Raw genomic sequence first — 41,260 nt, forward strand, 5'->3', positions numbered from 1 at the left:
GTCGCCCTGGGCCTCCCCCCCGAGCGCGCCCGCGAGCTCGACCTGGACCCCGAGGCCGTCCGGGCCAACCCCTACCTGGGCCTGCTCGAGGGGCTCTCCCTGGGCGAGGCCCACACCCTCGCCGCACGGCTGGGGCTGCAGGCGCTCTACCCCCAGGGGGCGCTCCTGGCCCACCTGCTGGGGCAGGGCCGGCTGGGCCACACCTTCGTCCCCGCGCCCGGGCCGCTGGGCGCGGTGGAGCAGGGGCTGTGGCGCCCCCTGGGCGCGCGGGCGAACGACGGGCCCGTCGTGCGGTTCGAGGGCGGCTGGCTAGGGCTGGAGCGGTGGGTGCGCGCCGAGGAGGAGATCCTGCGGGCCTTCCGGCGGGGCCCGGCCGCCCCCGGTGTGAGCGTGCTGCGGCTCGCCCCGCCCCCCGGCTACCCGCTCACCGCCGAGCAGCGCCAGGTGCTCGCGCTGCTCGAGCGCGGCAGCGGGCTGCTGACCGGGGGGCCGGGTACCGGCAAGAGCCACACCTGCGCGGCGGTGGTGGCGGCCTGTGAGCAGGCCCGACTGGAGGTGCTGCTGCTGGCGCCCACCGGCAAGGCCGCGGTGCGCCTGGCCGAGCTGACCGGCTGCCAGGCCCACACCATCCACGCCCGGCTCGGCTGGGACGGGCGCGGCTTCCGCCACGGCCCCCTCGACCCTCTGCCGGCCGACGTGGTGCTCGTCGACGAGGCGGCGATGGCCGACGTGGAGGTGCTGCGGGCCCTGCTGGCGGCGCTGTCCCCGCGCACCCGGGTGCTGCTGGTCGGCGACGCCGACCAGTTGCCGCCGGTGGGGCCCGGGGCGCCGTTCCAGGACCTGCTGCGGCTGGGGCTGCCCCAGGTGCGCCTGACCCGGCTGCAGCGCCGGGCCCAGGACCACCCCGTCACGCTGGCCTCCTACGCGGTCCGCGAGGGCCGGCTGCCGCCGCCGCTCGAGCAGCCGGGGCTGCACTGGCGGCTGGACCTGGGGGAGGAGGCCACCCTGGAGGCGATCGTGGCCGAGGTCGAGCGGGTCTGGCGCCGCACCGGCCGGCGGCCGCAGGTGCTCGTCCCGCTCTACCGCGGCGTGCTGGGGATCGACAACCTCAACCGCGCGCTCAAGGAGCGCCTCAACCCCGCCCCTGACCCCGTCGCCAGGGGCGTGCTGCGGTTGCAGGGGCTGTGCGTGAGCCCGGGCGACCCGCTGGTGCAGACCCGCAACGACTACGCGCTGGGCCTGGCCAACGGTCAGCTGATGGAGGTCGAGCACCTCGACGAGCGCAGCCTTCTGGTGCGCCTCGACGACGGCCACCGCCTCCGCGTCCCCCGCCGCGCCGCGCGCTGGCTGCGCCACGCCTACGCCCTCAGCGTCCACCGGGCCCAGGGCAGCCAGTGGCCCTGCGTGATGCTGGCGCTGGCCGCCGGGCACGGGGAGTTCCCCAACCGCGAGCTGCTCTACACCGCGCTCACCCGCGCCCAGGACTCGGCCTGGCTCTTCGGCGACTCCGGGGCCTACCGCGCTGCCCTGGAGCGCCGCGCTGGCCTGCGCCAGACCTGGTTATCCCGGCTATCCCGAGGGGCATAGAATGCACGTCGTGACCACCGATCTGCTGTACACGCTCTCGCAGCAGGGCCTATGGGCGGGCGACTCACGCGCCCGCCTCGAGGAGGCCATCCTGCTGGCGCTCGCCGCGCGCGACTACGAGAGCGCCCGCACCCTGCTGCTGGCCCTCGAGCACCTCAAGCCCCGCCGCCGCTTCGGGGTGGCGGCCGCGCTGGAGGCCGTGGGGATGGGCCTGCCCTTCCGGGAGGCGCTGGAGGTGGCGCTGCAGGAGGCGCGGCGCTACCTCGGCGGCCGCAGCTACCGCCGCTTCGCCTCCCGCCGCTTCCGCAAACCCCTGGAGGCATACCTGCAGGGCCTGGAGGGCCGCGTCGCCGCCGAGCAGCTGGCCAAGAGCCGCAAGTCCCTGAGCAAACTCACCACCGCCGAGATTCACATGGCCGAGCGGGTGCTGCTGCGCGCCCAGCGGCGCTGGAAGAGCCCCGAGACCGTCTACCAAGCCTTCGACGCCTTCCTGGTCGCCGTGCAGCTGGCCCACCGCCCCGCCAAGGCCTAGAGCCGTTCCGAGAGCCGTTCGTCCGGCGCGGGGTCGGGGCCGGGGCGACCGGGCAGTGTGGCCGCCCTGCCGAGAGTGAGGTATACTATCTCTTGATAGGAGGTATCGAAATGCCGATCGTCGGACTGTCGGAACGCAACAGGCTGGCCCGCACGGGCCAATTCAAGATCGGGGAGCGCACCGAGCGGGGCTTCCCCCGGGCGCTGGACCACTTCCGCATCGTGGGCGGCGCGGAGGCGGTGGAGGCGGTGTACGGCCCCAAGCCCAAGGCGGTCACGGTGTACCTGCCCCTCGACCTCGGCCCTGAGGTCTGGGACCCCTACTACAAGCGCTACGGCGCTTCGGGTCTGCAGTGCAAGGGCGACGGGCTGGTGGGTCGCGAGGTCGGGCCCGACGGCGGGCTCAAGGAGCGCGACTGCGCCCTTCGCGGCTGCCCCTTCGCCCAGCCCACCGTCAAGAACGGCAAGGAACAGCCCCCGCTGTGCAAGCCGGTGGGGATCCTCGCCTTCCAGGTCGTCGGGGTGCCGGGGGCGGGGGTTTATCAGATCGCGGTCAAGGGCCTTTCGGCCATCGCGCGGGTCGACTCCTACCTGCGGGCGCTGGAGGCGGCGGCGGGCGGCAGCCTGAAGGGGGTGCCCTTCGTGCTCAAGGTCGAGCAGGCCAAGGGCAAGGACGGCTTCCCCACCAGCCGCATCCTGGTGGCCGACGCCCCCGAGACCGCCGCGGTGCTGCAGGGCGCGCCCCGCTACCCCCGCACCGCGCCCGTCGAGCGGGTGCGCGGCTACGCGGTGCTCAGCGAGCGGGGGGAGCTCATCGCCACCCCCGAGGTGCGCGTAGAGGAGGACCTGAAGGCGCGCGCGGCGCTGGCCGAGCGGCTGCACGCGGCGCTCGAGGAGGGGCTCATCCCCGCCGAGCACGTCCAGCGCTACCGCGAGATGGTGGCGGCGGTGGGCAACATGAGCGAGGCGGAGGCCGCCGAGAAGCTGGAGCGGCTCGAGGCCTGGCTGCAGAACCAGGGAAAGGCGGCATAGACCGTGCCGCACGGGGGGGCTAAGCCCCCCCTCTTCTTGTGATCCCATATCCCATGCGCGAGACCGAGGACCTCTCCCCTTCCGTGGCGGTCGCCGCCCCCCTCCCCGGCCCGCCCCTGCCGGGCCTGTGGCTGCAGTTCCAGCCGGTGGTCTGGCTCGAGAGCCAGGAGCAGGAGCCGTACTTCCTCGAGGCCCTGCTGCGCCTGGGTGCCCACGCCCCCGCCCAGGCGCTGGCGAGGTACCGCGAGCGCGGCGAGCTGCACCGCCTGACCCTGGCCGTGCTGGAAGGGGCGCTGGCCGAGGGCGCACGGCGGGGCCGGGCGGTGTCGGTCAACCTCTCCCCCGCCCAGCTCGGCCACCCCAGGCTGCGGGCCGACCTGCGGGCGCTGCTGCGGGCGGCCGGGGCCGGCGAGGGGGCGCTGGTGGTCGAGGTCACCGAGGAGGCCCTCCAGCCCGGCGGGCGGCCCCTCGAGAGGACGTTGGCCGGGCTGCGCGAGCTGGGCGTGCGGGTCTACCTCGACGACTTCGGCAGCGGCCACTCCAGCCTCGAGCGCCTGGCCTGGCTGCCCCTCGACGGGGTCAAGCTGCCCCGGGGCTTCCTGAGGCCGCCCGCGGCGACGCGGCACCGGGTGGCGGCGGTGCTGCGGGGCCTGGTGCGGATGATGGAGGAGCTGGGCCTGCCGCTGGTGGCCGAGGGGATCGAGCGCCCCGAGCAGGCCGCCTTCGTGCGCGAGCTGGGCGTGCGGCTGGGCCAAGGCTTCCTCTTCGGCGCGAGCCCCGAGGCTCCGGCCGCGGCGCCATGAGGTCGTCCGACACGGCGGGGGCGGGAATCCTACCCGCCCCCGCGCCACGCCGTGCTGTGCCTCAAGCGGCCGCCCCCGCGCCGCGCGCGGCCAGCCGGCCGGCCAGCAGCGCCACCCCCAGCGCGTCGAGCACGTGGGGGTTGTCCAGCCATCGCCTCGAGCCCCGCACCCACTGTCCGACCTCCCGCCGCACGTCGCGGCGCGTGGCGTAGCACAGCCCGGTGAGCCGGACGGGCCAGGGGCCCTCGCTGAACAGGCGCTCGCGGGCGCAGGTGCGCACCCCGGGGAAGGCGAAGGCCGCCCCGGCGTGCCGCAGGGCCAGCTCCAGCAGGGCCTCACCCTGCGCGCGGGTGGCCTGCAGCCGCCCGCGCTCCGCCGGGGACGCCCGCACCAGCTCCCCGATGACCTCCACCCCGACCACGCCGCCGGCGACGAGGCGGGACAGATCCTCGAGGCCGATCTGGTAGGCGTGCTGGCGCGGAGCCCCCGGCGGGCGCACCAGGCCCCACGAGCGCAGGCGGAAGGACTCGCCCTCGGGCTCGAGGACCACCAGCGTGGCGCCCAGGGGGTCGGGGTCGAGGCCGACGACGCTCACAGCCACGCCACCCACCCCCCCTCCTTCGTGCACAACGCCGGGACCAGCACCTCGACCCGCCCCGGCCCCTCGAGCGAGAAGCCGCCGGGCCCCTCGTCGCACTCGTAGCGCAGCACCGCGCCGGGCCGGAGGAAGTGGCTGAGGAAGCGGGCGAAGGCCCCGGGGTTAAGGTTGCGCCCCAGGGCGTCCTCGAGGAAGTTCACCCCGGTGTACGGCGGTACGCCGTCCCGAGAGGGGATCGTCCGCGCCCCGTCCTCCCCTACCCCCAGCACTCCCAACGGCTCGTCCAGCAAGAACGTGGTATCGCCCGCCTCGGGGGCCGCCAGCAGCAGGTCCTCCCCCAGCGTGCTCTTGCGGGCGGCCTCGATCAGCAGGTCGAGCGTGCCGCGGCGCTCGGGGATCGTCTGCACGTGGATGAGGTGGTGCTGGTAGCCCATTCCCATTGGTTACCTCCTATCAATAGAAATTCTACCATTACTGAGCGGGCGGGGAGACAGTCCCCGCCCGCTCCTTTCGGGCTGTGGCTGGCGCGGCGCTAGGTCGCCAGGGCGTCGGCAAGGGCCTGGCCGTAGGCTTCTTCGAAGCTCAGCCAGAAATCGTCGGCGAACATGTCCTGGATGATGACCCCCTTGCGCCCCAGCCCGGAAGCCGGAGGGTGGTAGCGCAGCCGGCGCTTCGGCGTGGCCAGGTAGCGAGGGCACACGGAGAAGGCCCCACGCGGGGGCAGTGCCAGCAGGCGCTCGAGCTCTTGCGGCTCCAGCGCCTGGAAGACCAGCCGGTCGACCCACCAGCGACCCAGCGTCGTGTACCAGCGACCGTCCCCGGCCGAGCGATACCAGCGCCTGAGGCCCGACTGGTCCGCCTCGTCCTCGAGCTCGCACAGCGGGCGGGGGCGGTTGCACCACAGCTCCTCCACGAAGTCTTCGCGGTGCAGCCAGGCCTCGGCCGGATCGATGAGCGCGTACTCCACGGAATACGGCCCCCAGTACAGGCTCAAGCGCACCCGCAGGTCCGCTCGGTTTTCGGCCCCCGTCGGCGACCACCGCCACGCAAGGAGGAACGCAGCGTGCTCGTCGTTCGCACTCCCCAGGCCCAGCCAGCCCCAGGGGAAGTGCCTCCCCCGGAACTGCCCCACCTGCCAGAAGCCTCTCACGCAGCCATAGAAGCGCATGTGCGCCAGGTCTTCCTCCGATACTGACAGCGAGAGCCCCCGATGCCGCTGCTGCGCGAGGAAGTCGTTGGCCACCTTCACCACCTGTGGCAGCGAGAGTTCAAACTTCCGTGCGAGTTGTGGCGAGAAATCGTACTCCCGCACGATCTGTGGCATTTCATCTCACCTCCTATCAGCCCTAAATATAACACCGCCCGGTCAGTCCTCGGACGGCCCGTCGAGCGGGCGCTTGCGGGCCACGGGCGCGATCGCGCCGGGGTGGCCGGCCTCCTGGGCGCAGCTCCAGGGCCACACCCCCCAGGAGGCCGGCCATCCCCACCACCGCCTGCAGGCGTGCTCGCCGGTCGGGAACCTCCTCGGAGCGGTACTGTGGGCTTTCTACAAACGTTTTTGTAATGGGCATGGTCTTCTCCTATCAATTATTAGTATATTGATCTTCGATAGGAGGTTGAGGTTGGCGATGGAGACCCTGTTCCAGATCGTTCCCATCCCCCAAAAGCGGGTCTGGCACGGCATGATCCTGGGTGAAAGCCGGGTGGCGCCGTTCGACAGCGGCCTGCCCCACCGCGAGTGGTTCGCCGAGTTCCGCCGGGCGCTGGGGGTGGGGGAGATGCCGGTCTACGACGAGGCCTGCCGGGCGGTGCGCCAGCCCAGCGGGGCGCTGCGGGTCACGCTGCAGGGCCACGAGAGGGACGGCCACTGGTACTGGCTGCCGCGCGCGCGCTGCTGGCTGTTCCTCGACGCCCCGGAGCAGGACCTGCTGCCCCTGCAGTGGGATCTGGCCCTCGAGGGCCTGCAGGAGGGCGGGTTCCGCCTGACCGCCCCGCCGCTGGCGGGTTTGGGTGTGGGCTTCGAGATCCTGGCCGGGGGCGACAGCCGGGCGGTGGTGCTCGGCCGCTGCCCCTGCCCGCCCCACGACGGCCTGCGCGAGCAGCTCCAGGAGTTCTTGCTCGTCGAGCGTCTGCGGACGCTCTGACGCTCCGACGCTCTGACCAGGCACAGTCGCACGAAGGCAGGGGGGCTCTAGCCCCCCTGCCGCTCCTTTGCGGGGTCAATCCTCCTCGAGGGCCGCCAGGAGCCGCTCGAGCAGCGCATCCACCTCCCGCTGCTTCTGGGGGCTCAGGGTGACCTTCCGCAGGCGGCGGCCGGCCAGCGCCAGCCGCGCCGCCAGGTCGGCCTTGGGCCCGGCGGCGGGCGCCGCGGCGAGCTGGCGGGCGCGTTCCTTGATCTGCACCAGCGTGAGGCCCTGCTCCAGCGCCTCCCGCAGCAGCCGCGCGCGCGCGTCGGGGTTCTTCACCCGGGCGACGGCGGTGGCCTTGGTGTACTCCAGCCTCCCCTGCTCGAGCACCTCCAGAATCTCCGGCGGCAGCCCCAAAAGCGGCAGTCGGTGCGACACGAAGGAGGCGAGGGAGATCCGTCCCAGCGATGAAAAAACCTCAAAAATTATACTCGATTCATTTTCTCCCACAGCGTTGTGGGAAACCTTGCCGCGCTCGGCCTCGCGCAGCGTGCCGAGCAGCGGCACGACCTCCGACTCCGCCAGCCCGAGCCGCAGGCCGAGCAGCCGCAGCACCCCGCGGGTCTCCTCCACCGGGTTGAGGTCCTCGCGCTGCAGGTTCTCCACCAGGTTGATCTCCGCCGCCTGCTGGTCGCTCAGCTCGCGCACGACCACCGGGACCTCCGCCAGCCCCGCCAGCCGCGCCGCGCGCAGCCGCCGCTCCCCGTGCACGAGCTCGAAGCCCCCCTCCGCCGGGCGCACCAGCAGGGGCTGGACCATCCCGTGCAGGCGCAGCGACTGGGCCAGCTCCTCCAGCGCGGCGGGGTCGAAGAAGCGGCGGGCCTGGAAGGGCGACAGGCGGATGGCCTCGAGCGGCACCGAACGGTCGGCGGAGAGGCCCGGCTCGACCGCGGCCTTGCGCTGGGCCAGCTTCATGGCCTCCCGCAGGCTGGAGGTGTTGGGGTTGGGCTTGGCGCTCACGCGAGCACCTCGCGGACTTCCTGGGCGAGCGCCTCGACCTCCCGGGCCGCCGCCCGCCAGTTCCAGCCCCGGTAGAACTGCACCGGGACGCCCAGCTCGGCCGCCCCCACGAACGCGGTGGAGCTGGTCCACTCGGTGGCGAACACCGGGATCTCCTCCTGGGTCATGGCCTCGCGCACCCTCAGCGGCATGCCCGAGCCCGTGACCACCCGGTTGATCAGCACCCCGTAGAGCAGGCCGGGGTTGCGGCGCATGGCCCGGCGAACGCTCACCGCGGTGGCCTCGACCATGCTCATGAGGTCGATGACCGAGGGCGTCACCGGGATGATGGCCAAGTCGGCGGCGACCAGCGCCGCCTCCATCAGCGGAGATCCCAGCGCGGGCGGCCCGTCGATCACCACCCAGCGGTAGCCGTCGAGCTCCCGCAGGCGCTCGATCTGCCCCGGGTCGGTGACCGCCCGGAACTCCGCCGGGTAGGGCTTGTTCTCCGGGGCCCGCATGACCCAGCCCACCGCCGAGGCCTGCGGGTCGGCGTCGACCAGCAGCGTGGGACCGTCCTGGGCGAGCTCCGCCGCCAGGTTGACCGCGGCCGTGGTCTTGCCCACCCCGCCCTTTTGGTTAACGATCGAGATGACGCTCAAGCTATACCCCCTATCATCACGCCTATCATAGGGGGCACACGCCGCGGGGGGACAACCCTCCGGCTACGCCGCGCGCCCCGCGGCCCCCTCCCAGGCCTGCAGGGCCCGCTCGAGCGCCTCCAGCGCGTCCGGCTCCCCCAGCGCCCAGCGTGCCGCGTGCTGGAGCACGAAGAACTCCAGCACCATCCCCTCCACCAGCACGCCGGGCAGCTCCCCGTCGCGCGCGGCCTGCACCAGGCGGCGGTAGCGCTCGAAGTCCCGGGGTGGGGCCGGGGCCGCCCCAGCCCCCAGCAGCACCGGCTCGGGCTGCTCGCCACGCAGCATCGCGTCCACCGCCGCCGCCAGGTCCGGGTAGACCGCGAAGCGCCCCTTGCCCCGCACTTCCAGGGCCATCCCGAACACCGGCCGCCCCCGCCGGCGGCGGCTGTCGGGGTCCGGGCGGCCGATCAGGGGCCACAGCACCGGGTTCTCCAGCACGTCGCGCAGCACCCGGCCGTGCACCGTGACGATGCCCTTGATCCCCCGCTTGCCGATGGTCTCCACCACCGCCACATCCTCGGGGAAGCCCACCTCGTCACCTACGATGACCTGCGGGCCGTGGTTGGCCAGGGCCTCGAGGTAGGTGCGCGCCAGCATGGCCGGGAAGGTCTCCCCCGCCGCGTAGTCGGGCATGGGCACCTGCAGCCGCCGCGCCGCCCCCAGCACCGGGTGGGGCACCAGCCCCTCCCCGCCGATCTCGTTGGAGGTGTCGACCACCACCACCTTGGGGCCGAGGTCTGCGGCCAGCTGGCGCACCACGTCGCGCAGGAAGGTGGTCTTGCCCACCCCCGGCGGGCCGATCACCAGCACCCCGTCGGCCCGGCGCACGAAGGGCATCACCGCGTCGGCCACCCCCTCGACCACCCGCGCCAGGCGGATGGTCAGCCCGGCCAGGGTGCGGTAGCGGTCGCGGATGGCGCTGATGCGGTGCAGGGTGCCGCCGATGCCCGCGCGGCCGTCCTCACGGAACTCCACCCCGTAGCGGCTGGAGAGCTTGGCCTGGATGTTGGCGAGGTCGTCGGGGCCGAAGTGCTGCGAGCCGTAGCGCGGAGGCGGCGCGCCGCACCAGTAGCCGGGAAGCCGTCCCACGTCGAGGGCGATCTCCTCGAGCTCGTCCTTGTAGGCGCGGGCCTCGGCCGCGACCCACTCCGGCAGCACCTCGAGGATGCGCTCGAGCTGGTCGATGGGCCTCATCAGGGCCGGGCGTCCTCTTGGTGCGCGGGCCTCCCGCCGCCGGAGGCGGCGGCGTCCCGAAGGGGATCGTTCGCCCGGTGCAGGGCCGCAGGCTGTCCTGACAGGGGATCGTCCGGTCGGTGCACAGAGCTTGCTCTGTCCCGAAGGGGGTCGTCCGATCGGTGCACGGGCGCGGCCCGTCCCGACAGGGGATCGTCCTCCGGCACGGTGGCCTTGCGGAGCTTGATCAGCTCGCTGGCGATGATCGCCAGCAGGATGGTCGACAGGCCCTGCACCACCCGGTCGCTCAGGATCCAGGCCAGGCCGAAGAACATCGCGCTGTAGTAGGTCAGGGCGAACAGCTTGGATTGCACGCGGCGTAGAATCTCCATCTTTCCTCCTATATCCGGCAGCGCAGCACCAGCTCCCCGGCGGCCAGGTAGGCCGTCGGGCGGCAGCGCCCCGCCTTCTCCCAGGTGCGGTTGAAGCGGTCGACCTCCACCGCCAGCCTCACGTAGTCCCGGGTCAGCGCGGTGGGCCGGGGGTCGAAGGCGTCCCCCGCCACCAGCGGCCCCTCCACCAGAACCCGCGAGTCCAGCAGTAGCAGGGGCGCGGTGCGCACCGCCTGCACCACCCGCACGAACAGCGGGCGCTCGGGGGCTAAGAAGGCCAGCGCCGCCCCGTAGCTGGAGGGCTCGTTGACCTGGGACGCCTCCAGGAGCACCAGCACCTGCACCCCCCGCTGCACCGCGGCGCGGTGCAGGGCCTGGGCGACGGGCGGGCTGTAGAGCCCCGGCGCCACGTACACCACCTGGCGCTGGGCCTGGTCGATGAGCGCGGCCACCTGCTCCACGCTGGCCACCGCCTCCGTGCCCGGCTGCCGGGCCAGCGCCACGCCCAGCAGCAGCGCCAGCAGCGCCAGCAGCGCCAGCAGCGCCAGCAGCGCCTGCGGGCGGCCCCTCACGCGCCTTCCCCCTCCTCCTGGGCCCACCCCCCGGCGGGGGCCTCGGCCGTGGAGCGGTAGCTGACGTACGCCTCCGCCTCCCACAGGGCGAGGTTGTGTCGCCCCCAGGGGCACTTGGCGGGCACCAGGTAGTGCAGGCCGCGGCGGTAGCGCACGAAGCCGTAACGCTGCAGCGCGGCGAGCTGCTCCGCGGGCAGCGGCACCAGGGTCAGCGCCTGGCTGAGGATGAAGCGGCTCACCCGGCCGGGGCGGCCCTCGGCCTGCACCGGGATCTTCTCCTGGGCCACCCGCCGCATCCAGTCCTCGAAGACCCGCTGCGCCTCGGCGGGGGAGAGGTCATGGGGACGATCCCCTTCGGGACGGGCTGACGCCCGTACACCAGCCGGACGATCCCCTGTCAGGACAGCCTGCGGCTGTGCACCAAGGGGTAGCCCCCCTTCGGGGGCGGGCAAGCCCGCCGCGCCAGACGCCCCCTCCGCCGGGGCCCCGGAGGGCGCGGCGGCAGCGGCCTGCGGCAGGGGGGCGGGCTCTTCCGCCGCGCCCTCGAGGAAGCGCCGCGCCTCGCGGATCCAGCGCTCGCCGATGCCCCGCTGCAGGTGGGCGTTCCTCCAGGCCAGCATCGCCCGGTGCACCCAGGCGACGGGGTTGCCCTCGGACTCCGGGCGCTCAATGGGGTAGCTGCGCAGCCGGATGGGCGGGAAGCCGCGCACCACGGCGATCAGCTCGCCCAGCTCCATGCGCTGCAGCTCGTCGATGTTGATGAGGGCGGTGGTCTTCTCCTCCGCGCTCACCGAGCGCACGACCTTCTTGCGGAACTCGTCGGGCACCTGGCTCTCGCCCACCCGGTACTGCTCGATGGACACCTCGCCGAGCACCTCCGACCAGTACGCGGCGTCGTTCTGGGTGAAGGAGCCGGGCAGGATGATGGTGGTGCCGATGTTGTTGTCCACCGTGGCGGCCCAGCCGATCTCGCCGTAGATGTTCATGGCCTGGCTGCGGTTCTGCAGCGCCATGTGCAGGCTGATGTTGCGGCTGCGCAGGGTGGCCAGGTCGTCGTTGAGGTTGGGCAGGAAGCCGAAGAGGGCGAACTCGTCGTAGTAGTAGTTGATGTGGATGGGCAGCGGCTTGCCCAGCCGCTCGGCCAGGGACAGCATGCGCCCGTCGAGGTAGCGCTTGAAGAACCGCAGGATGGCCCGCCCCGACGACCCCCGGATGTACGACTCCGGCAGCACCAGGTGGATCATGCCCGGGGTGAGGAGCACCTGGTCCAAGTCCACCTCCCGCTCCCCCGGGGAGAAGGTCTCCACGGCCGAGTCCAGGCGGAAGATCGTGAGGTCCTCGACCAGGCGGTTGATCGCCCCGCTGAAGACCTTCTTGTCGGTCTCGAGGGTGGAGCGGATCTCGTCGGCGGCGGCCCGGCGCCCGGCGAACCACTGGCGCAGCGACTCCATGCCCAGGTTGGCCACGTTGTAGACCTCGCGGAAGTTCCGCAGCTCGCGCGGGCCCAGCGCCAGGCCGTGGATGATGCCCGCCAGTAGCAGGCGGGCGTTGGCGGTGTAGACCTTGGCCCCGGGGTCCTCGCCGGCCTCGAGGTCGGGCGGGTAGATCAGCCGGGCGATGTCGAGGGCATGGTCGTAGCCTTTCACCTCGGCCAGCACCGGGATCTGGATGCCGTTGCCCCGCTCGAAGGGGTTGATGATCACCACCTGGCGTCCGAAAGCGCGGAAGTAGTCGCGCATGTCTACGTAAGAGTCGTTGGGGTTGGGGTACTTGGTGTCCAGCACCACCGAGATATTGCCCTCGGCGGCGTCGAGGGCGATGCGCGGGCGGAAGCTGCCCACCGTCTTGCCGCCGCCGGTGCCGGCGTAGGTGATCGAGTGCACGTCGTTGATGCGCTTGGTGGGGCGCAGGAAGTGGCGCTTCTTGGGGGTCTGGGGGTCGGTCCACACCCCCAGGTAGCCGGTGAGGGTCGCCGGGGTCATCCCCTTGAGCGCCGCGTCAACGATCTGCTCGGGGCGGCGGCGCTCGACGAGGGGGGCGATGTCGTGCTCGTTGGCCCAGCGCTGGGTGAGGGTCTTGCGCGGCTGGAGTTTGCGCCGCTTGAGGATAGGAGAGAGCCCCACCACCAGCGCCACGAACGCCAGGGTGATCTCGGCGTTGCCCAGCGTGCCGCGCTGCAACGCCTGGGCGCAGGCGGGGTGGTTGAGGCAGCGCCAGTAAAACGCCGCCGGGGCCTCCGCCTTAAGGTAGGCGCCCCAGCCCGCCAGCTCCAGCCGCGCCCGGTTGGCCTCCATCTGCCGGAAGGTGACCCAGCCCAGCGCGCCCAGGCACGCCAGGGCCCACGCCACCCCCAGCAGCCGCCGCCGGGGGCTCAGCCGCGAGAAGACCACCGCCCCGCTCACGCGCCCCCCCTGCGCTTGAGCCAGCCGTAGATATAGAGCACGTCCCGCACGTACCGGCGGGTCTCGGGGAAGGGGGGAATGCCCCCGTACTTGCGCACCGCGGTCGGCCCGGCGTTGTAGGCCGCCAGGGCCCGCGGCCAGTCGCCGAAGGCCTCCCACAACGAGCGCAGGTAGCGGGCCGCGCCCCACAGGTTCCAGTCGGGGTTGTGCAGCCGGTCCGGCGGGATGCCCAGCCCCCGCGCGGTGGCCGGCATCAGCTGCCCCAGCCCCCGCGCGCCGTCGGGCGAGACGGCCTGCACGCAGTAGCGGCTCTCCACCCACACCAGCGCCCCCAGCAGCTCGGGCTCGAGGGCCTGGGCCCGGGCGTAACGCTCGGTCTTGGCCCACAGCTCCCCGGGGATGCGCCCGCAGGCCCAGGCCTGCGGGGCCAGCAGCGCCAGGCCCGCCCCGAGCCCGAGCCCCAGACGCAGCAGTGCGCAGCGCAACGACCACACCATCAGCGCCGAGTCTACGCTATGCCAAAGGCCGATAGGATTTAATCATGAGAGCGGCGGCGGGTGAACCCGCCGCCGGCCTTAAAACCGTGCTGTGCCTCTTGGTGCGCGCCCGCGGCCTACTCGTGCAGGGGGATGGGCACCGCCTTGATGAACTCCGGCACCTCCGGCACCGCGTAGACCGCATGGGCCCCCGCGGGGGCCCCGGGGTCGCCGAAGATCCCGGCCACGACCGGCACCCGCGGGGGCTCGGCGGGCCAGGGGGTGAAGCCGTCGGTGAGGACGACCACCAGGTCCACCTTCGGGCGCAGCTCGAGGGCCGCCTCGATCCCCACGCGCATGTCGGTGCCCCCGCCGCCCAGCAGCACGACCTCGTGGGCGCGGCGGACCTTCTGGGCCTGGGCCGCGGCGGCGTCCACCGCGAGGGCCCACACCTCGGCGCCCGCCTTCCTCAGCAGCGCGTCCACCTCGGCCAGGGCGTGGGCCAGCATGCGGTCGCTGACCGAGCCCGAGGTGTCGATGACCACCGCCACCCGCGGCCGCACGTCGTAGCTCCCCGGCATCAGCACCCGCCCGAAGGCCGCCTGGCGGCGGTAGGGCCGCTCGTAGGTCGCCCGGGCGCACCCTTGCACCCGGCGCAACCCCTCGCGCACCCGGCCCTGCAGGACCCGCCGCCAGGGGACGACGGGGTTCACGACCCCCTCGGCCCAGCGCACCATCCCCGCGGGCAGGGTGCCGCGTGAGCGGTGGTGCTCGAGCACCCGCCGGGCCACCTCCTCGCGCAGCTGCGCGGCCTGCACCTCGCCCACCGCGGGGTGCTCGGCGTGGTAGCGGGGCAGCTCCCAGGGCCGCTTGAGGCTGTCCGCCCTCGACCCATGGTCCCAGGTGGCCGCGGAGGACCGGCCCGGTTCCGCCGCGCCAGGGGGAGGGGAGGCGCCGTCGCCCTCGCCCTCAGCGCCCACCCCGCCGTCGAGCCCGTCCCCCTCCCCCTGGAAGGGGTCCTCCGCGCCCTGCTCGAGCAGGGCGCGGTAGTACGCCTCCTCCAGCCCGCCGGGCTCCAGGCCCAGGCGCTCGGGGTAGATAACCCCCTCGGGGAGGGTGAAGCCCAGCTCCTGCGCCCCGTCGTTGATGGCGGCGTCGGTGGCCAGGTTCCACAGCCGGTGGATCCGGCGGTCCACCCCCATCTCCCGCGCGCGGGCGTGGTGGGCCCGCAGCAGGTGCTCGAGCTCGTGCCACAGCACCCCCACGAGCTCGCGCTCGCTGAGCTTGTCCGCGAAGGAGGGGTTGACGTACAAACGCCAACCCTCGTCGACCGCCATGGTGGGCACCGCCTCGGTCGAGACCAGCCTCAGGGCCCACAGCCCCGGCGTGAAGTAGGGGGCCTTGCTGCCCAAACCCAACCGCGCAACCTTGATCTTCTCCATACTTACCTCCTATCAGGAGAAATTGTACCATTGGATTTTTGCGCGCGGCGGCCACACGGGTAAACCTTCCCCTGGGCATCCAGGCAGGTCTGGCTGCTTTCCACGGCGTCCACTCCCCACAGGCGGATGCGAACCCCCTGGATCTCCAGGGTGTCGCCATCGACGACGGTGGCCCGGCCGGCGAGGCTGGAGGGGGGCTGGGCCAGGGCGGGGGTGCCCAGCAGGGCCGCGAGGCACAGCAGGCCGAGGGCGGGCAGCAGGGCCGGGGAGGGGGACGACCCCCTCCGGGACGGGCTGACGCCCGCGCGCCGGGGGGAGGGGTTCCTCGTTCGCATGGCCCAAGGATACCGTTCCTGGGCGCTGGCACACCGGATCACGGCGCGCGCCGGGCAGGGCTAGCCGCCCGAAAGCGCCGGGGTCAGCCCCCCAGCCGCTCCCGCAACCGCGCCGCCAGCGCGGCGGCTTTGCGCGGGGCCGAGTGGGCCAGCAGCTCGCGGTAGAGGCCCTCGCCCTCCAGCCGCCCCTCGTCGAGGGCCTCGAACAGCAGCTCGAAGTCGCGCGGGGCGAGGTGCTTCCTCAGCACCATCCCGCACACCGTCTTGAGGTGGTTGAGGCGCTCGGGGGCAGCCATGGCCTTCCACGCCGCCAGCGCGTCGGCCTCGCCCTCCTCGGCCGCCCCCGGCGGCGCAGCACGGACGGCGGCGGGCCTGGCGCGGCGGGGCGCGAAGTCCTCGGGGTTGGCGTACTTGCCCTGGGTGTCCTTGATCACGTCCACCAGGAAGCCCTGGCGGTTGCGCGGCCGGTAGCCGCGCTCGAGGATCGCGGCATATAGCGCCACCCGCGCGCGCAGGTGCTCGAGGTCGTACTCGCGGGCGTAGTGCTGGGCCACCGGCAGCGTGAGCCCGTGCCGCTGCAGCAGCTCCACCCCGGCCGGGTCCGGCGCCGACTGCACCGGGGCGAAGTGGTAGCGGATGCGCTGGCTCTTGCCGCGCCCCACGTACTCCACCGCCTCAAGGTAGCCGCGCTGGATGAGCTCCGCGTGCGCGCCCTGCAGCACGCGGCGGACCCTTTCGGGCCTCTTGTCGACGATCTTGCAGACCTCGGCCCACTCCAACAGCCCCACCTCGAAGATGCGCACCGTCGCACCCCCCTCGGCGAAGCGCCGCCCGTCGAGCAGGCGGTAGAGGCCGCGGGTGGGCGGACGTTTGAGGCTGGCCAGCAGCTCGAGGTCCAGGGGCTTGATAAAACGCGAACGCACGCTGGCGGCGATCTCCTTGCCGAGCTCGATCTTCAGCACGGTCTTGCCGTCGAGGCCGTCGCCCTCGCCCACGCCCGTGGCGTGGACCTTCTCGAGGTAGCGGAATTGCTTGCTCTCCCAGCGCCCGCCCTCCCGCCAGGCCTCACGCGCGGTATAGGTGGTGTGGGTCAGCCGTCCCAGGCTGCGCTCTAGGGCCTTGTAGTAGTACCCGCTGGTGTCGAGGCCGATCAGCTTCAGCAGCTGGTAGGCCGTGGTCACGATCACCCCGTCGGCCGGGCAACCGAAACGCTGGTACAGCGCCAGCACCGCGAGGCTGACGTCGTTGTCCAACCCGTGCGGTACCCCACCGTAGTCGGGGTTGCCGCGGCAGATGATCTCCGCCCGCCGGCCCTGGATCTCGAACTCGAGGTCCCAGCGGGTGAAACTCTCGGGGATCCGTTCCTGCACGCTGATGAGTCCCAAGAAGGCGACGTTTCCCTCGTCGATGTGGGGGGAGACCTCGCCCCGCCGCCAGGGTCGGGAATCGCTCTTCATGTTGGCCGAAGTCTACCGCATCGCCGCGGCTCGCGGCTGTTGTTGCCTCCTTAAGACAATTCTTTAAAACTTAAAATTGAATGACAACAACAGCGGCGGGGGTGCGCGCGTGCTGGACAAGAAAACTCCGGGTTTTTCACCCGACTCTTCCGATAATTTCACCCAACTCTTCCGATAGCCCGGGCCCCCGGATCACCCAACTCTTCCGATAGCGGGGTGCCCGGATCACCCAACTCTTCCGATAGTGTTCAACCAAGTATTCCGATAGTTCAGCCCCTGGATCGCCCGGATTCCCCGGCAATTTCACCCAACTCTTCCGATAGCGGGGTGCCCGGACCACCCAACTCTTCCGATAGCCCCCTGCCGCGGGCTCCGCTCGGGCGAGGGATGGGCTGAACCTGACACCAGGACAGCGATCTGCTCGCTCGGGCCGTCGAGAATCACCCGACTCTTCCGATAGCCCCGGTCCCCGGATCACCCAACTCTTCCGATAGCAGGGTGGCCGGATCACCCGACTCTTCCGATAGCGGTCCCTCCCTCTCCCGGCGGGGTCGCAGACCCCGCGAGCACGGCGGGTCGTGCCAAGGTGTGTCCTGGACGCCGTACAGTGCCCGGTCATGCCCCCGGATCACCCGACTCTTCCGACAATTTGACCCGGCTCTTCCGACGGCCCCGGAGGACGCAGCGGCTCAGACCCCGCTGAGCCGCTCGAGCACCAGCGGGTCGTGGTAGCGCTCCAGCCCCAGCGACGCCCGCAACCCCGCCAGGGTGGGCCGGCGCTGGGCGGGGCCGGGCCGCAGCCAGCCGTAGGGCGTGGCCACGAGGTAGTCGCCCGCGCAGCGCAGCAGCGCGGCCGTGCCGTGGTCGCGGTCGACCTCCAGCACCTCCCAGTCGCCCGCGGTCATCCCCCCCAGCAGCTCGGGCGGGGGGGAGAACTGCGCCAGGTAGTCCACCAGGCTGCGCCCGGCGAAGGCCTGCCAGCGGCGCTGCGAGAGGCGCCGCCGGGCGCGGTGGAAGGCCTCGAGGCGCTCGGGGGCGGCCTGCAGGATCAGCGGGTGGCGCGGGGTGAAGTACGGCTCCTTGAGGCCCAGGCCGTCCCCCAGCCGGAGCACGAAGGGCTTCTCGCCGCGCACCCGCTTCCAGGCCAGCTCCGCCTCGCCCGAGCCCCCCAGGGGCTGGCGCAGGTAGCCGCGCGGGTGCTGGCGGTAGCGGACGAGCACCGCGGCGGCCGCCCCGCAGGGGACGCCCTCCAGGGCGCGCTGCAGCGCGCCCTCGTCACGGCCATGGACCACGGTCACGGCCTCGCCTCAAGCCCCAGCCGCTCCCTGACCAGCCGCACCGGCAGCAGGTTGCTGTAACCGGCACCCTGGGCCTCGACCTCGGCCCGCAGCAGGCAGGGGTCGGCGGCCAGGCCGCGAAGGAACAACGCCCGGCGGATGGCCTCGGGCGTCCAGTCGGGGTGCTGCTCGAGCAGCTCCTCCACCAGGCGGCTCAGGCGGCGCCGGCTGGGCGCCAGGGCGGGGCTCTTCTCGGGGATTGGGATCGCACTGTGCCTCATATAATCTCCTATGATGAATACATATATCACAGAATTGCCGGGCGCGGCAGCCGGGGAGCGGTGCCACCCGGCTCGTACCAGGGCTAGGGAGAATGGGCGCGAAGCTCCGGGTTTTGATGCCAGCCCCAGCCTGTATTCGCCGGGGCCAGCCTTGAGGGCCAAGAGCGATCAGGGAGCTGGGGCGTGATCCGAGGGGTAGGCTGTCACCTGCTCAGCCTGTCGCTTTCACGAGGGGCAAGCCCGATGTGAATGATGTAGCGCTGGTTGCCCGATTTCCTGCGATACCGTTCGAACAGTTCCAACAGCTCGCGCTGGAGCGCTTTAGCGTCAGGAGGGTCTAGTAGCAGGGCATCGCTCCAGGTGTTGAGTACGGCGGGCACCCCATCGCCCAGAATATCCCAGGATCCCTTGCGGTCTTGGGACGGGTTGATAGTGAGCGTTCCGTCGAGCTCGAGCCTAATCTCCACCCCACGCTGGTGTAGAAGCTCCGGAGATGCCTGCTCTAGGGCCACCCAGAGCCTGTGGTTCCATACGCGTTCGGTGTGTTCGAAGTGCGCCATCGGAACCAGTTCTTGCGGCACTATGTACCGTTGTGCTCGGGCTTGATAGTACCTGATTGGCCTTCCCACACGCCGCTCGACCTTGACCACCTCGAGAAGCCCCAAGCGTAGAAACTTATCCGCCCAGTAGTGAAGGTTCGGGATCGGTGTAGAGAGCTCCCCGGCGACCTGCCTCAGGCTGCGTGGCCCCTTCATGAAGGGCGCGAGGTAGACCAACGCCTCGGGCCGGGTCAACAGCTCCGCCGCTTTCCGGTCGTTAACGACCATCTCCGACCTATTCAGAGATTGATCTTCCATTTTAACAAGGCTAACACATAGGATGCCTCCAGCTTCGTACAGCCCCTTGGGATCACTTTTTCAGGAAGCGAGGTGCAGGGTGAGCAGGCACTACGTGCCGACCAAGTACTTGAGCTACTCGACCTCCGAAACGGGCTCCCTCGTTATCTATAACACCCTCAATGGAGCGATCTGTGCGGTGCCGCCGGGGCAGGCCGCCTACGTCAAGGGGGCACTAAAGCGCAGCGCGCGGCACCGGGCTCCGCTAGAGGGCATTCTCCAGGACCTCAGCGAGGGCGGCTTCCTCATCCCCGAGGGCACAGACGAGAACGAGCTGCGCCACCTACAGTACCTGCGGAAGTACGATGATCACAGCTTGAGGCTCATCGTCATGCCCACGGAGGCGTGCAACTTCCGCTGCACCTACTGCTATGAATCGTTCGAGCGCGGCAAGATGCCGCCTGAACTGCGCGAGGGGATTAAGCGGTTCGTGGCGACCCAGAGCAGGCTGGAACAATTTGATCTCAGCTGGTTCGGGGGTGAGCCGCTTCTCGCCGCCGATGTGGTTGTCGAGCTGACCCAACATTTCCACATCTACTGCCAGAGCCACGGGATCCGCTTCAGCTCGAGCCTGACAACCAACGGTTCCCTCCTCACCCCCGACCTCGCCGAGCAACTGCTCCCCTATGGCTTGTCGTTTCTCCAGATCACCCTAGACGGGGTTGAAGAAGAGCATGACAAGCGACGCGTGCCGATTGACGGCGCGCCCTCGTTTAGGCGGATCATGGATAACCTCCGCTACCTCAAGTCCACGAGCTACCCCTTCGTGGTATCCCTGCGGCACAACTTTGATCCCGAAGGGCTACGGCGTTTGGAGGAATTCCTCCAGCTCCTCGCACAAGAGTTTGGTGGAGACCCTCGCTTCACCACCAGCTTCTACGCCATTGGCACCTGGGGCGGGGCGAATGACGACCGCCTCGAGGTGTGTGAGCAGGACTCGGCCTACCAAGCTGTCATGCGCGCCCGCCGGTTGGCGACCGAGGCGGGTCTGCGCAACACCTTTGTCCTGGAGAGCCTTCAGCCCAACGGAGTCGTGTGCTACGCGGCGAACCCGCGGTCGTTCGTGATCGGCTCGGACGGTCAAGTGTACAAGTGCACCGTGGAGCTAGACTACCATGACCGGAACATCGTCGGGCGGCTTCACCCGGATGGCTCGATGGACCTGGACTGGCGCAAGGTTGCCCTGTGGTGCGAAACCAACGGGCTGGAGGAGGGCAAGAAGTGCTCGACCTGCTTCTTCAGCCCGAGCTGCTACGGGGCGGCCTGTCCAAAGGACTGGATGGACAGTGGCGATTGCCACTGCCCGACCGAGAAGGTGACCATCCGGGAGACTCTCCAACTCATCCAGCTCGAGGCGACGATGCCCGAAGCCGATGGGGTCTCCGCTGGTCTGCAGTGTACGAGAGGCTGACCGCGCGGAATCATGTGCGGCTTCGGCTGATCGGGAGGAGGGAGGTGATGTGCGGAGGCTCATAGAAACATCACGGTGATCGAAATAAACCTCAGCGTCATCCGATCGGTCTCGGGTATCAAGCGTTCGAATGGAGGTAGACCATGCAGGCCAAACAGATCAGGTGGATCGTAAAACCCGTGCAGGCCTCTCGACCCGGCACCCGTCCCAACACCAACGTCAACTGCCTCTGCTAGGCAGCTCCGGTCCCGCCTAGCCGCTGCGGCTAGGCGGGACCGGAATGAACGACTATGTCCTCCTCACTCTGTGACAACCTGCTCGTTGGCGTATCGGGGGGCATACAGTGCGTCAACCTCCACAACTACCTATTCCACTTCCGAACGGTCCTGGCGAGGCAGGTTAAGGTGATCATGACGCCGTCCGCGGCCAAGATGGTGAGCCCGGCCGTGCTGGAACTTTATCTTGATGACAGGGTTTTCGTGGACTTCTGGGACCGGTCTACCGAGGTGAAGACCCCCCACATCCAGCTGACCCGGTGGGCCGACTTGTTTGTGGTAGTTCGGGCGAGTGGGAAACAGGCATGGCGGCACCAACACCGGAAGAGGTCGTGCGGCACCTGAGACACGTGCGGATGAGGCGCCTCAAGGAGGAGTACTGGGACGAAGCCACCCGCGAAAAGCCCAAGACCCCCTTCCAGAGGAAGCTTGAGCGGCTGCAACTCATGACCGAGGCGGCGGCCGAACCCCCGCTTGTGAATCCGACCCCGACCCCACCGTGACCGGAGAAGCCGATCCGTAGGAGCCTCCTGCTCACCGGACTGCAAGGTACGAACGTGCAAGCTACCCCACCGTATTCCAGCATCTTCCGCAACCCTGCGTTCCTGGCGTTCTGGGCGGCGCAGACTGTCTCTTCGGCAGGGGACGCTGTTCGCCGCATGACCCTGCTGCTGTGGGTCTTCGCCGAGAGCGGCCAGTCTGGCCTGGCTATCGCTGCGATTACCGTTGCAGAGACGGTACCCTACCTGTTGCTCAGCCCCCTGGCCGGGGTGTTCGTGGACCGCTTTAACCGGCGGGCCATCCTGGTCGGGGCCGACCTGGCCCGCGCTCTGCTCAGCCTGGCGCTGGTCTACGCGGTGGTCAGCCACAGCCTGTGGTTGGTCTACCCGGTCATACTACTAGCCACACTGTTCTCAGCTGTCGCGGAGGTGGCCGCCGGCACCGTGCTGCCCCGCGTCGTCGAAGACCGCCAGCTCGAGCAGGGCAACGGGTTGCTCGTCATCGGCCAGCAGGCCGCCCTCATCGCGGGCCCGGCCCTGGGCGCCGTGCTCTACACGACTGTGGGCCCAGGAGTGGCTTTCGTGGCGGACGCTGCCACCTTCTTGTTATCGGCGCTGCTCATCGGGCTAGCGCTGCCCCCCCACCGCCTTCAGCCCACAGAATCAGGGACTCCATCCCGGGGGCGGAGTTCATTGTGGGGCGATATCCGTGCGGGCCTCCGCTATCTTCTCGGTGCGCGCCTGATTCTGGCTAACTTCGCCATCACCTCCACAACCGCTCTGGCCGCGGGGATCAATGGCACCGTGATGATCTTCTTCATCACGAGAACCCTTGGCCACAACGCGCCTGACTTAGCTTGGCTCGCCGCCACCAACGGCGTCGCCCAGATGCTGGTGGGCGGCTACGTCGTCTGGCTGGCCCACCGGGCCCGGCTCGAGCGCCTGCTGGCCGCCAGTCTCGGCCTGATGGCCCTCGGGGCGACCCTGGTGGCCGCCGCGTGGAGCCTGCCCGTGCTGGTGCTGGGGGTGATCCTCACCTCCCTGGGCAACGCCCCCTTCAACATCGCCCGCGACACCCTGGACCAGCGCTACGTCCCCCCGTCCTACCTCGGGCGCGTGCGCAGCGCGGTAGACATGTCCACGACGGCCCTGTTCCTCGCGGCCTCGAGCCTGTCGGGCTATCTGGTCCCGCTGCTCGAGCCCCGCGCCCTGCTGTCGGCGTCCGCCACCATCTCGGTGATCGTGGCGCTGGCGGGCTGGCTCGTCCTGGTGCCCCTGCTGAAGAGAGCCAGCCCGCCTTCGGAAGGAAGCGTAGCGGCTCAGGGGCAGGAAGATCATGTCAGACAGCCATAACCCTAAGCCTGACGAATTCGCTTGGTTGGAAGACCTGTGCGATCCGCGGACAAGGCGCTTCCTCGAGGACGAGAACACCCGCGTCGAGAGGTTTCTCGCGGGGCACGTCGGGCTCTACCGTGCTGTCATAAGCGAGCTCATGGCCCTGAGGAGTGTGTTTACGGAGTCACCGGCCATGCCGGTTGGCAACTACCTCTATTACGACCGCACGGATTCGCCTGACGGATGGCCCGTTTTCTGCCGCCGCCGGGTGGGGACTTTGGAAGAGGAGGTGCTCGTAGACGTGGGAGAGTTGGCCTCCGAGCGTGGGAGCCTACATGCCATGGTCGGCTCGGTCAAGCCCAACGATGACCATAGCAAGATCGCACTGTCCATTGACCTTACTGGGCACGAGCGGTATACAGTGCTGGTTAGGGATCTCGAGAATGGCAGATTCTTGGAGGAAATACCCGACGTATACGCTGATTTCGAGTGGTCGCCGGACGGAAAGGGCCTCTATCTTCTGGGGCTGAGCGAGTCAGGGCGGCCCGAGCGCTTGCTGTTCCGGCCACTCGGGCCGCAGGGAGTAGGCCACCAGACCCTGCTGGTTGAACCAAACGAGCATTATGCGCTCACGCTCGCGCGTTCGCGCAGCCGGGCCTATCTTTTCGTGACCTCGGTCGGTGCCGAGGACACCGAGGTCCATTACCTCGAGCTGGACCGTCCGAATCGCCCGGTACAGCTGTTTTATCAGCGCAGAGAGAGGCTACGCTACTGGCTGGAGCACTGCCGGGATCGCTTCGCGGTGTTGACGAACCTCGACCGGACAGATCTCCGTGTGATGTTTGCTCCCTGCGAACCAACCCCGCCAGAGGGATGGATCGAGGCGCTTAGTCCAGCCGAGGGGGTCGTTTCAGGGATGGACGCCTTCGCCAGCCACCTGGTCATCTACGGCCACGAGAACGGGTGCGGGCGGATTTGGGTCCATGACCTGGCACAGGGAGAGACTTGGCCAATCCCAGCCCCTGAAGCCGGGGTGCCGGAAGGTCTCGGGGTGTTTTCTCCAGCCGAAAACGGTGACTACCACGCTCGCTGGTTCCGGTTCGAGTTCAGCTCCCTGGTCACACCGGAGGGACTTTGGGAGGTCGACCTGGAAACGCGATCGGTGCGGCTGGTCCATCGCCACAGCATCCCGGGCTACGACTCCGGGAACTACTGCGCGGAGCGAGTCTGGGCCGAGACCGACGACGGGAGCGCTATCCCGATCTCTCTGGTCTACCGCCACGGTTGCGCCGCGGGAACCGTACGCCCGTTGTATCTCTACGTCTACGGGGCATACGGCGCGGTCACCAGCCCTAGCTTCAGCCCCTTCCGCCTGCCTCTGCTGGACCGGGGTGTGGCCTTCGCTATTGGGCATATCCGCGGCGGGGGCGAGCGGGGCCAGGCCTGGCACGACGGGGGGAGGCGGCTGAACAAGCGCAATGCGGCCCTCGACGTGATTGCCTGCGCCCAACACCTTATCCGCGAGGGCTATGCCTGTCCCGATTCCTTGGTGCTCGCGGGTGTCAGCGCGGGTGGGGCGGCGGTGGGCGCCGCGCTCAACGCGCGGCCCGACCTGTTCCGGGCGGTGGTGGCTAGGGTGCCGTTCGTGGATGTTGTGGGCGGGATGCTCGACGAAACCAGCGCTCTCTCGGCCCTGGAGACCGCCGAATGGGGCGACCCAGACGCCCCAGACGAGCTCGCCTACATGTTCTCGTACTCGCCTTATCAGAACCTCAAGCCCGGCCGTTACCCCGCCATCCTGGCGGTGGGGGCCATGAACGACACGAGAGTGCCGTACTGGATGCCCGCGAAGTGGGTGGCCCGCATCCGAAGCTATCGCACCGGCCGCAACCGGCTCCTCCTGAAGACCCACCTGGATACGGGCCATCTGGGGGCGGGGAACCTGATCGACGAACTCGAGGACGCCGCCCTGGAGTGGGCCTTTGTGTTGGCCTGTGTCGGTCGAGACACCCACGGAGATATAGCCGAAAAGGCCACAACGCAGGCTTGTCCGTAGGGGCTCGGCGGGATCTGCGCCCGTTTCCCTCGACTGCTAGCCGCTGCCTTCCACCGGACGGGTGTGTGTTCCCCTGAGGCCCCTGCATGCACACGAAGGCGCGGGGCCCGCTCCGGCCCCGCGCCGCCCCTCCGCAAGACGATTTAGCCCTGGTGCCCGGGCACCTCTGCCGCAGGACGTACCCCCTCCGCGACGGCCCGGGCCAGGCCTGGGGGGCTTATGACGCGCCTCGGGACGGCAAGGCTCGAATGCGATGGGGCGGGGCCTACCCGAGGAGTAGCCGCCGCCGCCTGCCCGGTCTCGCCCCCGCGCGCCCTGTACCCCTGGCCGGGCCTCGGAGCGCGAGGTTTGCCGAAGGGGCGCATTGGTTGCCCCGGCGGGCGGTGTGAGGTCCGTTTCCCCCCCGGCTCCCGGCAGCGAGCTGGGGACCCGGACACGGGCCGTTCCCGTTTGCGCTCTCGCGCGACCATCCAGGCGGATCACGGCCCCATCCTAGCCGAGGCTGCCCGAGCAGTCAATATATATTTCCTCAATAGGACTTTGCGGGCACCACCCCGGCCAGCGGGCGGCGGGCCCCGATGTAGCGGCCCGCGTAGCGGCTCAGGGGCTCGACCACCACGCCCCCGCGGGCCTGGCTGGCGTGGGCCATCAGGCCGTCCCACAGCACCAGGCCCACGTGGTCCACCGGCCGACCCGGCGCGCGGAAGAACACCAGATCCCCCGGCAGCAGGTAGGCGGTGGTGACGGGCGGGAGGCGGGTGTACTGCTTGAGGGCGGTGCGCGGCAGCCGCCAGCCCAGGTGGGCGTAGACGCGCTGGACGAAGGCCGAGCAGTCGAGCCCCACGCGCGGGTCGGTGCCGCCCCAGAGGTAGGGCGTGCCGTAGTAGGCCTGCACCAGGCGGTAGAGCTGCCGGGGGTCCACCGGTGGACGATCCCCTATCGGGAGGGCCTGCGGCCCTGCACCAGCCGGACGATCCCCTTCGGGACGGGCTGACACGGGCGCGGTCCCTCCCGGCTGGGCGGCCGCGAACGCGACGGCCGCCAGCAGCAGTATGGCGGCGGCCCGGGCCACGGCCGGGCTCACCGGCGCTCCCAGCCCTGGCCGTTGGCCCGCACCAGCCCGCGGGCCTCGAGCGCGCCCACGATGCCGCTGAGCTCGACGAGGCCGACCCCCAGCGCGCGCATGAGCTCGCCGCGGCTGCTCTGGCCCTCTTCGATGAGCTGGAGCGCCCGCCGGGCCTGTGGGGGCAGGCCCTCCAGCAGCGCCACGCCGTGCTCGATGGACTCGGCCACCTCGATGCGGGTGCGGGTAATCCGGCTGGCCTGCTGGAGGAAGCTCGCCGCGGCCAGGTCCCCCTCCCTCGCGGGCTCTCCCCGGCGCTCGGGGCCGTCGTGTGCCGGCACGGTGTGGCGCACGGGCTCGCGCCCGTCCCCGACAGGAGTGGCCCTGACCGCCGGCGGAGCCGCCTCGCGGGGGGGTTCTGCGGCGGGGCGGCCGGGGGCCGCCCCCTGCAGCCGCAGCAGCTCGCCGATGACCTTGCCCACCACCAGCGTCGAGACGGGCACGAACAGGCTTTGCAGGAAGACCTCCCAGCCGGCCATGCCGGGCACCCGGGCCATCGCCAGCAGGTTCCCCCCCCACACCAGCGCCAGCGCGGCCAACGCCCCGCCCACCGCCCAGCGTGCGCGCGGCACCAGGTTGGAGATCAGCGACAACAGAAACGCGGTCAGCTCGAGGCTCACCGCCAGTCCCAGCGCGAACCACCCGGGCAAGCCCCCCGAGGTCAGGGCGTACCACTGCGCCAGGTGGCCCGCGCTCACCACCAGCGCGGCCACGTAGGCCAGGAGCAAGGGGTAGACCATCCGTCCGGCGTAGCGCTCCATAGGAATCTCCTATTGATATTTTAGATATCATCAAGTCATCAAAATGAGTCCTCAATGAGAAGCACAAGCAAGAGGGTCTTTGCCGTCCAGCACAGCAAAGACCCTCTATGGGCGGCGCCGCCCGGGGGTGGCTCAGGGCTGCTCGAGGAGGGCCTCGATGTCCTTGAGCTCCTGCTCGAGCAGCCGCAGGCGCTCCCGCACCTCCTGGCGGCGGTCCTGCTCGAGGCGCGCCGTGCGGCGGTAGAGCCGCCGGATGGTGCGCTCGGCCTCCGACGCCTCGCGCCGCGGCGCTCCCAGCCGCGCCAGCTCCCGCTGCAGCGCCTCGCGCAGCTCCCGCAGGCTGAGCGCCTGCAGGCTCTGCGCCAGCGCCCACAGCGCCTCCTCGCCCAGGGCCGGATGCTCGGGGAACATCCGCCGGGCACGCTTGACCCAGCCGTTGAAGCTGCGGGCACCCTCCCAGCTCAGCCGCCCCTCGCGCAGCGCGCGCTGCACCACCGGCAGCATCGCCCGGTAGCGGATGAGCCGGTCGCGCAGCTGCGCGGCGGGCAGGCCGAAGGCCTTGAGGTCGGCGTCGAGGGACTCCATCACCTCACGGTAGCGCAGGCGCAGCCACTCCGGCTGCTCTTCCAGCGGCGCGGCGCCGGGGTCGAGCACGTAGCGCAGCAGGTCCATCCACTGCTCGAGGGAGAGCGCGGGGTCGTAGAGCTCGCGGTGGTACTCCCAGGTGATGCGCACCACCGTCCAGAACAGCTCGAAGGGGTCGAGGGGCTGCTGCTGGTTGGCCGCCATCACCACCTCCGCCTCGGCCGCCCCCCGGAAGGGCGTGCGGCTGAGCAGGCAGGGCACCTGCAGGCCCAGCTCGCGGGCCACCCGCAGGCGGCGGTGGCCCGAGATCACCCGCAGCCGCTGGCCCCCCTGGTCCTGCACCAGCAGCGGCACGATGAACCCGTAGCGGCGGACGCTGGCCTTGAGCGCCTCCAGTTCCTGGGGGTCGTAGCGGCGGCGGGCCTGCTCGGGGCTCTCCTCGAGGTCGTCCGGCGCCATCATCAGCACCGGGTCGGAGTTCCTCAGCAGCAGGGGCGCCGCGGTCTCGGGTAAGGGGTGGGTTTCGGTCTGCATCTCGCCTCCGAGCCCCCCCGGCGCCCGGTCACGGCCCGCGCTGGGGGGGACGTCCCCAGCCTAGCCGCCGTACCCAGGCGGCGCTGCGCCAAGATGAGAACCGGCAGGAGGGCGCGGCGGGCTTCGCGGCAGAATGGTCCCATGAAACCCTCGCTACCGCACACGACCGCAGCCCCCACCGTCCCCCTCGGCGAGCTCTCCCGCCTCAGCGGCTACAGCGAGCGCAGCTTGCGCCGGGCTGTAGAGCGCATCCGGGCCGAGGGGGGTGACCTCGAGGCAAAAGACGGGCGGGTCGGTGGCGCGGACCTGCCGCTGCTGCTGGCCGCGCTGCACGAGCTGGCCACCGAGTACCGGTCGGGGCAGGGGGGTCAGGCCACCCCGCCCATCCATGAGCACTTCGACGCGCTGCGCCAGCGCCGCGAGCGGGGCGAGGCGCCGGTCCTGCCGGAGCCCTACGCCGCGCTGCTGCAGGCTCCGGCAAAGCGTGGGCCCGCCAGGGAGGAACCGCCCGCGCCCCGCCAGGCGGAGGAGCCGGATGCCGGGGCCCCCCGGGACCCCCAGGACAACGCCCTGGCGCGGGAGCTGGCCCGCCTGAACGAGCGGCTGGGCGAGTTCGGGGATCGGCTGGGGCGCCTCGAGCTGCGCCTGAGTCACCTGGAGGGGCGCTTCGCGGCGGCCGAGCGGGGGTTGCGCAGTGTAGAGCTGTTGCCGGACGACGAGGAGGCCGAGGGCAGCCTCTACGCCCTGGTCACCGGCCTGCTCGGGGCCTTCAACGACCGGCTGGGCGCGGTGGAGCGCCAGGTAGCCCAGGCGACCGGCGACATGGCCTCGATCGCCCTCAAGCTGGCCGACAACGACAAGGAGCTGCGCAACCTGCTGCGGGACCTGCTCGCCCAGCTCAGCCCCCGCTAGGCCGGCTTGACAAAGCCAACCCCGGCCGCAGGGCACCCATAGGACTCAAAGGCTGCGGCCAGGGGTTCCTGTATGGAACCCCAACAGTTTACCCCGGGCCGCCGTTCCCGGCGCCGGGGATGAACCCGAACCGCCGCCCGCGCCAACCCCGGGGGTGCCCGATATCCCCCGCCTCCCCCTCGCCCGCTCGAGGCGCCCCCGCGATCCGCGCGAACCCGCCGGACACCTCGAGCGGAAAAACCCCCCGGGCAGGGCCGGGGGAGGGAGGGGGGTGGAGACTTGGGCTCGAGCGGGGGCCTCAGTCGAAGCGGCGGGGGGAGATCTCGTGCGCCAGGTGGGGGTGGCGCAGGGCCGCGGCCTCCTTGTCGAACATGGTCTGCGCCTCGTGGCGCTCGGCGGCCCCGTCGTCCAGCAGCTCGCTCAGCAGGCTGCGCGGATCGACCACGGCGCAGAAGAGCACCCAGGCCGCCCCCATCAGCATCAGCAGGTCGATCCAGCTCAGGCTCATGGCCCCATGGTAGCACCGCTCCCCGCTGGTACAGGGACGGCTCTCATGATCCGGCCGCCACGGTGTGCACGGGCGCGTATCGCGGTCCCCGCTTATCTCCCGCCCTGCCCCGCCCGGCACCACGTCCCCCCGCAGTCGCCCGGCCCCTCGAAGCGGACGAGGGTGACGTAGCCCTGGCGCTTGCCCTCCACGCCCTCCTCCTCGAACTGCCAGGCCCCGCGTGAAAATTTCACCACCTCCGGCAGGTCGCGCCGGCCCGCGAGGTGGCGGCGGCGCCAGCGGAAACCGAAGGCCTCCACCGTCTCGCCGTCGAGTTCCCTGGCGCCCAGGAAGGCCCAGTCGAAGCAGCCCGCACAGGCCAGCGGCAGCACGTAGCCGCCGGGGGGAGGCGGGGCGGGGCGGTAGCCCTTGGCCCCCCACTCGCGCAGCAGCTCGAGGTAGTCCTCCGCGGTGGCCTCGAGCTCGAGGCCGTGGCCCAGCGGGCTGGTGAGGTGCAGGCGCAGGCGCATGCCCGCATTGTACCGGGGATCCTAGCCCCGGCACCCCCGCCGGCGGCGTCGCCCATGCGGGGTTCTTGTCGTCAGCGACAGCGAAAAGCCCTCATCCTCCCACTTTCATATAACTCTCATCCTTGGGGGGGAGGGGGGCTTGAAGTCCTATCATTTTTACCTATACCATCAACTGCATGACCTGGAGGCTCGAGGCCTGGAACGCGGCCTACGCGCTACCCGAGCGGGCGGTGCAGGGGGGCGACCCCGAGGCGGGCGGGGACCGGGCCCAGGCCCGGGAGGTGCGCGCCGACTTCGAGGGGAACTGGGGCCCCCGGCGGCCAACCCCGCTCGACCCCGCCTGCTGGCCCCGGCTGTTCTTCGTCGACGGCCGCCAGCAGGTCGAGGCCCTGCTGGCCGACGAAGCTGGGCGACCGGCCCTGTTGGCCACTGTGGTGGCGGGGGCGGTGGTGCGCGACGGCGGGGGAATCCGCCCGGCGGGCGAGCCGCTCAAGCGCCACCTGCTGCTGCACGGGGGTGAACGGGGTGCGGACGTGGCGCTGCCGGAGGGCCTGCGCCACTACGTTCCCCTGGGCTTCCCCCACGCCGACGTCGCCCAGCTGCGCCACCGCCTCACCGAGGCCATGCGCCGGCTCGAGGTGGCCCTGGTTAACCGGCTGGCCGAGGCGGGGGAGGAGGGGCTGACGGTGCTCGACGGGCAGCTCTTCCCCGGCGAGGCGCCCTTCCGGCGGCCTGGGCAGGTGCTGGGCTACACCAAGACCCAGGCGGCTAGCTACCTCGACCCCTCCCGCCAGGCCCTGCTGGGCCAGCTCGAGCCCGGCGAGCGCACCCCAGTGTTCTTCCTCAGGGGCCTGGCCCGCCGCCGCCCCCTCGACGTGTTCAGCTGGTACGTGCGGCTGCCCCTGCGGCCAGCCCGCCCCTACCACCCCTCCGCGGCGCTGCTGCGGGTGGAGACCCCGGCCGCCGACGTCGCGCAGGCGGTGGCCCTGGCCGATCTGTCGGCGAGCGTCTTCTGCGCCTTGGCCTCCTCCCCCGCCCGCGACCCCCGCGCACCGCAGAACCTGGTCGCGGTGGGGGGCCTCGAGCTGTGGCTGGGGCGCTACCTGGGCCAGCCCGAGGTGGTGCGGCGGCAGATCGCCCGGGCGCTGTTCGGCTAAGGCGTCCGGCGCGCGTTGGCAAGGCAAGGCAAGGCCGCCCCGGAGGGCGGCGGTCGCACGGTGTGCCTGGGGCTGCGTGGGTCAATACTCGCCGGGCAGCATCACCACGTAGCGGGCGTGGCCCTCGTCCCACGCGGCGTACAGCGTGCACTCCTCCAGCGGGAAGTCGGTGTAGGGCACGTGCTGGAAGTAGTAGACTTTGCCGTCGCCGTCGTCGAGGGTCAACTTGGCCCCGCAGCCGTCGCGCTCCACGCGCACCCGCACGAAGGGGTCCCACTTCCGCAGCGGCAGGGTCGAGGCGATGACATCCATCAGCCAGAAGGCCCCAGCCCGCTCGGCGAGGAAACGGGCGCCGTCGGTCAGCAGCAGGCTGCCCCCGCACCAGTGCGCGTGGTAGCGCTCGGTACCCGTGAAGGCGTGCAGTTGGGCCTGGAGTTCGTGTGCGGTGAGTGTCGCCATAATTTCCTCCTATCAAAAAAGATGATATCACTTATCACGAGGAGCGGCAACGCACCGGTACCCTCCTGGGGCCGCTGCCGGCGGCGTACACCGGCGGGCGCTCAGCCGCCGGGAGGGGGGAGGGATCCCTGGGCGGCTCGAAGGTCCCGGCCCCCCACCTCCAGCACGTAGCCCTGCGTCAGCCGGCTGGCGATGGCTGCGGCGGCCTCGGCCTCGCCCCCCGCGAGCCGCCGGGCGAGCTGCAGCGGGGGGTAGTTGCTGGTGACGAGGAGGGTCTTGCCCTCGCTGGAGAAGTGCTCGAGCAGGGCGTAGAGCGTCTGGTAGGCGAAGTCGGTGGGCTTGATCTTGCCGGCGTCGTCGAGCACGACCACCTCGACTGAGCGGTAGTCAGGCGCCTCGCCCTGGCCCCGGATGCTGCGGTAGAGCGCTTCGAGGTACTCGGCCTCGCCCAAAAACAGCGCCTTGTGCCCCTGCTCCGCCAGGCGGCGGGCGGCCGCCACCGCCAGGTGGGTCTTGCCGCGCCCGGGCAGGCCGTAGAGGTAGAGGAACTCCCCCGGCCGGAGGCCCTGGGCTGCCGCCAGGGCCTCGGCGTTGGCCGGCTCGCGCACGTAGCCCTCGAGGGTGAAGCCCCGGTAGCGGCGGGGCACGCTGGCCAGGAATTGCTCGAGGCAGACCCGCCCGCGCCACAGCCGCCGCAGGCCCCGGTAGTAGCCCTCCTCCTCACGCAGCAGGCAGTCGCAGTCGTGGGAGATGTCCTCGGCGAAGCGGTAGGCGCTCTCGAGGGCCGTCGCCCCGCACAGCGGGCAGGGGGGTAGCTTCGGGTCGGGCCGGGGGGCGCTGCGCCGGGCAGGCAGCAGGCCAGGGGTGCAGGAGAGCTCAAACATCAGCCACCTCCCCCGGCAGAGGACTGCCGCCGGGCCCGGCGGCGTCCCGAAGGGGATCGCCCCCCGGGGCCCTCCTCCGGGCCCCGTACTCGCGCTCGAGCTCGTCCAGGCCGTAGCTCGAGGTCAGCGGGCCGTACTCGGCCTCCAGCCGCTCCCAGGCCCCGGGGGCGGGCGGGCGGCCTTGTGGTGCACGGGCGTCAGCCCGTACCGAAGGGGATCGTCCCCTGGGCGGGTTCCCCCACCGGGCGGCCTCGGGCTCTGTGGGCGCGGGGCGGTCCTCGACGACGGCCCGGTAGTAGCCCCACGCCCCCTTGGGCGTGCCCTGCATGACGGCGAGTTCGAGGGCCCGCGCCACCCGGGCCTCGCCGTAGGCCCGCACGTCCTCGGCCAGGAGGGGCAGCCAGGTAGCCCAGGTCACCGGGCCCCGCTCCCCGGTCTTGTTCAGCAGCCGGTACGAGCCCTTGAGGGCCTGCGGGGCCTGGCGCGCGAGGTAGAACCAGGCGTTGCGCGTCCGCTCCTCGCCTACCGCCACCCGGGCGAAGTTTTTCTGCCAGCCCGCCAGCCCCAGCGCCTGGGCCAGCTCGCCCACCGCGTCGTGCCGCTTGGTCGGGCGCCCGCCGCGGGCCGCCGGGGAAGATCCTTCCGTCCGGTGCGCGGGCGCAGCCCGTCCTGAGAGGGGGGTGTCTTCCTGGCGGAGCATGCCTCGAGCGGGGGAAGCCGGGGCGGCCCCTTCGGCGGGCGGGGCCGGCGGAGGAATTGCCGGCAATTCCTTGCTCGAGGCAAGAATCTTCGATTCTTGCTCGTTAAATTCTGTCTTTTGTTTAATTCCTTCTTTTTTAAGCTCCGGCTTAGCCGGATACGGCTGGGCCGTATCCGGGTTTTCAGGACGCGGTGAAGGGGGGGAAGGGGGCGGGTCCTGGCTCTCGTCGTGGACCAGGTACTCCCAGCCGGTGAAGCGGCCGCGCGCGTCCTTGAGCTGGCGGCGCTCCAGGTAGCCGTTGCGCGCCAGCTCCTCGAGGATGCGGTAGGTGCGGTCGCGGCCGCTGAGGGGGCGGCGGGTGAGGTCGGCCACCCGCACCTGCCAGTCGGCGGGCTTGCTGACCAAGTAGGCCAGCATCCCCAGCGCTTCCCACGACAGCCGCGCGTCGTTGAGGGTGGCGTTGGGCAGCACCGTGAAGTCCCGCTTGGGGCCGCGGCGGATGACGCTCATGGCTGCACCCCCGCGGGTGCAGCGGATGCAGATGATGACGATCCCCCGACCGTGGCCACGGTCGGGGCTGCGATGGAGGCTCTATGGGCACAGGCTGTAGGCACCTTGCACTCCTTTCTCGCCTGTGCTACCCTGAAAACGACAACTAAGACAGGGTAGCACCTGTGGCGTCAACCCCCCGGTTCTCCAAAACTTCGGGGGGGTTGGTGTTTTTAGTATATTTCGCCTTCCTGAAGTTTCAAGATATGTAAATCGATGGCAGGATCTGATCCGGCCTGCCTCTCATCTTTGATCAGAGTTCCCTATCAAAGACCGCTATAGTGTGGGCCATGATCGAGACACCCCAACCAGGACGGGCTGAGGAGGGTCGGTGGCTCGAGCTGCCCCAGAAGCTCACGCGGGAGAACCGCTGGGCGCTGTGGCGGCCGGGCGCGAAGCGCGGCGCCAAAGGGCGGCCGGTCCTCGAGCTGGTGCAGGCGGCCAACCCCGCCGTCGCCGCGAGCGTGGAGGACCCCTACAGCTGGGCCAGCTTCGAGCGGGCCTGCCAGGCGCTGGCGCAGGCCCAGGCCTCGGGCCTGGCCTACGTCAACTCGCGCTACAACCCGGTCGTGGCCATCACCTTCTACAACGGGCTCAAGGACGGCAAGGTCGCGCCCTGGGCCATGCGCTACCTGGACATGCTCAACTGCTACGCCGAGGAGGGCGTGGTGCCGGGCTCGCTGCTGCTGCTGTACGAGGGCGGCAGCGAGCAGCCCCTGACCTGGGGCAATGTGGCCGTCCGGCGCAGCCCCTTCATCGCCCTCACCGGGCGGCACCTGCCGGGCTCGCCCAGCCGGGTGGGTACCTCGCCGACGCGGTTGCAGGCCTTCATCGACGCGAGCCGCCGTGACTTCGAGCGCATGATCGAGCGGCGCGGCGGCGACCCCAAGAGCCACATGGCGGGGAAGGGCCTCGAGCGGCTCCTATCCAGCCTCAAAGGGGTGCGGAAGACCGGGCCCGGCCGCTGGATGGCCTACTCGCCGGTGCGCGAGGAGAGCGAGCCCTCGCTCTCGATCCGGCTGGCGAACGGGCGCATCCTGCTCTACGACTTCGGCGGGGCGTCCACCGACGAGGTGATCAAGGCGCTGGGCATCGGCTACGGCGACCTCTTCACCGACGAGACCCCCCCCGACCTGCCCCCCTCCCACCCGCGCTCGGCCAGCCTGGTGCGGCCCCTGGAGGGCGAGATGCTGCAGCGGGTGCGCCAGGCCCAGGAACGGCTGCGCGCGATGGGGCACCTGCCCAGGGCCTTCCAAAACCGGGGCTTCGGCCTGGAGGCGGCGCTGGAGGGGGGGCTGGGGGCGCTCAACGAGCAGGACGGGGTGATCGTGTACATGGACGCCGAGGGGCGACCCCTCAACGCGGTGGTGCGGCGGGGGGTGGTGAAGGAGGGGGAGAACCGCTTCTACACCCTCACCCCCGGCCACGGCAGCCCGCTGTGGATCGGACCGGGGCTCTTGCAGGCCCGGGCGGGCATCGTGGTGATGGAGGGGGCCACCAACGCGCTGCTGGTGTGGAGCCTGGTGCACCAGGAGGGTCTGGGGGTCATCGGGGTGCCCGGGGTGGAGAGCACCCCCGGCAAGGAACTCGTTGCCCGACTGCCCCTGCAGCCCGTCTACCTCTATGCCGACCCCCACGACAGGCGGGCGCAGGTGCTCGAGCGCTGGGCGGCCCCCTTCCGCGAGCAGGGCTTCCCGGTGCGGCTGCTCGAGCCCCTCGACCCCGCCGGCCGCACCGACGCCAACGAGTACGCCCACCGCCACGGCGGCCAGGCGCTGCTGGAGCGGCTGGTGGAGCTGGGGGTGGGGAGTGACTGAGCTGTACAAGCTGATCTACGGCCTGCTGGACTCGGTGCTGGTGGGCGAGTACGGTGTGCTCACCCGCACCCGCGGGATGGTGGCCCTCCTGAGCGAGGACCTGCCCGACGGCGCGGGCTGGGTGGACGGCCTGAACGACGCTGAGGTGCAGGAGCTGTGGCAACTCCTGCACCAGTGGGAGGGCCTGCGGTCCTTCATGGCGGCCCGCGACGCCTTCCTGGCGGCGGGGATCGAGCCCGAGGGCCGCAGGGTGCTGGCCTGGGGGCTGCGCCGGGAGGGCATGCTGCGGCTGGAGGCCTTCGACTGTTACTACCGCGGGGCGCGGCTGGAGCTGGGCGAGGGCGGGCAGGCGGCCAACTACGCCCTGGCGGTGATCGAGGAGATGATGCGCGCGGGGGTCTGCCCGCGCCTGTCGGCTCCGCTGCACTTCGGCTGGGAGGACGAGGCCGCGGAGATCCTGCACCGCTGTGCCCAGGAGGCCGAGGAGGCCGCGTTGCCCTTCCCCTCCGGCCAGGTCGAAGGGCTGTTAGGGCTGGGCGGAGTGCCGCGCTCGGCAGCGCGGGCACGGGGCTTCGGTTTCGCGCGGGGGGAAGGGGTGCTACTGTGGCTGGTGGTTGAGGACGCCCGCCCAGGCTTTGCGGTGGTGGCCTTCGGCGTCCAGCGACCCGGGGACTCGGTGCGCATCGAGCGGGGGGTCCAGGCATGAGCGCGCGCGTCCCCCTCCACAAGTGGCTGGTGCTGGGCGGCGGGCTGCTGGCGGCGGCGATGGTGTGGCTGTGGCCGCGGCCGGCGCTGCCCGAGGGCGTGGCGGTCGAGGCCCACCCCCTCAGCTTGGGGCCGGCCTCCCGGCCCGCCCTCACCGTCTTCAGCTGGTGGGGCTGTCCCCACTGCCAGCGGGCCTGGGAGCGCTACGGCGAGCGCTGGGTGGCGCGGGCGAAGGCGGGGGAGATGCGGCTGGTGTTGCGGCCGCTGGCCCGCGGCAAGGCCGAAGGCCTTGCCAGCGCCCTGTTGTACTGCGCCCCGGCTGAGGCGCGCTGGGACATGGTGGGGCGGCTGTTCGAGCTGGCTTCGCAGGGTGAGGAGCGGCTGCGGGCACAGTTCGCCCCGCTGCTACCCTGCGCCGGGGGCGAGGAGACGCTGCGCCAGATCGCGGCCGACCTCGAGGCCGCCCGCCGGTGGGCCGTCGCCTACACCCCCACCCTCTTCGAGGCGGGTCGGCGGGTGGAGCAGGGGCGCATGGAGGAGGTCATGGCCCGCTGGGCGGGTCTGCGCGAGACGAGCCGGGGGGAGGAACGCTGATGCGGCCGCCGGACGAACGCACGTTTTTCGAGGTGCTGGTGGAGCTGCGCGCGCTGCCCCCGCTGCGGGCGATGGCGGTGCGCAAGCGGTTGAAGGAGAGCGGCCGCCCGCTGACCATGGCGGACCTGGCGGCGTTGCGGGTCGAGCCCGTTGTCATTGCCCAGGCCCTCGAGCGCGTCGGCTGCCCCCCACTGCTGCTGCGCGCGGTGGACCACTCGGTGCTGCAGGCGGTGGCCGCCGAGGAGTGGGAGCAGCTGGCCTGCGTGCCGCTGATGCAGGAGGAACCGTCTGTCGGGGCGGGCGGCTTCCGTATACCCAGGGGTCTGTGGATCGCTGCCGCCGAGCCCTTCGAGCCGGGGGTGTGGGCCCTGGCCGGGCGGCTGGGGGCCGTCGGGGTGGGCTATGCCGAGCGCGAGGGGCTGCTGGAGGTGCTGCGGCGGGAACTGGCCCGGGTGCAGCAGGCCCTCCCGACAGGGGATCGTCCGCTCGGTGTAGCGGCGTCAGCCGGTCCCGAAGGGGATCGCCCCCCTGGGGCCTCTCGCGAGCGGCGGGTGCTGCAGGCGCTGGGCCTGGGCCACCTCGAGCCCCCGCCCAGCGCCCGGCATGAGGTCGAGCACTGGCTGGTGGAGGAGGGGCACATAGGGGAGGGCGCGCTCTACGCTGAGCTCTCCCGCGCTAGCGGCTGCCCCTTGTGGCCGGGGCTCGACGGGCTGCTGCTCGAGCGGCAGCCTGAGCAGGCCGAGATCCTCGAGCGGCTGCGGCTGCTGAGCGTGCGCAAGGAGGGGCAGGCTTACTACGTCACCTGGCGCGCCTTCGTCGAGGATGAGATTGCCGCAGCGGGGTTGGAGCGGCGCCCGGTGGCCCTGACCTACCCTGAGATCTGGCGCATGGCCCACCGCTCCGCCCAGCGCGGGCGCCCGGCCGGGGCCCGGCCCAGGAGCGCCCTGGAGGCGCTGTGGCTCAAGGGCCGCATCGACCGGCGCACCTTCGAGGAGCACCAGGCCGACCCCCGTCGGGGGGAGAGCTTGCTGCTGGCTCAGGGCCTCGTCAGCGAGGAGCAGCTAACCGAGGCACGGGCCGAGGCGCTGGGCCTGGCCTACGTGGACCTGCAAACCGCGCCTCCCGACCCGGCGGTGCGCCGGCGCATCAGCGACGCCTACGCCATCTCGTTGCGGGCCATCCCCTACCGGATCAACGACGCGGGGGAGCTGGTGGTGGCGGTGTCCGACCCCGAGGACATCCAGCGCAACGACGAGCTGCGCATGCTGCTGCGCAACACCCCGCTGCGGCTGGCGCTGGCCTCGCCCAGCGCCATCCAGCGCGTGATCGCCCGGGACTACGGCCAGCAGCGCGACCTCGAGGAGGTCAGCGCCCTGGCGGAGGGCGAGGGGGAGGGGGGCGGAGGGGCGGAGGGGCTGGAGGTCGAGGGCAACGCCCTCGACCGGCTGGTGGGCTCCTTCATCCGCGAGGCCCTGCTCTCCGACGCCTCCGACATTCACATCGAAAGCCACAAGCACCAGGGGGTGGTGCGCATGCGGCGCGACGGGGAGCTGCACGAGTACACCACGCTCCCGGCGCGCTCGACCCCGCTGGTGATCCAGAAGGTCAAGCTCAAGGCCAACCTCGACATCGCCGAGCGGCGCCGCCCGCAGGACGGGCGCTTCCGCTTCAAGGAGGGCGGGCTGGAGGCGAGCGTGCGGGTGTCCACGGTGCCGGGGCTGTACGGGGAGAAGGCCGTGCTGCGGCTGCTGAGGAACGAGGGCAAGGCCCCGCCGCTGGAGGAGGCGGGCTTCCAGGCCGACACCCTGGAGGCCCTGCGCCGGATCATCCGGCGGCCCTACGGGCTGTTCCTGATCACCGGGCCCACCGGCTCGGGCAAGACCCGCACCGGCATCTCCATCCTGAGCGAGATCGCCCGGCCCGAGGTCAACGTGCTGACCGTGGAGGACCCCGTGGAGTACGAGCTGCCGGGGTTGACCCAGGTGCAGGTCAACCCCCAGGCCGGGGTGAGCTTTGCCGACGTGCTGCGGGCCTTCCTGCGGCAGGACCCCGACATCATCTACGTCGGGGAGATCCGCGACCGCGAGACGGCGCAGGTGGCGGTGCAGGCGGCGTTCACCGGCCACCTGGTCATCGCCACGCTGCACACCAACGACGCGCCCAGCAGCGCCACCCGGCTGATGGACCTCGGGGTCGACCCCGCCAACGTCAGTGCGGCGCTGCTGGGGGTGCTGGCCCAGCGCCTGGTGCGCAGGCTCTGCCCGGCGTGCTCGAGCGAGGACCGCGAGGGCAAGAGCGAGCGCTTGCTGCACCGGGAGCTCCGCCACGCCCGGCTGCCCAACCCCGACGGCTGCCGGCACTGTCGCGGGGGCTACGCCGGGCGCACCGGGATCTTCGAGCTGATGGAGGTCGACCGCACCCTGCAGTCGGCGCTGGCCCAGCGGGCCCCCACCGAGCGCATCCGCGAGCTGGCGCTGGAGAAGGGCATGCGCACGCTGGCGGAGGATGGGGTGCTCAAGGTCGAGCAGGGCGTGACCTCGGCCGAGGAGGTACTGGCGAAGACCATGGCCTAAGAAGGGAGCGAAGGGAGAGAAAAATGCTGACCAAAGGTGCTGCGTTCATGGAGTTTTTGGATCTGCTGAGCACGGCGGTATATATGCAAGCCAGCGACATCATCCTCAAGCCCGACCTGCTGCCCGTGGCCCGGGTGCATGGGGAGCTGAGGCTGATGGAGGGGGCTCGCGTCTTCGTGGGACGTGAACTCGAGGAGAGCGTGAAGGCGCTGCTCAACCTCGACGACGACGAGGATTCAGCGGGGCGCGTGCCCGACCCCATGGCCAACGAGCGCCTGCAGCGCTGGATGGAGCAGAAGAGCCTCGACTTCTCCTTCTTCCTGCGCGACGTGGGGCGATTCCGGGTGCACGTGTTCATGGAGCGGGGCAAGTGGTGCGTGGTCGCCCGCACCATCCCCAACGAGATCCGCTCACTGGAGGAGCTGGGCCTGCCCGAGCGGCTGTTCGACCTGGTGCGCCAGCCGCGGGGTCTCTTCCTCGTCACCGGGCCCACCGGCTCGGGCAAATCAACGACCCTGAACACCCTCGTGAACTACCTCAACGAGAACTTTGCCAAGCACATCGTCACCATCGAGGACCCCATCGAGTTCCACCACAAGAACCTGCGCTCGGTGATCTCCCAGCGCGAGGTCGGGTCCGACACCATCAGCTTCCGCCAGGCCCTCAAGGATTCGCTGCGCGAGAACCCCGACGTGATCCTGGTGGGCGAGATGCGCGACCCCGAGACCATCGGCGCCGCCATTACCGCCGCCGAGACCGGCCACCTGGTGCTGGGCACCCTGCACACTAAGGGCGGACCAGAGACGGTGAGCCGTATTCTCGATGCCTTCCCCGCCGAGCAGCAGGCCCAGGTCACGGTGCAACTGGCCAGCAACCTGGTGGGGGTGGTCTCCCAGCAGCTGGTGCCGCGCTCCGACCAGCCCGGGCGCATCGCTGCCTACGAGCTCTTGACGAACTCGCCGGCGGTATCCAATATCATCCTCGCGCGTAAGTCGGCCGGACAGATGCGCGCCGACCTCTCTGCCGCGCGCGAGGTCTTCACCCCCATGGACATGAGCCTGGCCACCCTGGTCAAGCAGGGCAAGATCAGCATGGCCGCCGCGGAGGCGAGGGCCTATGACGTGGCTGAGGTCCGCCGCTTCTGCGCGCTCTAAGCCCCACCCCCACCGGCTGGTGGCCCTGCTCACCCCCCATCACCTGCGCCTGCTGTGGCTGCGGGAGGGGCGGCCCCAGGGGGCGGGCTGGCGGGCGCTGGAGGAGGGCTGGCTGCGCGGGGGGGAGCTGATCGAGCCGCGCCGGCTGGGGCAGGCCCTGGGGGCGCTGCTGGGGGAGCTGGGCTTTCGCGGCAAAGGAGATCTGGTGTGGGTGGTACCGCCCGAGCTGATGAGCGTGCGCCTGACGCGCACGCCTGGCCTCGAGGGGGAGCTGCTGATGAAGGCGCTGGAGCGCGAGGTGGAGGCGCTGCCTCCAGCCCGCACCGAGGCCTTCGTCCCCCGGATCAGCCTGCCGGAGGCGGTGGGGGGCCAGGCCCTGCTGGGCAAGGTCTACGAGCCGACCTTCAAAATTCTGGCCCGACTGGCCGAGGAGCGGGGGCTGCGGCTGTGGGACGTGGAGCAGCACGGGGTGGCGCTGGCCGTGCGCCACGCCCAGCGCGCCGTGCGCGAGGGGCTGTGGATCCTGCTGCACCTCGAGCCGTCGGCCAGCAGCCTGGTGGTGCTGTGGGGGGGCAAGCTGGTGCGCGCGCGCACGCTGGTGGACCTGCTCGACCCCTGGGTGCGGGCGCTGCGGGGGGAGGCGGGGTTGCTGCGGGTGCTGCTCGACGAACCGGAGCGCCTCGAGGCGGCGGAGGTCCTGGCGGCGATCGCGGCGGCGGTGGAGGAGACCCTGCTGGCGGTGGCCCAGGAGGGTGGGCCCGTCGAGCTGCTCAAGGCGGCGCAGGAGCAGCGCCTGAGCACGATCGCGCTGGCGGGCTCCGGCGCGCTGCACGAGGGGCTGTACCAGGGGCTGCTGGAGAGCTTCGGCAGCTTCTTCGCCGTCGAGCGGCTGGGGCTGGAGGGAGCCGAGGGAGCTGATCTGGCCCCGGAGGCGCTCTACAGCCCCCTGCTGGGCGCGGTGGGCGAGCGGGTGAGCCGCTTCCCCCTGGCGGGGGAGAAGGTGGACTGGTCCGGGCGGCTGCGCCCGGCGCTGCTCATTGGGCTGGGGGTGAGCGCGGCGCTGCTGGCGGGGGGCTGGG

The 41,260-nt window shown here is 71.1% G+C and carries 42 protein-coding genes; 18 read left to right on the plus strand and 24 right to left on the minus strand.

Annotation, left to right across the window (positions count from 1 at the left end; all coding sequences use genetic code 11):
- The 4 genes from MEICH_RS26505 to MEICH_RS0121935 all read left to right on the plus strand — a co-directional run.
- Window positions 1–1,587, plus strand: a 1,587-nt coding sequence (locus MEICH_RS26505; protein ID WP_051304432.1) for an ATP-dependent DNA helicase, incomplete at its 5' end; no start/stop codon positions are given.
- Window positions 1,588–1,597: 10 nt separating this feature from the next.
- Complete coding sequence (locus tag MEICH_RS0121925; RefSeq protein WP_027894388.1) at window positions 1,598–2,119, plus strand: hypothetical protein; 522 nt, start codon at window positions 1,598–1,600, stop codon at window positions 2,117–2,119.
- Window positions 2,120–2,229: 110 nt separating this feature from the next.
- A complete protein-coding gene (locus MEICH_RS0121930; RefSeq protein WP_027894389.1) occupies window positions 2,230–3,150 on the plus strand; it encodes a recombination directionality factor in 921 nt (306 codons plus the stop codon).
- Window positions 3,151–3,203: 53 nt separating this feature from the next.
- The gene (locus tag MEICH_RS0121935; protein WP_027894390.1) at window positions 3,204–3,953 is read left to right on the plus strand and encodes an EAL domain-containing protein; all 750 of its coding nucleotides are present in this window, start codon (window positions 3,204–3,206) and stop codon (window positions 3,951–3,953) included.
- Window positions 3,954–4,014: 61 nt separating this feature from the next.
- Here MEICH_RS0121935 and MEICH_RS0121940 read toward each other — a convergent pair whose 3' ends face one another.
- From MEICH_RS0121940 to MEICH_RS0121950, 3 genes are all read right to left on the minus strand, one after another.
- Window positions 4,015–4,554 (minus strand): hypothetical protein, encoded by a 540-nt coding sequence (locus tag MEICH_RS0121940; protein ID WP_157202972.1) that lies wholly within the window; start codon window positions 4,552–4,554, stop codon window positions 4,015–4,017.
- Window positions 4,545–4,991, minus strand: coding sequence for a hypothetical protein (locus MEICH_RS0121945; protein WP_157202973.1), 447 nt, complete (start codon window positions 4,989–4,991; stop codon window positions 4,545–4,547). Before MEICH_RS0121945 ends, MEICH_RS0121940 begins: the two co-directional genes overlap by 10 nt.
- A gap of 92 nt (window positions 4,992–5,083) precedes the next feature.
- Window positions 5,084–5,875, minus strand: a complete 792-nt coding sequence (locus MEICH_RS0121950; protein ID WP_027894393.1) for a hypothetical protein — start codon at window positions 5,873–5,875, stop codon at window positions 5,084–5,086.
- A gap of 304 nt (window positions 5,876–6,179) precedes the next feature.
- On the opposite strand from MEICH_RS0121950, the gene MEICH_RS0121955 reads away from it, so the two are divergent.
- Entirely contained in the window at window positions 6,180–6,695 is a 516-nt protein-coding gene (locus tag MEICH_RS0121955; RefSeq protein ID WP_027894394.1) for a hypothetical protein, read from the plus strand.
- A gap of 75 nt (window positions 6,696–6,770) precedes the next feature.
- On the opposite strand, the gene MEICH_RS29765 is transcribed toward MEICH_RS0121955, so the two are convergent.
- The 13 genes from MEICH_RS29765 to MEICH_RS0122020 form a co-directional block, all read right to left on the minus strand.
- Window positions 6,771–7,697 carry a ParB/RepB/Spo0J family partition protein gene (locus MEICH_RS29765; RefSeq protein ID WP_027894395.1) on the minus strand — a complete coding sequence of 309 codons (927 nt, stop codon included), beginning with the start codon at window positions 7,695–7,697 and terminating at the stop codon, window positions 6,771–6,773.
- The gene (locus MEICH_RS0121965) at window positions 7,694–8,338 is read right to left on the minus strand and encodes a ParA family protein (protein ID WP_027894396.1); all 645 of its coding nucleotides are present in this window, start codon (window positions 8,336–8,338) and stop codon (window positions 7,694–7,696) included. The genes MEICH_RS29765 and MEICH_RS0121965 overlap by 4 nt, the downstream gene beginning before the upstream one ends.
- Before the next feature lie 63 nt (window positions 8,339–8,401).
- A complete protein-coding gene (locus tag MEICH_RS26510; protein ID WP_051304433.1) occupies window positions 8,402–9,571 on the minus strand; it encodes a hypothetical protein in 1,170 nt (389 codons plus the stop codon).
- Complete coding sequence (locus MEICH_RS0121975; protein WP_027894397.1) at window positions 9,571–9,942, minus strand: hypothetical protein; 372 nt, start codon at window positions 9,940–9,942, stop codon at window positions 9,571–9,573. Before MEICH_RS0121975 ends, MEICH_RS26510 begins: the two co-directional genes overlap by 1 nt.
- Before the next feature lie 8 nt (window positions 9,943–9,950).
- Window positions 9,951–10,514, minus strand: a complete 564-nt coding sequence (locus MEICH_RS0121980) for a phospholipase D-like domain-containing protein (RefSeq protein WP_027894398.1) — start codon at window positions 10,512–10,514, stop codon at window positions 9,951–9,953.
- A complete protein-coding gene (locus tag MEICH_RS0121985; protein WP_027894399.1) occupies window positions 10,511–12,916 on the minus strand; it encodes a type IV secretory system conjugative DNA transfer family protein in 2,406 nt (801 codons plus the stop codon). Before MEICH_RS0121985 ends, MEICH_RS0121980 begins: the two co-directional genes overlap by 4 nt.
- Window positions 12,913–13,413 carry a lytic transglycosylase domain-containing protein gene (locus MEICH_RS0121990; protein WP_051304434.1) on the minus strand — a complete coding sequence of 167 codons (501 nt, stop codon included), beginning with the start codon at window positions 13,411–13,413 and terminating at the stop codon, window positions 12,913–12,915. Before MEICH_RS0121990 ends, MEICH_RS0121985 begins: the two co-directional genes overlap by 4 nt.
- 116 nt (window positions 13,414–13,529) lie before the next feature.
- Window positions 13,530–14,834: a vWA domain-containing protein gene (locus MEICH_RS0121995; RefSeq protein WP_027894401.1), complete on the minus strand. Its 1,305-nt coding sequence runs from the start codon at window positions 14,832–14,834 to the stop codon at window positions 13,530–13,532.
- Window positions 14,835–14,836: 2 nt separating this feature from the next.
- Window positions 14,837–15,169: a thermonuclease family protein gene (locus MEICH_RS30375; protein ID WP_027894402.1), complete on the minus strand. Its 333-nt coding sequence runs from the start codon at window positions 15,167–15,169 to the stop codon at window positions 14,837–14,839.
- 83 nt (window positions 15,170–15,252) lie between these two features.
- Window positions 15,253–16,626 (minus strand): replication initiator protein A, encoded by a 1,374-nt coding sequence (locus MEICH_RS26520; protein ID WP_051304435.1) that lies wholly within the window; start codon window positions 16,624–16,626, stop codon window positions 15,253–15,255.
- Window positions 16,627–17,315: 689 nt separating this feature from the next.
- Window positions 17,316–17,924, minus strand: a complete 609-nt coding sequence (locus MEICH_RS0122010; protein ID WP_027894403.1) for a hypothetical protein — start codon at window positions 17,922–17,924, stop codon at window positions 17,316–17,318.
- Window positions 17,921–18,184 carry a hypothetical protein gene (locus MEICH_RS0122015; protein WP_027894404.1) on the minus strand — a complete coding sequence of 88 codons (264 nt, stop codon included), beginning with the start codon at window positions 18,182–18,184 and terminating at the stop codon, window positions 17,921–17,923. The genes MEICH_RS0122010 and MEICH_RS0122015 overlap by 4 nt, the downstream gene beginning before the upstream one ends.
- Window positions 18,185–18,387: 203 nt before the next feature.
- The gene (locus tag MEICH_RS0122020; protein ID WP_147372488.1) at window positions 18,388–19,041 is read right to left on the minus strand and encodes a hypothetical protein; all 654 of its coding nucleotides are present in this window, start codon (window positions 19,039–19,041) and stop codon (window positions 18,388–18,390) included.
- Between the two features lie 94 nt (window positions 19,042–19,135).
- On the opposite strand from MEICH_RS0122020, the gene MEICH_RS26525 reads away from it, so the two are divergent.
- From MEICH_RS26525 to MEICH_RS26535, 5 genes are all read left to right on the plus strand, one after another.
- Window positions 19,136–20,491 carry a radical SAM/SPASM domain-containing protein gene (locus MEICH_RS26525; protein ID WP_218022855.1) on the plus strand — a complete coding sequence of 452 codons (1,356 nt, stop codon included), beginning with the start codon at window positions 19,136–19,138 and terminating at the stop codon, window positions 20,489–20,491.
- Window positions 20,492–20,781: 290 nt separating this feature from the next.
- Window positions 20,782–21,111 (plus strand): flavoprotein, encoded by a 330-nt coding sequence (locus MEICH_RS26530; protein WP_051304437.1) that lies wholly within the window; start codon window positions 20,782–20,784, stop codon window positions 21,109–21,111.
- Window positions 21,112–21,122: 11 nt separating this feature from the next.
- Complete coding sequence (locus MEICH_RS29050) at window positions 21,123–21,269, plus strand: hypothetical protein (protein WP_157202975.1); 147 nt, start codon at window positions 21,123–21,125, stop codon at window positions 21,267–21,269.
- Between the two features lie 54 nt (window positions 21,270–21,323).
- Window positions 21,324–22,619, plus strand: coding sequence for an MFS transporter (locus MEICH_RS0122040; protein ID WP_169730730.1), 1,296 nt, complete (start codon window positions 21,324–21,326; stop codon window positions 22,617–22,619).
- A complete protein-coding gene (locus MEICH_RS26535) occupies window positions 22,603–24,657 on the plus strand; it encodes a prolyl oligopeptidase family serine peptidase (RefSeq protein ID WP_084542472.1) in 2,055 nt (684 codons plus the stop codon). The genes MEICH_RS0122040 and MEICH_RS26535 overlap by 17 nt, the downstream gene beginning before the upstream one ends.
- Window positions 24,658–25,186: 529 nt before the next feature.
- Here MEICH_RS26535 and MEICH_RS0122050 read toward each other — a convergent pair.
- From MEICH_RS0122050 to MEICH_RS0122060, 3 genes are all read right to left on the minus strand, one after another.
- Entirely contained in the window at window positions 25,187–25,579 is a 393-nt protein-coding gene (locus MEICH_RS0122050) for a C40 family peptidase (protein WP_027894407.1), read from the minus strand.
- Between the two features lie 158 nt (window positions 25,580–25,737).
- On the minus strand, window positions 25,738–26,541 hold the full coding sequence (locus MEICH_RS0122055) for a hypothetical protein (RefSeq protein WP_027894408.1): 804 nt from the start codon (window positions 26,539–26,541) through the stop codon (window positions 25,738–25,740).
- Window positions 26,542–26,673: 132 nt separating this feature from the next.
- On the minus strand, window positions 26,674–27,660 hold the full coding sequence (locus MEICH_RS0122060) for a ParB/RepB/Spo0J family partition protein (RefSeq protein WP_027894409.1): 987 nt from the start codon (window positions 27,658–27,660) through the stop codon (window positions 26,674–26,676).
- Window positions 27,661–27,801: 141 nt separating this feature from the next.
- Here MEICH_RS0122060 and MEICH_RS0122065 point away from each other — a divergent pair, with 141 nt between their 5' ends.
- Window positions 27,802–28,572: a hypothetical protein gene (locus MEICH_RS0122065; protein WP_027894410.1), complete on the plus strand. Its 771-nt coding sequence runs from the start codon at window positions 27,802–27,804 to the stop codon at window positions 28,570–28,572.
- 298 nt (window positions 28,573–28,870) lie between these two features.
- Here the strand turns inward: MEICH_RS0122065 and MEICH_RS0122070 are convergent, their stop codons facing one another.
- Together MEICH_RS0122070 and MEICH_RS26540 are read right to left on the minus strand one after the other, a co-directional pair.
- Complete coding sequence (locus MEICH_RS0122070) at window positions 28,871–29,080, minus strand: hypothetical protein (protein ID WP_027894411.1); 210 nt, start codon at window positions 29,078–29,080, stop codon at window positions 28,871–28,873.
- 92 nt (window positions 29,081–29,172) lie between these two features.
- On the minus strand, window positions 29,173–29,589 hold the full coding sequence (locus tag MEICH_RS26540) for a single-stranded DNA-binding protein (protein ID WP_036219995.1): 417 nt from the start codon (window positions 29,587–29,589) through the stop codon (window positions 29,173–29,175).
- A gap of 176 nt (window positions 29,590–29,765) precedes the next feature.
- Between MEICH_RS26540 and MEICH_RS0122080 the strand changes: the two genes are divergently transcribed.
- The gene (locus MEICH_RS0122080; RefSeq protein WP_027894412.1) at window positions 29,766–30,746 is read left to right on the plus strand and encodes a DNA double-strand break repair nuclease NurA; all 981 of its coding nucleotides are present in this window, start codon (window positions 29,766–29,768) and stop codon (window positions 30,744–30,746) included.
- A gap of 81 nt (window positions 30,747–30,827) precedes the next feature.
- Here MEICH_RS0122080 and MEICH_RS26545 read toward each other — a convergent pair whose 3' ends face one another.
- The 3 genes from MEICH_RS26545 to MEICH_RS27520 all read right to left on the minus strand — a co-directional run bounded on the left by MEICH_RS26545 (window position 30,828) and on the right by MEICH_RS27520 (window position 33,299).
- Complete coding sequence (locus tag MEICH_RS26545; protein ID WP_036219997.1) at window positions 30,828–31,205, minus strand: DUF6876 family protein; 378 nt, start codon at window positions 31,203–31,205, stop codon at window positions 30,828–30,830.
- Between the two features lie 101 nt (window positions 31,206–31,306).
- Complete coding sequence (locus MEICH_RS26550) at window positions 31,307–32,089, minus strand: ATP-binding protein (protein ID WP_051304439.1); 783 nt, start codon at window positions 32,087–32,089, stop codon at window positions 31,307–31,309.
- Window positions 32,082–33,299 carry a hypothetical protein gene (locus MEICH_RS27520; protein ID WP_051304440.1) on the minus strand — a complete coding sequence of 406 codons (1,218 nt, stop codon included), beginning with the start codon at window positions 33,297–33,299 and terminating at the stop codon, window positions 32,082–32,084. Before MEICH_RS27520 ends, MEICH_RS26550 begins: the two co-directional genes overlap by 8 nt.
- Before the next feature lie 329 nt (window positions 33,300–33,628).
- On the opposite strand from MEICH_RS27520, the gene MEICH_RS27525 reads away from it, so the two are divergent.
- The 6 genes from MEICH_RS27525 to MEICH_RS26575 all read left to right on the plus strand — a co-directional run.
- Entirely contained in the window at window positions 33,629–35,155 is a 1,527-nt protein-coding gene (locus MEICH_RS27525) for a toprim domain-containing protein (protein WP_051304441.1), read from the plus strand.
- A complete protein-coding gene (locus MEICH_RS0122110; RefSeq protein WP_027894414.1) occupies window positions 35,148–35,861 on the plus strand; it encodes a hypothetical protein in 714 nt (237 codons plus the stop codon). Before MEICH_RS27525 ends, MEICH_RS0122110 begins: the two co-directional genes overlap by 8 nt.
- Window positions 35,858–36,454: a DsbA family protein gene (locus MEICH_RS0122115; protein ID WP_027894415.1), complete on the plus strand. Its 597-nt coding sequence runs from the start codon at window positions 35,858–35,860 to the stop codon at window positions 36,452–36,454. Before MEICH_RS0122110 ends, MEICH_RS0122115 begins: the two co-directional genes overlap by 4 nt.
- Window positions 36,454–39,027, plus strand: coding sequence for a GspE/PulE family protein (locus tag MEICH_RS27530; protein WP_051304442.1), 2,574 nt, complete (start codon window positions 36,454–36,456; stop codon window positions 39,025–39,027). The genes MEICH_RS0122115 and MEICH_RS27530 overlap by 1 nt, the downstream gene beginning before the upstream one ends.
- Window positions 39,028–39,074: 47 nt before the next feature.
- Window positions 39,075–40,181, plus strand: coding sequence for a type IV pilus twitching motility protein PilT (locus MEICH_RS0122125; protein WP_036219998.1), 1,107 nt, complete (start codon window positions 39,075–39,077; stop codon window positions 40,179–40,181).
- Window positions 40,144–41,260: hypothetical protein (locus MEICH_RS26575; RefSeq protein ID WP_169730731.1), on the plus strand; the 1,117-nt coding region annotated here is incomplete at its 3' end. The genes MEICH_RS0122125 and MEICH_RS26575, both read left to right, overlap by 38 nt.

Source organism: Calidithermus chliarophilus DSM 9957, assembly GCF_000430045.1.
GTDB classification, from domain to species: domain Bacteria; phylum Deinococcota; class Deinococci; order Deinococcales; family Thermaceae; genus Calidithermus; species Calidithermus chliarophilus.

Coding starts and splice junctions, on each gene's coding strand:
- MEICH_RS0122055 (WP_027894408.1), bottom strand. CDS start 26,541: ATGGAGCGCTACGCCGGACGGATGGTCTACCCCTTGCTCCTGGCCTAC.
- MEICH_RS0121990 (WP_051304434.1), bottom strand. CDS start 13,413: ATGGTGTGGTCGTTGCGCTGCGCACTGCTGCGTCTGGGGCTCGGGCTC.
- MEICH_RS27530 (WP_051304442.1), top strand. CDS start 36,454: ATGCGGCCGCCGGACGAACGCACGTTTTTCGAGGTGCTGGTGGAGCTG.
- MEICH_RS0122065 (WP_027894410.1), top strand. CDS start 27,802: ATGAAACCCTCGCTACCGCACACGACCGCAGCCCCCACCGTCCCCCTC.
- MEICH_RS26510 (WP_051304433.1), bottom strand. CDS start 9,571: ATGAGGCCCATCGACCAGCTCGAGCGCATCCTCGAGGTGCTGCCGGAG.
- MEICH_RS0121975 (WP_027894397.1), bottom strand. CDS start 9,942: ATGGAGATTCTACGCCGCGTGCAATCCAAGCTGTTCGCCCTGACCTAC.
- MEICH_RS26545 (WP_036219997.1), bottom strand. CDS start 31,205: ATGGCGACACTCACCGCACACGAACTCCAGGCCCAACTGCACGCCTTC.
- MEICH_RS0122125 (WP_036219998.1), top strand. CDS start 39,075: ATGGAGTTTTTGGATCTGCTGAGCACGGCGGTATATATGCAAGCCAGC.
- MEICH_RS30375 (WP_027894402.1), bottom strand. CDS start 15,169: ATGCGAACGAGGAACCCCTCCCCCCGGCGCGCGGGCGTCAGCCCGTCC.
- MEICH_RS26535 (WP_084542472.1), top strand. CDS start 22,603: ATGTCAGACAGCCATAACCCTAAGCCTGACGAATTCGCTTGGTTGGAA.
- MEICH_RS0122015 (WP_027894404.1), bottom strand. CDS start 18,184: ATGAGGCACAGTGCGATCCCAATCCCCGAGAAGAGCCCCGCCCTGGCG.
- MEICH_RS0121955 (WP_027894394.1), top strand. CDS start 6,180: ATGGAGACCCTGTTCCAGATCGTTCCCATCCCCCAAAAGCGGGTCTGG.
- MEICH_RS0122080 (WP_027894412.1), top strand. CDS start 29,766: ATGACCTGGAGGCTCGAGGCCTGGAACGCGGCCTACGCGCTACCCGAG.
- MEICH_RS0122070 (WP_027894411.1), bottom strand. CDS start 29,080: ATGAGCCTGAGCTGGATCGACCTGCTGATGCTGATGGGGGCGGCCTGG.
- MEICH_RS0121950 (WP_027894393.1), bottom strand. CDS start 5,875: ATGCCACAGATCGTGCGGGAGTACGATTTCTCGCCACAACTCGCACGG.
- MEICH_RS0122115 (WP_027894415.1), top strand. CDS start 35,858: ATGAGCGCGCGCGTCCCCCTCCACAAGTGGCTGGTGCTGGGCGGCGGG.
- MEICH_RS0122060 (WP_027894409.1), bottom strand. CDS start 27,660: ATGCAGACCGAAACCCACCCCTTACCCGAGACCGCGGCGCCCCTGCTG.
- MEICH_RS26520 (WP_051304435.1), bottom strand. CDS start 16,626: ATGAAGAGCGATTCCCGACCCTGGCGGCGGGGCGAGGTCTCCCCCCAC.
- MEICH_RS0121945 (WP_157202973.1), bottom strand. CDS start 4,991: ATGGGAATGGGCTACCAGCACCACCTCATCCACGTGCAGACGATCCCC.
- MEICH_RS0121995 (WP_027894401.1), bottom strand. CDS start 14,834: ATGGAGAAGATCAAGGTTGCGCGGTTGGGTTTGGGCAGCAAGGCCCCC.
- MEICH_RS26550 (WP_051304439.1), bottom strand. CDS start 32,089: ATGTTTGAGCTCTCCTGCACCCCTGGCCTGCTGCCTGCCCGGCGCAGC.
- MEICH_RS0122020 (WP_147372488.1), bottom strand. CDS start 19,041: ATGGAAGATCAATCTCTGAATAGGTCGGAGATGGTCGTTAACGACCGG.
- MEICH_RS26540 (WP_036219995.1), bottom strand. CDS start 29,589: ATGCGCCTGCGCCTGCACCTCACCAGCCCGCTGGGCCACGGCCTCGAG.
- MEICH_RS27520 (WP_051304440.1), bottom strand. CDS start 33,299: ATGAGCGTCATCCGCCGCGGCCCCAAGCGGGACTTCACGGTGCTGCCC.
- MEICH_RS26530 (WP_051304437.1), top strand. CDS start 20,782: ATGTCCTCCTCACTCTGTGACAACCTGCTCGTTGGCGTATCGGGGGGC.
- MEICH_RS0121935 (WP_027894390.1), top strand. CDS start 3,204: ATGCGCGAGACCGAGGACCTCTCCCCTTCCGTGGCGGTCGCCGCCCCC.
- MEICH_RS0121930 (WP_027894389.1), top strand. CDS start 2,230: ATGCCGATCGTCGGACTGTCGGAACGCAACAGGCTGGCCCGCACGGGC.
- MEICH_RS29050 (WP_157202975.1), top strand. CDS start 21,123: ATGAGGCGCCTCAAGGAGGAGTACTGGGACGAAGCCACCCGCGAAAAG.
- MEICH_RS27525 (WP_051304441.1), top strand. CDS start 33,629: ATGATCGAGACACCCCAACCAGGACGGGCTGAGGAGGGTCGGTGGCTC.